A 47,060-nucleotide genomic window follows, 5' to 3' on the forward strand; every position below is an offset into this window, starting at 1 on the left:
GTGTTGGCGTCCGGATCGATGCTTGCGGGGTGTGGGTGTCAGCCCTCGGGTCGATGGTTGTGGGGTGTGGGTGCTAGAGCGTGTCCCGTGGATCTTTAGTGGTGTTTTTGGCATAGATTAGTGCGGTGGAAGATCGCCTGAATCGTCATGATCTGACTGATGCCGAGTGGGAACGGCTGGCGCCGCTGCTGCCGGTCAACCCGAGGCAGGGCGGCCGGTGGGCCGATCATCGGACGGTGATCAACGGGGTTTTCTTCCAGGCCCGGACCAACATCCCCTGGCGTGACCTGCCGTTCTGCTACGGGAACTGGAAGACCGTTTATAACCGGCATCGTCGCTGGTCGATGGACGGTACCTGGGAGAAGATCCTGGCCGGGCTGCGGGCCGGATGAGGCCGAAGGTGAGGACTGGACGGTGAGCGTGGACTCCACCGTGGACTCCACCGTGGTGCGTGTTCATCAGCATGCCGCCGGAGCCCGCCACCGGCCGCCGGCCGATTTCCCGTCAAGGGGGACGGCGTAGATCACAAACCGGCGTGGGTGCTCCCCCCGGATCGATGACTGCGCGGAATGGAGTCTCGGTCTGCGGGCTGATGGTTGCGCGGTGTGGAGTGTCCGCCAGCCGCCAGCCGCCAGCCGCCAGTCACCCGTCACCCGGAGCACGGTGTCCGCTGTTCTTCAGTGCGGGCCCCACGCGTGCCAGGAGTCGATCTCGATCCGGCCGCTCACCCGCGCTCGTTCGCGGTCGCCGTACGGCATTCCCGTGTAATGACGGGAGATTCGGTCGATGTCCTTCAGTGCCGGATCGTCGTCCAGGGACACCAGCCGACCCCGCAGGCTGATGTGGCGGTACCAGCTTTCGGCGTCCAGCACGGTCAGTGAGACCCGGGGGTCGGCGCGTAGGTGGTGCAGGCGCTTGCGTCGGGTGTCCATGCTGACCAGCAGTTTCCCGTCTTCCCACAGATACCAGGTGGCCACGGAGACGGGTGCGCCGTCGGAGCGGATCGTGCTGATCACGCAGGGGTTCGGGCGGGTGAGGGCTGCGACGAGGTGCTCGGGCAGGGTTGCGCGAGACATGGGCGGAGAGGCCTTTCGTCGATGTCGAAGGGGCGGGCGGGTGTCAGGGTGTGTACGCCTCGGCCTGGAGCTTGAACAGGGCCGCGTAGATGCCGCCGAGTTCCATGAGCTCCGTGTGGGTCCCGCTCTCGGCCAGGCGTCCCTCGGACAGGACATGGATCTTGTCCGCCATGAGGACGCTGGTGAGCCGGTGGGTGATCAGGACGACGGTCTGGGGGTCGGCGGGATCGGTGTCGGTGGAGTGGCGAATCGCTTCGGTGGAGTGGCGGGTGGTGTTGGCGGAGTGGCGGATGGCCTCGAAGAACGCGTGCTCGGCCCTCGGGTCGAGCGAGGAGGTGGGCTCGTCGCAGAGAAGGAGAGGGGCGCGGCGGTAGAACCCGCGGGCCGCGGCGACGCGCTGCCACTGCCCTCCGCTCAGTTCGTGACCGGTCTTGAAGCGTGGATCGAGCAGGGTGTCGTATCCGGCGGGGAGCTCCTCGATGGTCCGGTGGATCCCGGCGAGTTCGGCCGCGTCGACCAGGGCGGCATCGTCGGCGTCCGCGGCGGCGGCGATGTTCTGGCGGGCAGTGAGCGGCCACGGGGTGTGATCCTGAGGGATCATGGCGATCTTCTCGCGGACGGCGCCGTGGTCGAGCCGGGTGAGGGGAGTGCCGCCCCAGAGGACGGTGCCGGAGTCGGGCTCGTACAGGCCGGCGATGATCTTCGCCAGGGTGGTCTTGCCCGAGCCGTTCTCGCCGACCAGCGCCACCACCTCGCCCGCTCCGATCGTGAGGGAGACCTCCCGCAACGCGGCGCCGTCCGCGCCGGGGTAGGCGAACGACACCTCGCGCAGTTCGACGCCGGCGAATCCCGGCGCGGGCAGGTCGAGGCGTGGTCGCGACGACGTGCGCCGTTCGGCCTCCTTGCAGAAGTCCAGGTAGTCGGAGAAGTAGAGACCTTCGTCGTAGACGCCGTTGGCCGCGCCGACCAGTTCGGACAGCGAGGCTCTGCCCATGCGGATGGCCAGGATCGCCCCGCCCGCGATCGGCAGCGGGACGACTCCCGTCGCGAGGAGCACGAACAGGGCGGCATAGACGAGCCCGGCCACGGTGCCGCTCGTCGCGTCTCCGGCGATGCGGGCGAGGGCCTGGCGGCGGGCCAGGTCGATGTGCGCGTTCTCGGACACGCGAGCGACGTCGTCGTACTGGTCGAGCAGGAAGTCCCGCATGCCGAAGGCGCGGATCTCCGCGGCCGGACGGCGATCGGCCATGAGGTCCGAGAGGATCCATTGCCGGCGCATGCTGGTCGACAGCATGTAGACGACCTCGTACTGCATACGAGCGGAATGAGCCGCCGCCCAGCCGGCCGGTAGCACGCTGACCAGGAGCAGCGGCAGCAGGACCGGGTGCAGGACGGCGAGCGTGCCCGCCGCGGCGGCGATGCCCGCGAGCGCCGTGAGCAGGCCGACACCGGCGTCCACCACCATGGCCGCCCCGCGTGCGCCGCGGCTGCGAGCTCGTTGCATGGCGTCGTAGAAATCGGCGTCGTCCATCGCGCGGAGTGTGACGCTCGTGGTGAGCTCGAACAGGCGGCGCTCCGCCAGACGGTCCACCTTCGGTCTGAGCCTGGACTGCGTCCACGAGGCCACCGATTGCAGCAGCGAACGCGCGGTCAGCGCGGCCGCCAGCCCGATCAGCGTGGGGAGGGCCGCGCGCAGCCGGTCCGGGGCGGGGCCGCCGGTGAGGAGGGCATCCAGGACACCGGTGGTGGCGAGCAGCCCGAACGCGCTGAGGAGGCCCGCCCCCAGATTGAGCCCGATCGTGAACGCGGTGCCGGCGGGGTCGGCCTTCCACGCCAGCCTGAGGGCCGCCGAGACGAGGGCGGGCAGCCGCCTGACGATCGTGGCGAGCCCCGCCTGGGGCAGGCTCTCCTCGTGGTACCACCAGGAGTCGCGCGCGAGCTCGGTCGCGTCGGTCCCCTGCGAGCCCGCACCGTCCCGCGGCGGGCCACCGGGCTCCTCCTCCGATGAGGTGCCCGGTGCCGGCGGGAGTTCATGTGGCATGTTCGCCGCCTTCCTTTCTCCTCCGCATGAGCCTCGCCGGCCGCCACCGCGCTGACGCGACAAACCGCATCCTGAGCAGGCCGGCCCGACAGCCCGGGCAGGCCGACCCCGGCAGGCCGACCCCGGCAGGCCGACCCCGACAAACCGGGCAGGCTAGTCCGACAGGCCGGACAGGTAGTCGGCCATGGCCGAGGCCAGGCTCAGGCCGGGTGTCTGGTCGTCGAGCCAGGCGAACTGGCCGGCCGGGTTCACCTCCAGGAAATAGTGCTCGCCCGCGCGATCCACCACGACGTCGATCGCGCCGTAGGCGAGCTCGAAGGCGTCCATCAGCCGTCTGAGCCGCTTCTCGACCTCCACCGGAAGCACCGTCCGCGTGTAGCGCTGCGTCCCGAGGGGGTTCCGGGAGTCGATCTGGGGCTCGCCGTCGTCGGTCCTGCTGTCGACGCGGACCGCGAAGAACTTCTCGCCGATGACGGTGATCCGCAGCTCGTACGCCTTGTCGATCAGCTCTTGGAAGACGCACGGCGAATAGCGCACCCGGGGCAGGACATCCGGCGGGATGTCGGGCAGGGCCGTGGTGAGCAGACCCCGTGGCCAGCCGCCGGGCTGGTGGATCAGACCGCTGTTGAGCGCCTTGTAGATGATGGCCCCGCCGCATTCGCGGTGGAAGCGCGAAACCTCCTCCGGGTCGTTGGTGATGAGCGTCTTCGGGATGCGCAGCCCCACCTCACGCGCCACCTTCAGTTGCAGCGGCTTGTAGTGCGCCCGCGACTCCACGGCCGGCAGGTTCACCCACCGCACGGGAAGCGCGGTGAATATCCCGCCCATGGCATGGGCGCTCTCCTTCACCGCGAACTCCTGGTGCGCCGGCTCCAGGGAGGGATCGGCGGTGAACGGCGTCGGCCGCCGGTACCAGACGGAGGTGACCTCTTCGAGGCGGAGCGATCGCCGGCCGTGTGTCGTGTCCACGAGTGTCGTGAGCCAGCCGGTGTCGGTGGACTTGGAGGTCAGCGTCGAATTCCGGGGAAAATAGCTGGTGTCGTAGCGGAAGACCGTCACGTCGCGTTCGTTGAGGATCGCGACGACGTTGTCGGCGGTGACGTCGAATTCCTGGGTCAGGACGAGGACGACCGGATCACGCATTGTCGTCAGGACTCAGCGCACGTCGTCGACCACGCCGTCGAGCTGCCACCAGTAGGCGCAGGTTCCCCGCAGGCAGCTCGTCAGGTAGGAATAGATCCGCGTGGACTCGTCCGAACTCGACCAGACCTGAGCCTCGGCGTCGTAGTGGTGGTGCTCCGTGAGGTCGATGTCCAGGGCCTTGAGCTGCGGGTACGCGTCCATGTCGATGGTGCCGTCCAGTTCGAAGGCGTACCCGAAGGGCTTGCTGTCGTCGGGCGCCTTGGCTTTCCGCTCCTCTGCTTGTCTTGTGTCCTTGAGCTCCTCCTCCAGTTGGAGGAACGAGCGTGACATCCCGAACTCCTCCTGGATCAGCTCCCGGTCGAAGAAGTCGTCGGTGGCCGCGGTCGTGGACATGGCGTGATTCCTCTCTGTTACCCCGCTCTTTGTGGGCGAGGAGGGTCGAAGGTGATGGGCAGCGAGGGCAGCCCTCTGGTGGCGCCGTCGTTGGTGTACTGGAGGTCCCGGGCGGGCACGGCGAGCCGCAGGGTCGGCACACGTTCGGCGAGCCGCTGGACCATGACCTGGAGCTGCATCCTGGCCAGGCCGGCGCCCAGGCAGTAGTGCGGGCCGTGGCCGAAGGCGATGTGCGGATTGGGCGAGCGGTGGATGTCGAATGCGTCAGGATCGGGGAAATAGCCCTCGTCGCGATTCGCGGAGGCCACGGACGGCAGGACCGCCGCCCCTTTGGAGATGGTGCCCGACGACAGCGCGACATCCTCGGTGGCGATGCGCGGCTGCCCGCCCTCGCCCGGTATGTCGAGCCGGAGCAGCTCCTCCACCGCGGACTTCACCTGGGCGGGGGAGCCGGCGAGCCGGCCGAACTGCCGCGGGTGGCGGATGAGGGTGCACGCCGCCCTGGTCATCATGGCGACCGCGGTCCCGTGGCCGACCCCGACGATCGCGTAGATCAGGCCGTACAGTTCCTCCTCGGTGAGCCTGTTGTCCTCGTCACGCGCCTCCGTCAGCGCGCCGACCATTCCCGCGGCGGACCGGAGCAGCCGCGCCTCCATGAGCTGCGCGATCACGTACCGGTTGAATTCATGGGCCTTTCTCATGCGCTCGGCCACGGTGAGCGAACTGGTGAAGGTGAAGCCGTCGAATTGCCGTACGACGTCCTCCCGGCCGTCTTCCGGTGTGCCGAGGATGTCGAGCAGGAGATGAGCGGAGAACGGCGCCGCGAATGCCTCGATGAAATCGACCGGGGGTTTCTTCAAATCGTCGATGAGTTCGTCCGCGAGCCGGATGGCGCGAGGACGCAGCTCCTCGATCCGGGCCGGTGTGAACAGTCCGGTGACGATGCGCCGCAGTCGTGTGTGGTCCGGAGGATCGGTGTTCATCAAGGAGCCCACCATGCGGGGCGGCGCGTCCCGGGCGAGTGCCAAGGGAGCGTCCGCGTGCCCGAGCCGCAGGGCCTCCACGCTGAAGGCAGGGCTGGCGAGAATGGCCCGGACATCGTCATAGCGGACGGCCAGCACCACTTCGTCCGTGGTGGGAAAGGTCACGCAGCCCAGAGGGTCGTCCCTCTGGCGCCTTCTGTGCTCGGAAGAAGGAGCGCCGAATGGGCCAGGCTCGAAGGGAAAGTCGCTCGTTCGGCTCATCTGATCACGTCTTTTCGCTCGGCTGGACAGGGCCGGCTCGCGACGGGCGCAGGCGATCACGACGCGCCCCCGACCGGTACGTGGAAACCGGCCAGGACACCGTCGGCCGTCAGACCGGATCGGCCCCTGTCATTCGCGCCGGCCCCGCGTGCGAATATCTCGCGTTCTTCGACGATGAGAACACGCCGGCCCGGAGCGGTACGTCAGTCTGGCAGTCGAATTCCGGGTCAACTTCTGCGGTAGGCCCGGGGGCGTTTTCCAACCAGCGCCGTATTCAGGCCGCCCGCCTGGCCGAGGAACGGACGCCCGTCATTTCGCGGGCGTATTGCCGGTGAGCGCGCGCAGGAGCAGGTCGGTGAGCCTGTCGAGATAGTCCGCGCCCGGCTCCGCGGACCGGACGACGAGCCGCCAGTAGACCGGCGCGGCGATGAGGTCGAGGGCGAGCTCCAGATCGGTCTCCGGCGGCAGTTCGCCGCGCTCGATCGCGCGCTGGAGCATCACCACGCTCCGCTCGCGCTTCGGCGTGCCGACCATGGCCTCCACGACCTCGGCCAGCTCCGGGTCGCGGGCCACCTCGGTGACCAGGTCGGGCATGATCCGGGAGAAACGGGGATGGCTCAGCCAGCCGAGCAGTGAGTCGAGGCTCGCGCGCAGGTCGCCGCGGAGCGAGCCGGTGTCGGGGACGACGACCTGCTCCAGGCTGAACTCGGCGATCACCGAGATCGCCATCTCCCGCTTGGACCGCCAGCGGCGGTACAGCGCGCTCTTGCCGACGCCCGCCCGCCGGGCGACCGCCTCCATGGACAGCCGCGCGTAGCCCTGCTCGGCCAGTTCGCCGAGGGCGGCTTCGACGATCGCGCTGGTGACCGTCGGCTGCAGCACGGCTGCGCCGGTGGGCGGGCGGCGGGTCATGCGACGAGTGTAGCGAGTGGACGGTACGGGTCCGTCCTGTGCATCGAGTGGACGATACGGGTCCGTCCCGTGTAGCTTGTGGTCGGGACGGTACCGTACCGTCCAAAGGTAAGGAGTGCCCGATGAACCCTCGTGAGCTGGTGGAACACGCCCTGGAGCGGCTCCTGGCCAAGGACATGCGGGCCTTCGCCGGGCTGTGGGCGGAGGCCGGCGTGATCGAGTTCCCCTTCGCGCCGCCCGGCTACCCCGAGCGCGTCGAAGGCCGTGCCGCGATCCAGGAGTACCTGCGCGGCTATCCCGAGTTGCTCGACGTCCGCGAGATCACCGAGCGGGCGGTGCACCAGAGCGTCGACCCGGAGGTGGTGATCGCCGAGTTCGAGGCCGCCGGGCTCGTGGTCGCCACGGGGAAGCCGTACCGGCTGCGTTACATCGCCGTCATCACCGTGCGGGACGGCGAGATCCAGCACTACCGCGACTACTGGAACCCCCAGGCCGCCGCCGAGGTCATGGGCGGCGCCGACGCCCTCACCACCGCGTTCGCCGGCGGCCTCGATGGCTGACGTCCTCGTCATCGGCGCGACCGGCACCACCGGCTCCCGGGTGGCCGCGTTCCTGCGCGACCGCGGCGTCCCGGTACGTCCGGCGAGCCGCCGGCACGACCTCGCCGGGCACGTGCGCTTCGACTGGGCCGCCCCGGAGACCCACGCGCCCGCGCTGTCCGGGGCCGGAGCCGTCTACCTCGTCGCCCCCATCGGCGTGGCCGAGCCCGCCCCGCTCGTGGCGCCGTTCCTGGACGAGGCCGCCCGACAGGGCGTCCGGCGCGTGGTGCTGCTCGGCTCGTCAGCGGTGCCGGAGGGCGCGACAGGGCTCGGCGCGCTCTACCGCCTGGTCCGCGACGGCGTGCCCGAGTGGACGGTCCTGCGGGCGTCGTGGTTCATGCAGAACTTCGCCGGCGACGCCCTCGCCCTCAGGGCGCGCGACGGCGAGCTCCTCTCCGCGACCGGGCAGGGCCGGGTGGCCTTCATCGACGCGGGCGACATCGCCTCCGTCGCCGGGCACGCCCTGATCGACGAGGCGCCGCACAACACCGAGCACGTCCTCACCGGCCCCGAGCCGCTGAGCTACGCCGACGTCGCCGCGGCCCTCACCCGGCGCACCGGCAGGCCACTGCGCCACAGGGCCGTCACCGCGGACGAGCTCGCCCGGCACTTCGCCGCACACGGCCTGCCCCCCGACTTCGCCGCCACGCTCGCCGCGCTGGACACCGGCATCGGCGGCGGCTCGGAAGACCGGGTCACCGGCACCGTCGAGCGCGTCACCGGCCGCCCGGCGCGCACGTTCCGCGAGTTCTGCGCCCGCGAGCTCCGGTGAAGCCCCGGCCAGAGCAGGTGAGACTCAGGGGCAGCCCTCGCGGTACGGGAGCGCCGGGACGTACGCCGCCCACTCGGCGCGGGTGAGGGATCCGCCCGCCCGCTCGCAGATCGCCCGGACGACGCCCGCGGGCCCGACGGCGTGCGTGCGCACCGTCCCGTTCAGGTCGACGGTGACGACGCCGGCCAGGGTGCGTCCGTCGGGGCCGAATGCCCGGACCGTGTCGCCCGCGCCCGCCGGAGCCGCGAACACCGCCCGCTCGCGCTGGGCGAGCGCCGTCACCAGCCCCGCCCTCGTGTGCGGCGTGTGGTTAAGGCTCCACGCCGCGACGCTCAGCCGCATCGCCAGCAGCGAATCCGTGAGGCGTACCTGCGGCGCGAGCGCGGCCAGCCGGGTCGCCTCCGACCTGCCGAGCGCCACGGCGATCTCCTCGGCGCGCCGGTCGGCGACCATGCCCTGCTGCACGGCCAGCCCGCCGGCCACCACCGAGATCACCAGCAGCCCGCCGAGGCTGAGCGACACCAGCCGGGCCCGCCGGGCGCCGCGCCTGGCCCGGTCCGCGCTCGCCTCGAGGAAACCCCGCTCCACCGGGGTCAGCGTGATGTCGCGCCGCGCGTTGGCGGCCCACCGCAGGGCGTTCTCCAGGCTGCTGCCACGGTACAGATCGCCGTCGCGCCGGCCGGACCCGTCCCACCGGCGCGCCGCCGTGCGGATCTCCCGGTGCACCGCCAGCCCGTCGCGGTTGGTGTCGATCCAGCGCCTGAACCTGGGCCAGGCGTGCGTCAGAGCCGGCCGGGCCAGCCAGACCTCCCCGCCGTCCCTGGACAGGAGGTACGCGAACACCTCCAGGATCCGGTTGACCGCCGCCGCCTCCTGCGGCGCTCTCCCGTGCAGGAGCTCGTCCTGGGCCGCCCGCCGTACGGTCAGGTCTCCGTGCTCGTCCACCGTGATCAGCCGCAGGAACACCTCGGCCGCCAGCTCCCGCTCGGCGGGCCCGAGCATCGCGTACGCCTGCTCCGCCAGCGTGCCCAGCGCGGGGTCGTCGCCCGGCGCGGTGATCCCGGTGGCCTCCCGGCCGCCTTCGGCGAGCAGCCGGGCGATGTCCATCCGACCGCCACCGCTGACCAGGGCGAGCAGCAGCTCGCGAGCGGTCGGCCGGTCGAGCGGATCCTTGGCCAGGGCGGCGGCCACCAGCGGGTGCAGCGACCGCGGCAGCACGCTCAGGTCGGGGCTGGCCGACAGCACGCGGTGCATCACCCCGCCCAGGCTCTCGGCCTGGAACGGGTCGGTGCCGGTGGCGGCGAACATCACGATGCCGCCCCACGCGAACACGTCGGCGGGCGCGCCCGCCCGGTGCCCGGTGAACACCTCGGGAGCCATGTACGTCGGCGTGCCCGTGACCAGGCCGGTCTCGGTGAGCGACATCTCCATCGTCCGGGAGATGCCGAAGTCGATCACTCGCGGGCCGTCCGGGCCGAGCAGCACGTTGTCCGGCTTGAGGTCACGATGGATCACGCCCGCCTCGTGGACGGCGGTCAGGGCGGTGGCGATGGCGGTGGCCAGGCGGTGCAGGTCGCCGCCCGCGAACCGGCGGCCAGCGGCGACGACCTGCCGCAGGCTCGGCCCCTCGACGTACTCGCTGACGATGTACGGCCGGGGCCCCTCCAACCGGGCGTCGAGCACGCCGGCGGTGCAGAACGAGGCCACCCGCCGCGCGGCCGTCGCCTCCCTGCCGAGCTGGGCGGCCTGGTCGCTGTGCAGGACCTTGATGGCGACGCGGCGGGCGTCCTCCGTGTAGGCCTCGTAGACCACGCCCTGGCCGCCCGCGCCCAGGCGCCCGGCCAGCCAGTACGGCCCCAGCCGTTGCGGATCACCGTCGAGCAGTGCCGTCGCCATACCCTCACTCCACCGATCTTCGATTACGCGTGGTTCGATGCGCCTCGCCTGGACAAAGTTCGCACCCGGGGCGGTCCGTGAACCGATGACTTTTCCTGGTGACACGGGTCAAACCAGTAGGAGAAAGGAGCGGGACATGGATCTCGGAATCGGCCTCCCCACGTCGGGGCGGCACGCGAGTCCGGAAGCGATCATGAGGGTGGCCCAGGCGGCCGAGCGAGCCGGGCTGGGTGCGGTGTGGACGTACGAGCGCCTGCTGCGGCCCGCGGAGGCGATGGTCGCCGGCACCGACCAGAGCATGCCGTTACCCGACAACCTCGCCGTCGTCTACGACCCTCTGGAGACGCTGGCCTTCGTCGCGGCCGGCACCAGCACGATCAGGCTCGGCACGAGCGTCGTGGACGCGCTCTTCCACGCCCCCGTCGTGCTGGCCAAACGGCTGGCCACGCTCGACCGGCTCAGCGGCGGGCGTGCCATGATCGGCCTCGGGCAGGGGTGGATGCAGCAGGAGTTCGACGCGGCCGGCGTTCCGGTCGGCCGGCGCGGCGCGGGCTTCGAGGAGCACATCGCCGCCATGCGCGCCTGCTGGGGCCCCGACCCCGTACGCTTCGACGGCCGTTTCTACACCATCCCCGAGTCGCAGATCGGCCCCAAACCCACCGGGCTGACGCTGCTGGCCGGGGCCGCCGCGCCGGCCGCGATCGAGCGGGCCGCCAGGCTCGGGGTGGGGCTGACCGTGGTGGGGTTCGCCTGGGAGCAGCTCAGGCAGGCCGTGGACGCCTACGGCGAGGGCCAGGGACCGCTGGTGGTCCAGGTCAACGGGGAGATCACGGACAAGGCGCTGGACGAACGGATGCCGCTGACCGGCTCCGCGGAGCAGGTCGCCGAGGACCTGGCCGAGGTGCGGGGGATGGGCGTGGATCACGTGCTCTGGCAGCCGTTCGACGCCGACCCCGAAGAGATGGTGGAACGCATCGGGCGGCTCGCCGCCCGCTGACCGGACCGCGACGACCGCCCACCGCGCAGCGACGCGAGGGGCGGCCCGCACCGCCCCTCGCGCGTTCCGTGGAGGCCGATCGGTCAGTCGCCGCGCAGCACGGTCAGGGTGTGCCGGTCGGGCAGCGCCGGCCGGGAGAAGGTGAGGGTGGCCCCGTTGACCGTCACCGCCGAGGCGGGGAGATCATCACAACTCCTCACTGTCGGGAAGGGGCGGGGCCGCTCGGGCGCTCCGCCGCGTCGCCGGGGCCGGGCGCGTCAGTGGTCGGCATGGGCGGCGATCCGGTCGAGGACCGCACCGTCGCTGACCGAGCTGTAGTACGTGCGGCCGGTCGGGGTGGCGTGGACGAGGGTTTCGACGCCGCGCGCCCGCAGCGCCGCCGGATCGCCCGCGACCGTGGAGGTGACCAGGGCGGGCCGGGCTCCGGCGCGGGCGCGCGCCATCCAGGTCTCGAAGACGCCGCCACCGGGGGACAGCTCCGCCCTGGACACGGGGACGTCGTCGGCGCCCACGGGGACGACGACGGCCTCGTTACGCCCGCAGGGGCGGGCGCGTTCGCGCAGCTCCGCGGCCAGGTCGGCGAAGCGGCGGCCGATCGGCTTGACCGTGCCGTCGGCCGCGATCAGGCCGAGGCTGTGCTCCAGGTCGGGGAAGTCGGCGAGCCGGCGTTCCACGTCGTGGGAGCACCACCAGGTGACGCCCCACAGGGCGGCGCTGTCGGTGGCCGCCCGTACCGTGCGCTCGCAGAAGTCGGGCGCCTGCTCCTCGGTGAGGTGGTTGAGCGGCGCGCCCACCTCCTGCAGCCACACCGGGCGGGCGGCGTCGAGGGCGAACGCGCGCGACAGCTCGATGAGGTAGAGGGCGTGGCTGACGCTCTCGTACGACATCGGGCCGTAGCCCTGCGCGGTGCCGTTGAAGATCCACGAGTGGATCACGCTCATCCGGCCGTGCCGGGTCGAATGCGCGGGGGTGAAGGGGTGGTCGTCGGCGTACCAGACCGCGTCGTACTCGGCGTTGAGCCGGAAATGACGCCGGTCGCGGGGACCGTCGCCGTGCAGCGCGCGCAGCCAGGCGGTCACCTGCCGCGGGGTGGCGGCCATCGGGCTGGGGTGTACGGCGGAGGCGAACTGGTTGACCTCGTTGCCCAGGGTCAGGCCGAGGAAGTTCGGCAGGTCGTGCAGGTGCTCGTCGAGCGCGTCGACCAGGGCGGCCTGCGCCGCCACCGCGTCGGCGTCGGTGAACATGCTGCGCCGGTGCCAGTCGGTCAGCCAGGCCGGTACGAAGTCGAACCCCGACAGGTGCCCCTGGAGCACGTCCACACTGGCGTCCAGGCCGGCCTCACCGGCGATCTCGACGACGCGGCGCACATCGTCCAGGGCCCGGCGGCGGATCAGTGTCCGGTTCGGCTGCAGGACGGGCCACAGCGGCAGGATCCGGACATGGTCCAGGCCGAGCCCCGCCAGGGCGGCCATGTCACGCCGGGTGGCCTGCCAGTCCGGATCCAGCCAGGAGTAGAACCAGTCCTGGGACGGCGTGTAATTGACCCCGAATTTCAGCATGTCAACCTTTCAAGCCTCCCGCTTCGAGCCCGCGGAAGAAGTAGCGCTGCAGCGCAGGACGCCGGCCTGGGCCAGGGTGGAGGCGGCCTCGGGGCCCATGTCCACGAGGTCCGGGAGCGCCCCCGCGGCGGCGCCGGCCCGCGGCGCCCGCTCACCGCCGCCGCAACCGGACGGCAGCAGCGATCCCAGGGCCAGCCCCGCGATCAGGGCCCGGCCCTTTCCGGTAGTGGTCATCGATGATCCCTTCCTCGAAGCGTCATGCGATGGGGCGCGAGGGGTGCGTCGGCGGGTGCGCGGCCGGGGGCCCAGGTGACCGCGCATCTCATGGCTCTCCGTAGCGGAGAGGTGACAAGGGAGCTAATACGTTTTAGTACGTTACGATCACGGCACACTAATACGTTTTAGTTGGGTGGCCATCCGGAGCCGCCATCACGTTTGCATAACGACGAGCGGTCAGCCATCGATGGAGGAGCGAATGCCGCCGAACGACGACCGGGTCCCGCTCGGCGACTTCGCCGGCCTGCCGGCCGCTCCGGCCCGGCTGCGGAGCACCGACATCGCGCGCCTGGCGGGCGTCTCGGTGTCGGCGGTGTCCCTGGCGTTCAACGCCCGGCCCGGACTCAGCGAGACGACCCGCCGGCGCATCCTCCAGGTCGCCGAGGAGCTCAACTGGCGCCCCCATCGCGCCGCCCGCGCCCTCAAAGGCGCCAACAACGACGCGGTCGGCCTCGTCATCACCCGCCCCGCCCGCACCCTGGGCGTCGAGCCGTTCTTCGCCCACTTCCTGTCCGGCCTGCAGTCCCGGCTGTCCACCGACGGCGTCGCCACGCAACTCCTCATCGTCGAGGACGTCCAGGCGGAGATGGCGGTCTACCGCCGCTGGGCCGCCGAGAACCGCGTCGACGGGCTCGTGCTCCTCGACCTCGAGGTCGACGACCGCCGGCCGGAGCTCATCGCCGGCCTGCGCGTGCCCGCCGTCATCCTCGGCGGACACGGTGCGCCCCTGCCGCTGACCAGCGTCTGGGTCGACGACCACACGGCGATGACCCGCATCCTCCACCACCTGGCCACACTCGGGCACCGGCTGGTCGGCCACGTCAGCGGCATCCCCTCCTACCAGCACACGCGCCGCCGTCTCCAGGCCCTCACCGACGCCCGCGACACGCTGGGCATCGAGGTCGTCAGCGTCGCCACCGACTACTCCGACACGCAGGGCGCCCTGGCCACCCGCGGCCTGCTGACGGCCACCCCCCGCTGCACCGCGATCGTCTACGACAGCGACGTCATGGCGGCGGCGGGGCTCGGCGTGGCCACCGAGATGACGGTGCCGGTCCCCGGTGAGCTGTCGATCGTGTCCTTCGACGACTCGATCATCACCCGGCTTCCCCATCCCCCCATCACCGCCCTGACCCGCGACACCTACGCGCTCGGCACCCTCACCGCGACCGAACTGCTCCACGTCATCGCCGAGCGCCCCGCCCCCCGAACCCTCCAGGCCCCCACGCCCGAACTCGTCGTCCGCGGCAGCACCGCCCCGCCCGGCGTACGTGGCACAGAGTGTCCACTGGCTGGGATGATTCCTCCGAAAAACACCGATCCTGATCAGATGTCCGCTGATTCCCCATAGGATGCGGTCATTAGCGAGGAAAGGTGTGGCGTGACCGAGCGTGAGCGACCTCCGGGGAAGATCGACCCGACCGTCCCCACAGTCGCCCGGATGTACGACTACTTCCTGGGCGGGAAGGACAACTTCCCCGTCGACCGGGAGGCCGCCGAGAAGGTCCTCGCGCTGAGCAGCCAGGCCGGCGCGGACGTACGCGAGATGGCCCGGGCGAACCGGGGCTTCCTGGTCCGCGCCGTGGAGACGGTGGCCAGGGCCGGCGTGCGGCAGTTCCTCGACATCGGCACCGGCCTGCCCACCCAGGACAACGTGCACCAGGTCGCGCACCGGATCATCCCCGACGCCAAGGTCGTCTACTCCGACAACGACCCGATCGTGCTGGTCCACGCGCGGGCGCTGCTGGCCGACAACCCCGACACGGTGATCATCGAGGGCGACGCGCACGATCCCAAGGGGCTCCTGGCCGCCGCCGCCCACCACCTCGACTTCAGCCGGCCCGTGGCGGTGCTGGCCGTCGCGCTGTTCCACTTCTTCGGCGGCGACGACGAGGTGGCCGGCATCGTCGAGACGCTGCGGGAGCCGCTGGTGCCGGGGAGCCATCTGATCATCTCGCACGCGTACGTGGAGCGCGGCCAGAGCACCCTCGACCGGAAGATCGAGACCGAGAACATCTACCGGCGTACGACCTCCGGCGCGCTGCACTGGCGCGACCGCGACACGGTGTGCGGCTATTTCGACGGGCTCGAACTGCTCGAACCCGGCGTCGTACCGGTGCAGGACTGGCGCAACGACGACCCGTTCATCCCCCCGGGGATGGAGAAGGGCGGCATCCTGGGCGCCGTTGGCCGCGTCCCGTAACCACCGGCGGACCAGGTGGGCCCGTCGCGGTCAGCCCTGCCTGAGGCGGTCCTCGAGGATCTCGACCAGGCCGGCGATCACCCCGTCCGGTGAGGGACTGTAGTGGGGGACGGCCCAGCGGGTGATCCTGGCGTCGATCACCGTGGGGCGGCCGGAGGCCAGGGAACGGCGGAAGGCGTCCTCGAACTCCTCGAGCGTCTCCACCCGGTAGCCGTCCGCGCCGCAGGCGCGCGCGTACGCGGCGAAGTCCGGATTCTGGAATTCGACGAGCCCGGTCTCCTGGTATTCGGCGATTTGATAGAGCTTGATCAGCTTGAATTCCTGGTCGTCGAAGATGACCCAGATGACGGGGATGTCGTGCTCGACGGCGGTCATCAGCTCGAAGCCGGACAACGCATAGCACCCGTCGCCGCAGCCGACCACCACCGTCCGCTCCGGTTGGGCCACCTTCAGCCCGATCGCGCCGTTGACATGCCCGGCCATCGGCCCGAACGACCCGGCCTTGCGGAAGTTCTGGCCCTCTTCGAGCTCCACGTAGTAGCCGAGCCACGCCAGATGCGCGCCCGCGTCGGCGAGGAGGACGGCGCGCTCGGGCAGCATCCGCCCGATCGCCTGGGCGAGCTCTCCCGGATGGATCTTCCCGGTCAGGTGGATGATGTTCCTGGCCTCGTAGTTCTTGCCGTGGACCGTGGCGGGCGGCACCTCGCCGACCTTCCGCTCCAGCGCGTCGGCGAGCGCGGCCACCGCCGGGCGCGCGTCGGACAGGAGCGCGTGGTCCGGCTTGTAGGCCCTGCGGAACTCGGTCTCCGAGATGTTCACCGAGATGAGGGTCTTGCCGGTGAACAGGTCGTCGCGGTAGTTGAACGTGGCGTGCTGGTTGAGGGAGTTGCCGACGCACAGCACGACGTCGGCCTCGCGGAAGGCCTTCCAGGCGCTCGAGTGGCCGCTGTCGGCGAAGACGCCCAACGCGAGCGGGTGCCCCTCGGACACGATGCCCTTGCCGTCGAGCGTGGTCAGCAGCGGGATCTGGAACCGTTCGATCAGCCGCCTGATCTCCGGCCCCGCGCCGCTCCTGACGGCGCCGAAACCGGCGAGCACGACGATGCGCCTCCGCCTGCCGATGGCCTCCGCCAGCACCGACGCGATCTCCTCCACACGGGCCGGGTCGGGCAGGACCGGCGCGACGTCGAGCCTGACCGGCCGCGCGTTCGTGACCTCGACGCCGCGCTCGGTCAGGTCGAGCGGCACATGGATGTGCACCGGCCCGGGCCGCCCCTCGAACGCGACGTTGACCGCCTCCTCGAACACGTCGAACGTGTCCGCGGCGTCGGCCAGGAAGAAGGACTTCTTGGTCGTGGCCGCGAACACCGCCCGCGAGTCGGGGGTCCCGTTCAGGCCCGAGGTCTCGTTGAGCGAGCCCCAACCCTGCCATTTCCTGGACGCGTACCCCGAGACGGCCAGCACCGGGTAGGAGTCGGACATCGCCATGGCCAGCCCGGAGATCAGGTTGAACGCTCCCGGCCCGGCCGTGGCGAAGCAGAACCCGAGCCTGCCGGTGTACATCGCGTACCCGCACGCCATGAACGACGCCGCCTGCTCGTGCCGGGTGATGATCGGCCGGATCCGCGGCGAATGCTTCAGCGCCAGCATCAGCCCGGCCGCGTTCTCCCCGGCACCGCCGAAGGCGGCCTCCACCCCGACGTCTTCCAGCCCTTTGACGATGGCCTCGTAAACTTTCATGGTTCCTTCCCTGGCGGCGGCCATGTGGCCGGGTGCCGCTATGCGTGCCAGCGCGCGTCGTGCCGCGCGTGCGCGTCGGTCGTCCCGTTCTCGAAGAACCGCTCGTAGTACTCCGACTCGACGTGGTGGGTCTGCAGCCAGATGCCGGGCACGTGAATGGCGTCGGTGTGGGCGGGGAACCGGCCGTGCGTCTCGTGCAGGTACACGCAGATGTCCCGCACGCACTCGATCACCGGCCGGTCGTACTCGCCCGCCTCCGCCAGATAACGCCGCCCGTGGTCGCCCTTGTAGATGCGGGCGAAGGTGCTCTGGTCGGAGTAGATGCCGTCCGGCCCGAACTTCGCCCGTACGACGCTTTCGACGGCCTCCTCCATCGAGGAGTAGTTGGGCGGGCAGGCGGCCTTGATGAGATGCTCTCCGGCGGCCCGGAGACCGATCGGGTGGGAGCGCAGGGCGGTGTACTTCGGCAGTGGCACGTGCCAGCGCGGGATGTCGGCGAGCCGGAAGCGCGGCACGACGAAGTCGAAGCCGAGCATCCGGCCGTAGGCCCGGGAGAACTTCGGGTCGCCCAGCGCGATCTGCGGGTGGAGCGAGGCGTGGATCCAGGCGCCGAGCCCCATGGCGTCGGCGGTCAGCATCAGGTTCTGTACGAGCAGGTCGGCCTCGACCTGGGTGCGCATCGGCCCCAGGATTCCGAGCGGCAGTTTGAGGTCCGGGTTCAGGAACCCGTTCTTCACCCATTTCCGCACGCCCGCCGGGCGGTAGAAGTTGCGGTCGTCGACCAAGGTCGGCCGGGCCCCGTCCGGCTGGGTGAGCAGGTACATCAGCGCGTTGATGTACTGGTGGGAGATGTCGACCACGGGCAGGAAGATCGTGGTGCCCGGCAGGTTGGACAGGAAGCGGTTGGAGTCGAGATAGGCCGGGAAGTCGCGCATCCCCTCCATCACGTCGAGACGGTGCGGAAGGACCCGCACCTTGGCCTGGCGGGCCCGCTCGACCAGCGTGGCGGCGTCGAAGGGCAGGCCGGGGGCCGGCGGCAGCGTCCTCAGGAAGTACGTGCCGCTGTCATTGATCATGAAGAAGTGGGTGCCGTGGGCGTTGTCGGTGCTGCCCGCCGTCCGGCCCGTCATGTGCAGGTTCGGCTTGGCCATGATGGGCTCGCCGTCGCGCGGGTCCTCGAACGGCCGGTCCGGCATCGTGAGGCCGGAGCAGCCGGTGAGCGCGATGAGCACCGCCTCCTCCAGCTCCGTCAGCGGCATCGGGCGGTGCGGCGACCGGTAGCTCATCGAGCCGGCCGGAACGGACGCGCCGCGGCTGACCCGGTGGGTCCGCCGCTTCCAGATGGTCTCCAGCAGGGGCCTGGACAGCAGCTCCGCCAGCCCCTCCTGCCTGCTCGTCTCCGGCTTCACGGACATTGGTCGGCCTCGCTTTCAGTCGCGCCTGATGCCGGCGTGCTCGTCGGACACCGCCGGACGCCACGGCGCGAAGGCGCTCGCCGTCCGCGGCAGGAAACCCGCCAGATCGGGGCAGTGGCGCAGGATGACGCTGGTCATGCCGTTGCGCTCGATCCAGTCCAGCCCCAGCGGGGTGTAGATCTCGGGCCTGAAGTCGACGGTGAGGAAACGATCGCTCTGCAGCCGGCGGCTGGCCATGAGGATGAAGATCCGGAAGGCCGTGTCGCTGAAGCCGAAGCGCTCGGGCGGGTTCTCCGCGAACAGCCCGACCACCGTGTCGATGTCGTCGACCGTACGGTAGACGTCCTTGAGCCGGGCCAGCGTGTCCGGATCGGAGGTGAGGTCCTCGAACCGCCGCAGGCGCGGCTTGTGCAGGCCGGCGCGGAAGTCGTTGTAGCGCGGAACACCGCGGCGGCGCGTACGCACGAGGTCGACCACGGACAGGTCGATGATCTCCCCGTCCCGCTCGAACGCCTGGAGCGCGCGCGGGAAGTTGCGCAGGGTGATCGCCCCCGGATGGGCGATGCCCAGCGAGTAGAGCGAGTTCGCCAGGCCCGCCCTGCGCATGAGGGGTTCCGCGGCCGCGCCGAGCACGTCGTTGAAGCCCAGGGTCTCGAGCGTCCGGCCGGACCTGTGGTCGGCGATCTCGTAGTCGTCGGGGATCAGCGGGTGCATCCGATAGACGGTGACGAAGTCCTCGGTGAGCGAATAGGGCACCTCGTGGTGGTCGGGCAGGGTTCGCGGGATGCCGGTGAGCGCGTGCTCGTCGGCCAGCCACAGCCCGAGGTGGGTCAGCCAGTTCCGCGGCGGCCCCGACCAGTTGGCCGTCAGGCCGATGTCGATCAGGTCGGTGGCGAGGATCGCGGGCGTCCACTCCACCGTGTGGATCTTGGCGATGAGGGCGGAGACGACGAGCCGGGCCACGTGGTAGACCGAGTCCTCGCTCATCTGGGGGTACTCGCTCCGCAGCGCCTCGCACACGGCGTTGTGCTCGCGCGCGAAGAGGGTGTGCATGACGCTGAGGCCGAGCCACCAGCTCTCCCGGAACCCGGTGATCGGGATGCCGTCCGGGCCGGGCGTCAGGTGGCCGTCCTCCAGGAGCAGCGCCGCGCCGCCGTCCGGCTCGCGCAGCGACTTCGCGACGCTCTCGTCACCGCCGTAGACCTCGGAGCCGTCCCACCAGTGGGAGGCGGCGTTGGCGGACAGGATCGGCGGCCCCGTGTAGCCGGGCGGGCGCATGCCCACGTTGTCGGCGAAACGCATCACCGTCTCGGGCGTTCCCCCCGGAGTGTTGGTCCAGGTCACGCCGGACGGCAGCGGCACCTCGACGTTCTGCGTACCGGCCGGGTGACGCTGGTGGTCGACCCAGTCGTGCACCTGGAACTGGATCCACGCGGCGGCGATGACGTTCAGCGACCGCGCCGGGATGAAGGTGTCGCGGTGGAGCAGCTCTCTGCTGACGATCAACGGGTTGGGCGTGTCGAAGAGATCGGGCCGGTAGACGGGCGGCAGATTACGGCCGAAGGCCGAGCCGAGGGCTCCCATCTCCGGGGCGGACAGGTCGTTGAAGGTGCCGTCGTAGGTGCGCCTGACCCGTACGCTCTCGTCGATGGGCGGGGGCACCGGATGAGGCTTCGGCACGGCCTCGCGGACCTCCGTGTCGATCAGGTTGTCCCGGCGCAGCTCCTGCCGGATGGTCTCGACGTTGAGCAGCCCGACCCAGGTCGGCAGCCTGTGCCAGGGGACGACCCGGTTGAGTGCGCCGAACACCCTCCGCAGCAGGCCGCCGACGACGAGGTTGCGCCGCGGCGTCGGCGTGATGAACCGGTGGCCGAGACGATGGGCGCTGCCGGCCTCGTACGCGGCCTTGCGGGCGCGGTTCAGGTTGCCGAGCGGGCGGAACTCGTCGGTGGTGTTCCACGGGTCGAAGGCGAGCCGGTCGATGCGCAGCGCGACGGCGCGGGCGTCGGCGGTGCCGAGATCCTGGCGCGGGATCGTCAGCGTCGCGACGGACACGACGGGCGCGTCCTCCTCCGTCCAGTCGGCGCCGCCGTTCTCGATGGGCGTACGCCTGGCGTCCACGTAGCGCTGGACGCACAGGTCGAAGACGACGTCCGCCTCGGAGAGCCGCGCCGACAGCTCGTGCCCCAGGTAGTCGGGGTCGCTCGGCGACGGATGGGGCGCCACCGGGGCGCCCGCGGCCGGGCGGAGCCGGAAGCGGACCGGCCCGGCCTGCCCCCACAGGATCGCGCCGCGGCTCCAGTACGTCTCGAGCGCGAGGCTGCGCACCGGGCGTCCGGTCCCCGCGCGTACGTTGCGCCGCATGCGCGTGGCGCTGGACCAGCCCACCGCCCACGGCAGCTTGACGAACACCCCGATCGCCTTGCGCAGGGTCGAGTCCGCGCCGGCCATGGCCCGCGCGAAGGCGACGAACTCGCGCGCGTCGCGCGCGTGCGAGACCGGATAGTTCGTCATGAGCAGGTCATGGGCTCGATCCGCGCCCGCCTGGACGCGCAGCGCGGCGCCGCGCAGATCCGGGGTGGAGTCGGGCTGGCGGGCGCCGCTCGCGTTGGACAGCCGGACGATGACCGGATATTCGGCCTCCGCCTGGGCGAAGCCGGTCCGCAGGTCGTCGGGGAGGTCCGGGTGAAACCTCAGCCGGGCGTTCTCGACGCCGAGGATCGCCTTCGCGTGAAAGGTCCGGTCGACGTCGTCGGCGCCGCTGCGCTTCTTGATCTTGAGCTGGACCCGCATGAGGTCGCGGGCGAGCTTTTCGAAGATCTTCCGCTCGACCTCGGGATCACCTCCGACATAACGCTCGTAGCCGGCCGGCGGCGATTCGCGCTTTTCCGTGGATTCGCCGGTGAGACGCTCCTGCTGCTCAGTCATATGAACTCCGTCGCCATCACTAGGACGTTTCTTTTTCGGCACCACGCGAACTGTCCCGGACGCTTCTGAGCACATTTTGGCCCTGCTCGTCCACCAGTCGGGTGATGATTTGCTGGGCGGCTCCGAAAACCGCCGCCCAGCCGATGATCTGCGCGCTGTTATCGAGATTGTTCAGCCCGGGAATGAAGCGTCCTTGGATCAGCAGCAGGCCGACGACCGCGGACACGGCTCCGGCCGGAAGCTTCAGGAGCGACAGGACGATCGGCAGCGTGTAAGGCGCCGAGGTCCCGTAGATGTGGCGCAGCCCGATGGCGCCCACCAGTGAGGCCGCGGTCAGCCCGACGAGCTCGACGACGGGCACGTCCCACTTGCTCGGGGCGTTGCCGATCGGGCACGCGGGCCCGGTCGCCGGGTCGTGGAAGCAGAGCTTCATCGCCGCCGGGTGCACGAATCCCACCACGCCCACGATCACGGCGATGGCCGCCATGACGGCGGTGCTCACCAGGAGCGTGTTGCGAAAGCTGCGCAGGCGTACCTTCTCCTGCTGGGCGGAGATGTTGGCCGCCTGCAGGGTGATCACCGCCAGGGTGCGATCCTGCGGGGTCAGCTTCCCGTCCTGGTGGCGAAGGTGCTCCTGCAGCTTGGCCCGGCGCGGGTCCTGCTTCCCCAGGTGCTGCATGGCGCGTGCGAGGACGTCGCTGCCCCACCACGGGAGCTCCTCGTCCGGCATCAGCCGCAGAAGGGCGACCTCCGCCTGGTGGATGTTCGCCCAGGTGCGGTCCACGGCGAATCCCGACCAGGCGCCCGCCAGGGTCGGTTTGCCCGCCGCGGCCTCCCTGGCCGCGTTCAGATGCCTTTGCGCGCCACGGGCCAGCGGGGAATCTCCGTCGAGTCCGTCGAGCTGGCTCTGCAACTCGGCGATGTGCGCCAGGGCGCGCTGCCGCCATGAGCACGCGTCCTTTCCCGCCACATCCTCCAGAGGATTCATCGCCATGGAACTTTCCGGGCCGCCCAGCAAAACAGGCGTTAGATTCCCGGACGATAAGGCGAAAAACTTCGCGCGATTAAAGAGTGAATCGAGTTTTCCCCTCGATTCACAAGCCGGAGGTCCGCTTGCCGCGCCGGCAAGCGTGAAGCTCTGGGCGGACGCTGATGGGCGCCGGGAATCCCCGCCTGCGCCACCTGCCGACCGGCGCCCGGCGTGGCCGGGCCGATCTCATCGTCCCCCGATGCCGCTGGGCATCCTGTTCACCGGCTTCCCCGACTCCGGCGACGGGTTCCGCATCACCAGCGCCCCGCCCGTTCGCTCAGGGGCGGGGCTCGCTCTGGCCGGCCGCCTGAGCCACCTGCTCCAGCCGGAGCCGGCGCTCTTCCCACCAGGCCTGGTCGCCAGGCGCCAGGTTGTCGTGGTCCGCCCGCAGGCCGGCGGCCCCGTCGAGGAGCTCACGGACGATGTCGGCGTGCCCGGCGTGCCGGTTGGTCTCGGAGATCACGTGGATCAGGATGCGGTGCAGCGTCACCCGGCGCCGCTCCTCCGGCCACCATGGCACCTCACCGGCCGCGTCCAGCGCCAGCGCGTCGATCGTCGCGTCGGCGTGCGCCCAGACCCGGTGGTAGAGCCCGATGATCTCCTCGCGCGACTCGTCGGCGGTCGCCCACAAGTCCGCGTCGGGCTCGGCGTCGTCGTCGAGCCACGGCAGCGGCTCGGCGAACGGCCGCCCGAAGACGTTGCCGAAATATCCTGACTCCACGGTGGCCACGTGTTTGATCAGCCCGAGCAGGTTGGTGCCGGTGGGGGTGCGCGGACGGCGGATGTCGTATTCGGAAAGCCCGTCGAGCTTCCACAGCAGGGCTTCGCGAGCGACCCGCAGATAATGGTGAAGATCGGATTTCGGCTCCCATGTGGTCATGCCGACATCCTGGCAGCCCGCGCCGACAATGAGGAGCGCTGCTCCGACGCGAGCGGCGCGCCGGCCGTCCCGGCAGGTGCGGGGCGGTCATCGCGTGGCGGCGACGCGGGGCGGTCATCGCGTGGAGACGACGCGGAGCGGTCATCGCGTGGCGGCGACGCGGAGCACGATCTTCCCGCGGCCGTGCCCGGTCTCGATGGCGCGGTGGGCCGCGGCGGCCCGCGCCAGCGGGAACTCCTCCCGGACGTGCAGCTTGATCCTGCCCTGTGCGTACTGCTCCGCGACCTCCTCCAGTTGCCGGATGGACCGCTTCGGGGTCAGGGCCGGGATGCCGAGCTCCGCCGCGAGCTCGTCGTCGATCATGGTCCGGATGCGCTTCTTCTCCTTGACCAGGCCGACCGAGGCACGCAGGGTGTCGCCGCCGACGTTGTCCATGACGGTGTCCACGCCGCCGGGCGCGATGGCGCGGACCTGGGCGCTCAGCTCCGCGCCATAGGTCACCGGAACCGCGCCGAGGGAGGCCAGGTAGGCGTGGTTGGCCGGGCCGGCGGTGCCGATGACGGTGGTGGCTCCCCAGGCCAGAGCCAGTTGCACCGCGAAGGTGCCCAGGGCTCCGGCCGCCGCGTGGATCAGCACGGTGTCCCCGCGCGCCACCCCCATCTCGCTCAGGCACAGGTGCGCGCCGATGCCGTTGACGGCGAAGCCGCCGGCGATGTCCCAGGGGAGGCTCCGCGGCTTGCGCACCACCTGCTCCGCGGCGACCACCACATATTCGGCATACGCCCCCAAGGTGCAGAATCCGAGGACCTCGTCGCCCGTGGCGCTGCCGGTGACACCGTCGCCCACCTGGTCGACGACCCCGGCGAACTCGTTGCCCGGGATCACCGGGAAGGAGGTATCGACCGAGGGTGGCGCCCAGCCCCGCCTGATCCCCGTGTCGAAGTGGTTGACCCCGGCCGACAGCACACGGACGCGTACGTGACCCGGCCCGGCCTGGGGGATCGGCACGTCCATCAGGGCCAGCACCTCCGGCCCGCCGAACGACGACAGGGCCGCGGCCTTCATGGAGATCATTTCGTACTTCCCTTCCGGGGCAGGGCCCCGTCGCCGAGGACGGGCTGGGACGTGGAGGACGCAGGGGATGTGGCGGACCGGGTGGCGGCGACGGTGGCGCGGCCGTCCGGCAGGCGGGTCGCGATCGCCATCACGGCGACGGTCGTCAGGCCGGCGGCGATCAGCAGGGTCTGCACGCTCACCACATCGGCCAGCGGGCCGAACACGACCATGCTCGCCGGGGTGGCCAGCGCCGAGACGATGCTGACGTAGCTGAACACGCGGCCCTGCATGCCGGGTTCGACGCGCTCCTGGATCAGCGTCGTGAACGGCGCGGCCAGCAGCGGCGCCAGCAGGCCGAAGGCGAACATGAAGCCGTAGAACACCCACACGTTCGTGCTCAGCCCCATCGCCACGGTGACGGCCCCGAAGCCGTAGGTGGCGACCATGATCAGCCCGATCCGGCCGCGCTTGGCCAGCACCGTGGACATCAGGACCCCGCCGAGCAGCATGCCGGAGCTGAAGGCCAGCTCCAGGACCGTCAGCAGCCACTCGTCCGTGCCGAACGTACGGGCGACCATCAGCGGGGTGACGTACGAGGGCGCGACGGTGAGCAGGAAGGTGATCGCGTACACGCTGAGCAGCCAGCGTACGATCCGGTGCGTCCGCAGGTGGCGCATCCCCTCGACCAGGTCCTGCCGATACGTGGAGCGGGCCTCCGCCGCCCGCCGCAACGCCGGGACGGACACCCGCCCGAGCAGGGCGATGCCGATCAGCGCCGTGACCACGTCGAGGAAGAAGAGGGGGACGATGCCGAAGACGGCGAAGATCGCGCCCGCCGCGGCCGGGGCCAGCAGCGCCATCGCGGACTGGATGGTGTGGAAGATCCCGTTCACCCGCATGAGGTGCTCGCCCGGCACGATCTGCGGGATCATCGCTCGTACGGCAGGGGTCTGGACCCCGGCCCCGACCGACCGGACCGCCACGGCCAGCAGGACGATCCACAGGTCGTCGACCCCGTTGGCCATCAGCAACGCCAGCACCAGCGTCGCCAGGGCGATCCCGCCGTCGGCGGCCATCACCAGCGCGCGGCGGTCGACCCGGTCGGCGAGCACGCCTCCGAACAGCGCCACCACGCCCTGCGGCGCGAAGGCGGCCACGACGTAGAGGGCCATCGCCAGCCCGGAGCGGGTCTGGAGCGTCACCCACCACATCACCGCGTACTGCACGACCATCGAGCCGAACAGGGACATGGTCTGACCGGACACGAACAAGGCGACGTTGAGCCGCCAGGGGGATCTCATCGTTCCCCTCCCCGTTCTCATTTGTGCGGATCGATTCGCTCCGCACAATGCAAGCTAGCGCGGAGCGAAACGATCCGCAACTGCGTAAGATGGCCACCATGGGCTCGTCCAGACATCGCGCGGCGCGACAGGCCGAAGTGACGCAGAACGATCAGGCGATCTTCGAAGCGGCGCGGCGCGTCTTCGCGCGCGACGGCCGCCATGCGACGGTCGCGGCCATCGCCGAGGAGGCCGGCGTCGGCATCGGCAGCCTCTACCGCCGATACAGCGGCAAGGACCACCTCTTCCGCGCGCTGCTCGACCACTCCAACCGGCAGTGGGCCGAGGCGGCCGAGCGCGCCCTCGCCGACCCGGATCCGTGGCAGGGCCTGGCGGGCTTCGTCGTCGAATGCGTCGAGTTCGGCCAGGGCACCCTGGCTCCGCTGGCCGACGAGGTCGAGGCCGCTCCTGAGCCGGACGAGACGTCCCAGCGGGCCGACACGGCCTTCCAGGACATGATCCAGCGTGCGCATCACGCCGGTGCGCTCCGCCCGGACGTCACCGCCGTCGACATCATCCTGCTCATCGAGCAGCTCGGCAGATCGCCGCTCCTCGAACAGCTCCGCCTGCAAGGCCGGACTGACCTGCTGGACGACGCGCGGAGCGCGCGCCGCCGCATCGTCGCCGTCGCCCTCGACGGCCTCCACCATGCGCCCCCCACGGCCCTGCCGGGCGAACCTCCCACGCTCGGCCTCGTGGAAGCACGCTGGAGCACCCGCCCCGAGCGACGCGCCGCCCCCTGACGGTGCCACCCCCTGGCTGGGCCGGACGGGTCGCGGGTGCAGGACATCATCGCCGGCGGCCGGACGGCTCGCCGACGTTCCGCGACTACCCGGGCGTGGTGTCCCGGCGGGTGACGTGGCCGGTCAGCCGTTCCCAGTTGCCGGAGCCGATGGCGGCCTTCTCCGCCTCGGTGAACGGCGCCCGCTGAAGGAACGACCGGGCGACGCCGCCGCTGGTGTCCAGGAAGGGGAAACCGCCGGGCCGCGTCCCGAAGGTGTAGGGGTAGTCGGTGGAGTACAGCATGCGGTCCGTCCCGACGACCTCGGCCGTCCATCGCAGGTAGCGCTCGCTCACCGTGCCGCTGCCGGCCACCCAGAAGTTCTGCCGGAAATAGTCGGCCAGGGGCCGCTCCAGCTTCGCCATGTCGCGCAGGATCCCGATGTGGTCCAGGTAGAACAGGACGACCTCGCCCCAGTGCCCCGCGATCACCTGCAGGCCGGGGTGCCGGTCGAACACCCCGGAGAAGATCATCCGCAGATACTGTACGCCGAGGTCGTAGTACCAGCCCAGCCCGGCCGTCGCGAGCGCAGGGCCGACTCCGTGGGGGAGCCCCGAGTAGTACGCCTCCTGGACCGCCTGCACCGGGGTCTGCGGGTGGAAGTGCAGCGGCACCCCGAGCCGCTCGGCGGTGCCGTAGAGGTCGTCGAACTCCGGCGCGTCGGCCGGCTTGGCCCCGGTGCGCCCGTACAGCATCGCGCCGCGAAAGCCGAGCCGGCCGACCGCGCGCTCCAGCTCCGCCGCGGCGGAATCGGGCGAGGGCGTCGGGATGGCCGCCAGCGCCTGGAGCCGCTCCGGATGGGCGCCGACGACCTCGGCGAGCGCGTCGTTGGCCGCCCGCGCGACGCTCACGGCGTCGGCCGGGGCGAGGTTCTGCACGCCCGGTGTGGCCAGGGACAGCACCGCGACGTCGATGCCCTGGTCGTCCATGTCGGCCAGGCGCCGCTCGCCGGTTTCGCGCAGCCGCCGCGCGACCGGCTCGTCGCCGTAGCCGAGCTGGGGGATCTGGGGCACCCCCGCTCTCGCCCACGCGTCGAGGAGGACCGGCAGGACCACGTGTTCCTCGAGACCGACGATCCGCAACTTCTCCGACATGTCCACTCCTGTTTCCGTTGATATCCAGTTGAAGATAACACGGATAACATCAATGGAATCAAGTCGCTGGTAACGTTGATACATGCTTGATGGGCCGAATGCCGACGTCATCGCCGCCGCGGAGCCGGAGGTCGGCCGCGACCTCACCCGGCAGCGGGTCATCGAGGCCGCGGCGGGCCTGCTCGCCCGCGACGGGCGCGAGGCGGTGACCACGCGCGCGGTTGCGTCGGCCGCCGGGGTGCAGGCGCCGGCGATCTATCGCCTGTTCGGCGACAAGGACGGGCTGCTGGAGGCGGTGGCCGAGCACGGCTACGCCACCTTCCTGGCCGCCAAGCACGTGGACGCCCGCCCCCGGGACCCGGTCGACGACCTGCGCGCGGGCTGGGACCTCGCCGTCGGGTTCGGGCTGGCCAACCCCGAGCTGTACGCGCTCATGTACGGGGAGCCCAAACGCGGCACGGCGTCGGCGGCCTTCCACGCCGGCATGCGGATCCTGGTGGAGCGCATCCGCCGCCTGGCCGCCGCCGGCCGGCTCCGCGTGGAGGAGAGGCTGGCCGTCGCCCTCATCCATGCGACCGCGCGCGGGGCCGTGCTCACCTGGTTGTCGCTGCCCGCCGGCGAACGCGACCCGGCCCTGCTCACCACCATGCGCGAATCGATGGTCGCCGCCGTCACCAACGAGAAACCCGTCGTCGAGGACCCCGGTGTCGCCGGCGCCGCCCGTACCCTGCGGGCCCTGCTGCCCGAACAGACGGCGCTGAGCGGCGCGGAGCAGCACCTGCTCGGCGAATGGCTCGACCGCCTGGCCTCGGGCGGCTGAGTTCACACGATGCCGCCGCCGGTGTCGGACGCGACACCGGCGGCGCACCGCCTCAGCCTGGAGGCGATCAGCCGAACTGCTGGCGCCATTCAGGGGTTCTGAAGGAGCGTGAGCCGCCGCGCGGGTCGTTCAGCACCACCCGGGCGAACAGTTCGTCGCGGTCTCCCGGCCCGGGGTCCTCGTTGAGCCAGGACTTGGGGACGATCCTCTCGAAATCGGCGCTCAGACCGGCTTCCTGCGAGGCTCCGATCACGACGAGGCCGAGGTTGAACTCGGCGTTGTCGAAGAACGGATCCGCGCCGAAGATCTTGGTGACGAACGGGTTGCCGCCCGAGCCGTCGATGATGGCCTGCGCGTCCTGCACGCTCATGTGCACGTCGATGCCGACGTGGACCCGGTAGATGTCGTCTCCCAGCGCGTCGATCCACATGCAGACGTTGTGGCCGCCGGGGTCGCGCGCATTGCCGCAGAGCGGGCCGTCGGCGTGCGCGGGGGCCGCCAGGGCGGTGATCGCGGCGAGGGGCGCCACGACGAATGCCGCCAGGCGCAGCAGCCGGCGCCTCCCCCGTCCGTGCGATCGCGAGGTGGTGGTGCTCATGGGAGTTCCTTTGTCCCGGGCGCCGCTGGCCGGCGCCGCTGTCATGAGGGCGGGACAGGAGGGGACAGAAAGGGCCGGGACACGAGGTGACAGGCCGGGACAAGGGCGGGACAGGGCTCTGTGATACGTTCGCCCCGCTGTGCGGCACGACGACTGAAGGAGGTGAGACCGATCAACGCTGTGACGACAGGTCGGGCCTCCCTCCCACGCACGGTCTAGGGAGCGCCCGCACCAGGCACCCCGAAAGGCTTCGAAACGCCATGCGCTTCAGCTTGACCTCTCAGACGTCGGCCGACGGCGTCACCGAACAGTCCTTCACCCTGGGCGAGATCCCCGGCGTGCTGTTCACGCCGCGAGACGCCACCGGCCCACGCCCGCTGATCCTGATGGGACACGGCGGCGGCCAGCACAAGAGAGCCCCCGGAGTGGTGGCCGGCGCGTACCGGTTCGCCGCCGAGGGCGGGTTCGCCGTCGCCGCGATCGATGCCCCGAACCACGGCGACAGGCCGAAAAGCGAACGGTTCATCGAGTTCGCGGGCGACATGCGGGCCCGCATGGCCGCGGGGGAGAAGCCGGCCGAACTGGTCGCGACCATGCACGACCTGCTGGCCGGGCAGGCAGTCGACGACTGGCGGGCCGTGGTCACCGCGGTCCAGGAGCTCGGCCACGTGGGCGCCGGCCCGGCCGGCTATTGGGGGGTGTCGATGGGCTGCGGGTTCGGCGTGCCGCTCCTCGCCGCCGAACCCCGGATCCGCGCCGGGGTGCTGGGCCTGCTCGGCGTGCGCGGGCTGGCCGGGACCGCCGCCCAGGTGAGCGTGCCGGTGCGGTTCCTGCTCCAGTGGGATGACACGCGGGTCTCCCGGGAGGAGGCCCTGGCGCTGTTCGACGCCCTGGGGTCGAAGGAGAAGTCGCTGCACGCGAACCCCGGCGACCACGGGGGGATCCCCGCGTACGAGACCGACGACGCGCTGCGGTTCTTCGCCCAGCACCTGGGATGAGGCCGCCGCCTTGCGGCCCGCGACGTGCCGGCCGGGGCTTGTCCCCCGCCGGCGCGTCCGGCGTCCCTAGGCCGGGTCGCTGTCCGGGACCCTGAGAACGAACCGGACGCCCTGCGCCGATTCCTCGATGGTCAGCGTCCCGCCGTGCTGCTCGGCGATCTCCCTGGCGATGGGCAGGCCGAGGCCGGCGACGGCGGTGTCGCTGGTCCCGGCGGTGTCGGGCTGGACCAGGCTGTCGAACGCCGTCTCCCACCGGTCGGCCGGGATCCCGGCGCCGTCATCGGTGACCTGCAGCACGGCCTCGTCGCCGGCTCTGCGGAGGGCGATCGTCACCGCCGACGCGGTGCGGTCTTCGGCGTTGTGCACGAGGCTGGTGAGCAGCCGGGTCAGCAAGGGCCCGTCGCCGGTGGTCACTATCCCCGGCTGGACATCGCAGCTGACCCGGATCCGGAAGGTACGGCGCCGGAGCTCGGAGGCGATGAGGTCGCTGAAATTCACGCACTCTTTGACGATCTCGGCATCGGATTCGAGCCGGACGAGCGTGAGGTGGTCGGTGACGGTCGCCTCGAGCCGGTCGAGGCTGGCCTGCAGCGCGGTGAGGGTCTCGGCCCAGTCGGTCTCCCCGGGGTGGAGCCGCGCCTCCTCCATCCGCAGGCGCATGGCCGTGATCGGGCTGCGCAGGTCGTGGGCCAACAAGGTGAGGCATTGCAGCCGGGCACGGATTTCGCGTCCGCGCGTGCCGAACCTGCTCATTGTCGGAGCGTACCGAGGCGCGGAGACCCGGGGAGTGGAGAAAGCCGTGATATTGGCAAGCCTTTAACGGCGCGCCTGTGCGCCGCCGGTGGCGCCCGGTGCTTTCTTTGCTCCCGCGTGGCCTGATGACTCCGCGGCGATCATGCTTGATATGGCCGGTCGATGTCCGGTGATTGTCCTGGTTGAACGTCCGTCGACGATCGAGACTCGGGGTGGCGATGAAAGTGCGGAGGAGGGACTTTCCCTCCTGACGCCCGACCTAGGAGGGCGCGTTGCGGACAAGAACAATCGGGGCGGCACTCATGTTCGTCGTCGCGCTGGGCCTGCCGGGGGCGGTCTCCTCGGCTTCCGCCGCCGGCGCGGACACGGCGACCGCGAGAGATCTGTCCGACTGCCCGGGCGGTTACATGTGCGTCTGGACGGGGTCGAATTTCGACGGGCTCATGTATCGAGTGCTCCGCGTCCAGCCGGGTGACTGCAAAGTCATCATCCCCGGATATCGCTCGGCGTACAACCGGACGAGTTGGCCCCAGAAGCTCGCGGCGAGCAGCAACTGCACCGGTGGAATCGAACTCGGACCCGGTCAGAGTTTCGCCCTCGGTAATCCCACGAGATATTCCATCGGCGCCTGGCCATAGACCGTACGGGTTCGACGCGTAACGCCCCTGCCCCGGCCGTCGACACCGTGTGTGCCCGACGCCGTTCGGCATCATTCGTCCGGCCCCGGACGCGCGCAGAGCGCCCACCCGTCCGGGGCCGGGCCGCAAGCGCGCCAGGCGGTTCGGAAGGTCGGCGATCTGGGGGCGAGGGGCCCCTCGCAGCACGCGCGCGTCGGCCGGGCGGCCGTCAGTCGGTGATGACGACGACGCCCGACGGCTCGTCCAGCAGCTCCACCGTACGGTCGGCGGCGCGGTCGATCTGGACGCGAGGCTCCGCCGGGATCCGATCCTCGTGGTAGGTGCCCGGCCCGTAGAACTGCCCATAGCTGAGCACCACGCCGCCCTCGGCGAGCACGGCACGTTCCAGCTCGGCCACGGCCAGGGCGCCCGGCCCGTCGGGCAGTTGCCAGGCGATGCTCTGGACCAGGACCTTCGGCGAGCCGCTGCGCCGGGCCGCCTCGATCACGTTCTGGTTGCCCTCGGTCCGGATGCGGGCGTTCAGCTCCGCGTACTCGCCGATCTTCGCCGCCTCGTCGGGCAGGTCGGTCAGCTCGTTCAGAATGACGTCCGGGCCGAAGCCGGCAACCGCCTGGATCAGCGCGTCCCGGTCGAAGACGTCACACAGGATCGGCTCGGCGCCGAGCCGGGCCAGCTCCTCCGTCTTGCCGGGCGAGCGGGTCATGCCGCCGACCACGTGCCCCGCCTGAACCAGCCGGGGAATCAGCCGCCGCCCGAGCACGCCGGACGCGCCGGCCAGGAATATCCTCATGATCTCCCCTTGATCATCCGTTTCTGGGGCCAGCTTAGGCGTTGTAGCCGCCGTGGGCGTCCAGCACCGCGCCCGTGACGTACGACGCGGCGGGGCTCGCCAGGAACGCGATCGCCGCGGCGATCTCCTCAGGGCGGCCCACGCGCTGCAGGGACAGCGAGCCGAGTATGGCCTTGAGGGTTTCGGGGTCGGGCGGCTCCATCCCGCCCTCCATCAGCCCGGCCTCCACGACGTTGGCCGTGATGCCCCGGGATCCGAGGTCGCGCGCGACGCCCATGGTGTACCTCTCGACGCCCGCCTTGGTCGCCGAGTAGTCGGCGAGGCCCGGGATGCCGACACGGGTGCCGAGCCCGGAACTCACCGTGATGATGCGGCCGCCCGCGCGCATGACCCGGGAGGCGGCCCGGATGACGGCGATCACGCCGAGGTAGTTGGTGGCGTGCATCCGATCCAGCGCGGCGGTGTCGGCGTCCGGGTCGTCCACCGTACGGCCCTGCTCGGGCGAGATCGCCGCGTTGTTGACGAGGATGTCCAGGCCGCCGAAGCGCGCGACCACGTCGTCGATCAACGCCGGCGCCCGGCTCATGTCCGCCTGGTCGGACCTGACGGCGACGACCTTCGCCCCCGTGCCGCGCACCTCCTCGACGACGGCCCGCGCCTTCTCGTCGGAGCTGACGTACGTGAACGCCACGTCGGCGCCCTGCGCGGCCAGCAGCCGTACGGTCGCGGCCCCCAAACCCCGGGATCCTCCCGTGACCAGGGCCACCTTGCCCGTGAGCGGCTTGTCCATGGTTCCCACCTCGCTGATCGGTCTGCCTCTTGACGTTGTAACACTAATTGTTACGACATCCTGATCGCAACATTTGTTGTTACGACTGCGCCGTCGTAACGTAGAGCGGCACGATCGAGAGGAGGAGTTCATGAGCGCCAACAGCAGACTGACCATCGCCGCCCACGCGCTGGCCTGGATCAGCCTCTACCAGCGCCGGGGCCATGGGGTCGCCACCTCCGAGCAGATCGCGGCCAGCGCGAACACCAATCCCGTGGTGATCAGGCGGCTGCTCGGCGAGCTGCGCAGGGCGGGCCTCGTGGAGTCCCGGCGAGGCGCGGGGGCGGGCTGGTCGTTGGCGCGCGACCTGGAGTCGATGACCCTGCTCGACGTGTACGAGGCGGTCGAACCCGGCCCCCTGTTCGCGCTGCACCGCGCCACCCCGGACCAGAACTGCGTGGTGGGCCACGGCATCCAGCCGGCGATGCGGACCATCTACGAGGGCATCGAGGAGACCCTGCGGCGCGAGCTGGCCCGCGTCACGCTCGAGGACGTCCTCCGCGACGTCCTCGCGGCACCCCGCCAGGGCGCCGACCAGGAATGATCACCGCGGCCACGTGATCCTCGTGGTGGGATCGGGGGCACAGGAGCAGAACGCGCCCGTGCGGACGTTGCGTCGCAGGTGGGACCCGAGGGCCGGTTGATAGCGCGCCACTCGCTCGATGGCCGCGCTCTGGTGACGCTCACCCGCGCACGTTCGGCCGCCGAGGCCGCCTTGATCGTCGAACGTCTTCGCGGCTGGCATGCCGCCCCCCGGCGAATCCCACCCCGCTGCCCGGCGCGCGCCCAAGAGCGAGCGAAGCCAATGGTTCATTATGACTGACCGGTCAGTCATAATGAGGGCATGCCCAAGAGAATCGATCGGCTGGTGCGCCGGGAGGCGATCCTCGAGGCGGCCGTCCGCGTGTTCGCCCGCAAAGGCTTCGCCGGCTCGCGCATCGAGGACGTCGCCACAGAGGCGAACATCGCCAAAGGCACCGTCTACCTGTATTTCGACAGCCGGGAGGAGTTGCTGTCGGCCGCGTTCGAGGGATATGCCGCTCGTTCGGCCGCCGTGCTGAGCGATCTCGGCGCGGGGCCGCCGCTGGAGCGGCTGACCTGGCTGGTGCGCAGCGTGGTCGAGACGCTCGCCGCTCATCCCGACCACGCCCGCGTCCTGCTGGATGTGTGGTCCTCGGCCCGGAGCCGGACGGATGCGGCGTCGCCGCTGGACATGGCGCAGGTCTACCGCCACTACCGAGAGACGGTCGCGGGGTTGCTGCGCCAGGCCGGGGCGGAGGGTGACCTGCGGCCCGGCGTGGACGACCGGCACGCGGCGGTGATCGTGGGCGCGATCGAGGGCTGCCTGCTGCAGTGGCTGGTCGACCCGGCGCTTCCGCTTGCCGGACTGGCGGACACCATCGCCGAAATGTGCGTGGAAGGGGTCCGCGCGTGAACCTTGTCGACCGTATGGTCGCCCCCGGAGCCACTCGAGCGGAAGCCGGCCTCTCATTCGGCGCCGCCTTCGCCGGCGCGGCACTCGCCCTGGCGACGGCCCTGCAAGGCGGCATGCCCGCCCTGCCCGCGGCCCTTGTCACGGTGATCGCCTTCGACCTGTACGGTGGCGCCGTCGTCAACGCGACCTCCTCCGCGAAGCGCCACTACCACCGGCCGGACCGCACCGTCCGGCACCACCTGGCCTTCGTGGCGGTCCACGTTCAGCCCTTCCTCCTCGCCTGGGCGGTCCCCGGCTTCTCGTGGACCGCGGCCGTCGTCGTCTACGGCTCGGTCCTGGCCGGCGCGGTGTGCGTGACACTCGTCCCGGCCCCCTTGAGGCGACCCGCCGCCTTCGCCGCCACGGCGTTCGCGCTCGTCCCCGTCACCAGCCTGATCAGCGTCCCGCCCGAGCTCGCCTGGTTCGCCCCGCTCTTGCTCATCAAGTTGCTGCTCGCCCACCTGGTCCCTCCGTCGGCATCGTCCCCGCCGGCCTCAGGCGAACAGGCGGACACCGGCCGCAGCCGCCCTGAATATTGATCTTTCGGGCGCCTTGGGGCCGACAGGGCAATACGCTTCTCCGCATGTCTGCCGAACGGCTGCTCCAAAGCGGCACGCTGCCCTCCGGAACGTCCATCAACGACCTTGCGGTGGTCGAGGTGGACGGGCGCGCGTCGGTGGTCTGCGCGGACCGAAACAACGACGTGTGGACCTGGGACGTGGCCGAGGACGCGTGGACCGTACGCCCTCTGGAGGCTCTCAGGGAGTACGACGACGAAGAAGACGAGGAAGAGGAAGAGGACGAGGAGGACGACGGCGAGATCGCCCCGCACCTCTACCCCGACTTCATGTTCGTGGGCGCGGAGGTCGTCGGCGGCCGGGTGGTGCTGGCCACGGGCGGCCACCACCAGGGCCCGGCACTGTGGGACCTGATGAGCGGTGAGCTGCTCAGCGGTGTCATCCTGAGCCACGGCGGCGTCCACGCCCTGGACACGACCGTGCTGGACGGGCGGCTGGCCCTCGTCGCGGGCGCCTCCGGTCCCGATCACTTCGAGTGGGATCCGTCGTCCCCCGAGTGGATCGACGAGCGGTGCCGGGAGCTGCCCGGGCACGCGGACGACATGGGGGACGTCGCGGTCGGGCGGGCCGGTGGGCGGGTGCTCGTGGCGTCGGTGTCCGGCAAGGAGGTGCTGGTGACGGACCTCGAACGTGGCGAGCGGCGACACGCGCCGGTCGGCGCGGGGCTGTTCCGCGCCGTCGCGCTGACGGAGGCCATGGTGACGGCGGCGAACGACGACGGCGACCTGTGGCGCTGGAGCCTGGCCGACGCCAGGCCGGTCGGAGAGCCGATCGACGCGCACGAGAGCGGCATCCTGGCCATGGACGCCGCCACGATCGGAGACCGGACGCTGGCGGTGACGGGCGACGGGCACGGGACCGCGCGCGTCTGGGACCTGACCCGCGGCGTCCAGATCGGCGCGCCCCTGACCGGTCACACGGGCAGGATCGACGCGGTGACCATGACGGAGATCCGGCAACGCCCGGTCGTGCTGACCGCCGGCCAGGACGGCGTGGTGCGCGTGTGGGATCTCGCCCTCTGAAGCGGCGCGGCCGGAACTCCCTGGCCTCGACGCAAGAAATCTACATTGTAAAGGCGGGGCCCTCGGGCGGCACAGGTCAGTGACCCTGGAAAGCCTCCTCCAGCCACCATGAGCCCCGCTCGCGGGTGATCTTGGCGTGGACGAGCAGCGGCCGGTCGCGCGGGCCGTTCAGCCAGGTGGTCACGTCGTCGAGGTCCGGTACGGCGGTGACGGTGACGGCGGCGCAGCCGTACCCGCGCGCGATGGAGGCCAGATCGGAGGGCGGGAAGGTGACGGCGTCCAGGGGGTGGTCGGCGAAATGGTGCGCTTCGGCTCCGTACGCCTCGTCGTCGTAGACCACGATCACCATGGGCAGCCCGAGCCGGACCACCGTCTCCAGCTCCGCGATGCCCATCAGCGCGCCACCGTCGCCGAGGGCGGCGATCGGCAGGCGGTCGGGACGGGCCAGCGCGGCGCCCACGGCGGTGGCCAGGCCGAGGCCGACGGACTGGAAGCCCTGGGTGAGGCAGAAGCCGTTCTCGTCGGGGACGTCCATGAACATGGCTGGATATCCCATGAAATTTCCGGAGTCGGTGGCGACGATGCGCTCGTCCGGAAGCAGGTCGTCGAGGGCGATGGTGAGCGTTCTGGGGTCGATGCGGTCGTTGCCGCTCTCGTCCTCGTACGGCACGCTCCGCCAGGCGCGTTCGGCCGCGATCCGGTCGGCCGGCACCCGCGTACGGTAGCCGCGCAGCACCGGGTTCGACGGCCGGGACCCTCGGGGACGCAGTGCGCCGGCGACGGCGGCGGCCACGTCGGGAATGTCGCCGACCAGGCCCAGGGAGACCCTGCGGTGGGTGCCGATGGACTCCCCGTCCAGGTCGGCCTGGACGATCTCGGTGCCGGGCCCGATGAGCGCGCCGTGCCGGGTGGTCCACGGGTTGAGCGAGCAGCCCCAGGCCACCACGATGTCGGCGCCGCGGATGAGCCGGGCGGTCAGCGGGGAGGAGAAGCCTCCGCTGACGTCGAGGTCCCATGGGCTGCCGCGGAAGAGTCCCTTGGCCGCCGTGGAGGTGGCGAGCAACGCCCCGACGAGGTCGGCCAGCTCTTCGAGCTCGTGCCGGGCGCGCCGGGCGCCGCGTCCGGCGATGAACAGCGGTTTGTCCGACCGCATCAGCATCCAGGCCAGCGCCTCGGCCGCGCCGTCGGGCCACACGCGGGCCAGGGTGCCGTCCTTGCGTGCCGGGAGCGGGGGCGGTTCGTCCGCGGCGGGTGCGCCGTCGGCGTGCTGGACGTCCAGCGGGAGGTTGAGGAGCACGGCCCGGTGGTCGCGGGTCGCCGTCGCGTACGCGGCGGCGGTGGTGTCGGCGGCGGCGCCGGCGTCGTCGACCCGCATCGGCACGGCGCCGACCGCGGTGGCCAGGGCGGCCTGGTCGATGTGGGCGTTGGCGCGGGTGTCGGTGGCCTCGCCGGCGAGCACCATCAGCGGGGTGCCGCTCTTGGCGGCCTCGGCGAGCCCGGTGAGCGCGTTGGTCAGCCCCGGTCCCTGGTGCACGCTCACCACGCCGACCTTGCCGCTCATGCGGGCGTACGCGTCGGCCATCGTGGTGGCCCCGCCCTCGTGTCGGGCGGCGACGAATCGGGCGCCGCCGGCCACCAGCGCGTTCGTCACGTGGAAGTTGCCGCTGCCCACGACGCCGAACACCGTGTCCACGCCGAGCGCGGTCAGCGTGCGGCCCACCACCTCGGCGACGATCATCGCCCCGCCAGGCGGCCGGTGGCGGCTCGGGTCGGGCTCGTGGCGGGCGGCGATACGGGCGACGGTAATCGGGGGGTGAGGCCGGCGACCTCGATCGCATCCATAGCGCCTCACAGTAACGGCATAGCACCGGCTCCGGTGGCCGGAACGGCGGCCCCCATCGCCGTCATCGAAAAGCGCCCGCAATCGAGTTCGCGGCCCGGCCCGCCGTCAGGCGTTCAGGTCGCCCCCTCCCTACACCAGGGCCGTGACGCCCTCGTATTCGGCGACCGGGGCGGCGCCGGTGGCCTCGTACTGGAGCAGCAGCAGGCCGTTCGCCGTCACTTCGTGGCCGGCGAGCCGGAGGCCGACGGGGCTGCTCGGGTGGTCGAGCAGCCGCCGCCCGGAGCCGGTCACGGTGGGGGCGACGACGAGCCGGAGGGTGTCCACGAGGCCCGCCGCCAGCAGGGCGTTGCCGAGGCGGGCGCTCCCGTGGATCTGGAGCTCCCGTCCTGGCCGCGCCTTGAGCTCTCCTACGGTCTGGATCGGGTCGCCGCGCAGCACGGTCGTCGGGTGCCAGCTTCCCTCGGTGAGGGTGCTGGTCACGACGTATTTGGGCAGGGAGTTCATCCGCCCGGTGTACGGGTCGTCCGGGTCGGTGATCTGCGGCCAGTCGCGGGCGAACGCCTCGTAGGTCCGCCGCCCGAACAGCAGTCCGTCGGCGAGGTCCAGCCATTCGGAGGTACGCCGGACGAAGAGCTCGTCCAGGTGGGGCACCAGCCAGCCGCCCCGGGTGAAGCCGTCGCTGGTGTCCTCGGCCGGTGAGCCGGGGCCCTGGCTCACCCCGTCGAGGGTGACGAACTCCGTCAGGACGATCTTCATCGTGTGGCCTGGCTCTCCGCGACGGCGGCGAGTTGCCCGGTCACCGAGCCCCAGCCGTCGGCGAAGCCGAGTTTCTCGTGGAGGGTGCGGGCGGCCGGATCGCCGTGCCGGACGATGATCCGGTAGTCCGTGCCGTCGGGGTGGTCGCTCAGCGTGATCTCGGCCGTCATGACGACCGGCTCGGGGTTCGCGGGGCGCCAGTCGCTGTCGATCGCGTTGGTGAACACGATCCGCTCGAGTTCGTCGACGACGAGGAAGCTCGCGTTGACGTGCGGGACGAACTTCACCCCGTCGTCGCTCAGCCGCGTCACGAACGCGCCGCCGGGCCGGACGTCCAGGCGGTCGACGCGGCACACGGCGGGGGCCGGGGTCCACCACTTCTCCAGGTGGGACGGTGTGGTCCAGGCGCTCCACACGACGGCGCGGGGGGCGCGGATGACCCGGTTCAGGGTCAGGTCGAGATCGGGGTTCATGGTCGCTCGTCTTTCAGTTCGATCGCGAGGTTCTCGAGGCGGTCGGTTCGCTCTTCCCAGATCCGGCGCTGCTCGGCGAGCCAGTCGTCGACGAGGGCGAGACGGTCGCGGTTGAGCACGCAGGTGCGCACCCGGCCGAGTTTGACCGTGCGGATCAGGCCGTTCGCCTCCAGCGTCCGGACATGCTTCATGAAGGAGGGAAGGGTCATCGGGAAGTCGCGGGCGAGGTCGCCCACGCTCGTCGGGCCGCGGCCCAGGCGCCGGATGACGCCGCGCCGAGTCGGGTCGGCGAGGGCGACGAACACGCCGTCGATCTCGGCCGAATACTGTGCCATGCGGCTAAGTGTGTACCCTGCGAAACAGTTAGCGCAAGGGCAAAGTATCGGCCCGCACCGGGTGTTCAACGTGCTCATGTACGTCAGCTCGGTCGCCGGCCTGGCCGCCCTGGCCGGCTGGCTCACACTCTGGTACCGGCGGGCCCCGGTCCGGCCGGGACGGCTGCCCGGGGTGGCGGGCCGGGTACGCGGCGCGGTATCGCGGGGGCCAACGATGCCGCCGGTGGCAGGGGTGAGGCGTCCGGGGAGGCCTCGAACGACCGGATCGCGAGCGCGGCGAAGCGCCGGGAGGCGGCGACGGCGGTGGCCGGCGAGGTGGCGCGGATGCCGCCGTTGGCCATGAGGATGAGGATCAGGTCGTCCACCACGAAGTCGGGCCGCAGGCCGCCGGCGTCCTTGGCGCGGCGGGCCAGCTCGGCGATCGAGCGCAAGGCGTAGGCGCGGCCCGCGGCGAAGTCCACCGCGTCGGGGAAGGCCGACATGAAGGCCGCGGTGAAGCCCCCGTTGCGCGCGTGCAGCTCACAGATCCTCTCGATCACCAGGCGGAAGCCGTGCCACGGGTCGGGGTCGGCGAGGCCCTCGTCGACGATGGTCTGGCAGGCGTGCATCTGGTCCGTGAACGCCTCGGTGACCAGCGCCTCCTTGGTGGGGAAGTGGCGATACAGGGTGGCGGGGCCGACCCCGGCGCGGCGGGCGATCTCCCGCATCGGCGCGTTCAGGCCCTCGGCGGAGAACACCGCGCGGGCCGCGGCGAGGATGAGCTCGCGGTTGTCGCGGGCGTCGGAGCGCAGGGCGCGGGGCGGACGGCCGGTCATCGCCCTCACTTTAGCCAAACGGACGGCGGCGTCCGTCGCCACGGCCGAGTACTCCACTGTTTACATCTCGCGGGCGGTGCTTTATGAACAGATAGGCAGAGGAGGAATGACCATGCCCAGGCTTTCCCGCAGTGATTGGTACGACCTGTCCCGCGACATGAATTGGACACTCCGTTATGCGCGCGCGGAAGAGGTTTTTCCCGAGGAGCTTTCCGGCTCGCACGGGGTGACCGCCGAGGCGTGGGAACGATGGGACGAGCCCTATAAGATCGGTTACCGCGAATATGTCCACAACCAGGTCACCAAGGACACCACCACCTACTCGCTGAAGAACGCGGTCAGCCGGTCCAAGTTGTTCGACCGGCTCGATCCGGGGTGGAAATCGGTGATCCTCGCGCACTATGGCGCGATCACGATGCCCGAATACCTGGCCGCCATCGGGGAGGCCCGCATGGCGCGGTTCGGCCGCTCCGCCGCCTGGCGCAACACGGCCACCTTCGGCGCGCTGGACGAGATGCGGCACGGTCAGATCCAGGCGTTCTTCACCTACGGGCTGCTGGGCAAGGAGCCGCGCGCCGACTGGGCGCACAAGGCGTACCACACCGACAACTGGGTGGTGCTCGCCGCCCGGTCCCTGTTCGACGACATGTTCGTGGCCAACGACGCGGTGTCCATGGCGCTGCAGCTCACCTTCACGCTGGAGACCGGCTTCACGAACCTGCAGTTCCTCGCCATGGCGGCCGACGCGATGGACGTCGGCGACCTGGAGTTCGGCGCGCTGATCTCCAGCATCCAGACCGACGAGGCGCGGCACTCCCAGCAGGGCGAGCCGACCATCAGGGTCCTCATCGACAACGGGCACAAAGAATGGGGGCAATTCCTCATCGACCACATGTTCTGGCGCGCCTGGCGGGTCTTCGCGGTGCTCACCGGACTGTCGATGGATTACTACACGCCGCTGGAAAGCCGGCGGATGTCGTTCAAGGAGTTCATCGAGGAGTGGGTGGTCGAACAGTTCGCCCAGCAGTTCCGTGATTTCGGCCTCGACTATCCGTGGTATTGGGACGACTTCCGCCGTGAGCTGTCGTGGTTCCACCACGGCATTCATCTCGGCGTGTGGACTTATCGGCCCACCGTGTGGTGGAATCCGGACGCCGGCGTCTCCGCCGCCGAACGGGACTGGCTGGAGGAGAAATATCCGGGCTGGAACGACACTTTCGGCCGTAACTGGGATGTCATTCAGGACAATCTCCGGAACGGTGACGTGGCCGCGACGCTTCCCCAGACGCTGCCGATGATGTGCAACCTGTGCCAGATCCCGATCATCCGCGCGGCCGGGGTGCTGGCGGGCGCTCTCGACAGCCCCGCCCCGCTGCGGCACACCTACAAGGGCAAGACCTACCTGTTCTGCTCGGAGCCGTGCAAGTGGATCTTCACGCGGCGGCCGGAACGGTTCGCCGGGCACCGGTCGCTCATCGACCGGTTCCTGGGCGGCGACATCGACCCGCCCGACCTCGGAGGGGTGCTCGCCTACATGGGACTGTCCGAGGCCGAGCAGGGCGGCGACGCGACCGGTTACGCCTGGGCGACCCGGTGAGGAGGGGAGCGTACTCATGGCACCGCTGCCTCTCAGCGTGAGCTTCGACGGCGACATCACCGCGCTGCTGCTCGCCGTCGACGACCAGGACACCGCCGAGGCCGTCGGCCGGCAGATCGCCGCCCATGTCGTCGGCCGCCGGGTGCGCGACAGGGGCACCCCGATCCGGGTCCGGCACGACGGCCGGGTGCTGCCGCCCGGCCAGCGCGTCGGCGAGGCCGGGGTGCGCCCGCTGGACCACGTGGAAGCGTTCTTCGATGAGCCCTGACACCCCCGAACCGGCCTGGACCGGCGTCGCCACCCTCGACGAGCTGTGGGAGGGCGACATCGCCGAGGTGAGCGTGGGCGGCGACCCCGTGCTGCTGGCGCACCTGCCGGGCGGCGGGCTGCGGGCCTACCAGGGGCGGTGCCCGCACTCGGAGTACCCGCTGGCCGAGGGCGATCTGGACGGGCAGGTGCTCACGTGCGCGGCCCACGGCTGGGAGTTCGACCTGGCCACCGGTCAGGGCCGCAACCCTGACACCTGCCACCTGTACGCCTTCCCCGTCCGGCTCGAGGGCGAGCGGATCTACGTGGCCGTCCCCGCGGACGGACGGCCCCACCACAACCGATGCCGCGGATGAGGAGCACGCTCGTGGCCGACGACCGCAGACAGCTCGTGGGGCCGGTGGCCCGGGGATTCGACGCCGACGTCGTGGAGGCCCTGGTGACGGCCATCGAGAACGACAACCCCGGCACGACGATCCTCGTGGAGGACCACGGCGGCTACGTGCGCATCCACGCGCCCCGCCGGCTGCGCCTGACCCGCGCCAGCCTGGAGGAGGCCGCCGGCCGCCCCTTCCCGCTGGCCGGCCTCGAACCGGCGATCGCCAGCTTCGCCGGCCGCATGCGTTACGTCGGCGACGACGAACTCGTCTGGTACCTGTCCAGGGAGGACTGACCATGGCCACACCGCGCGGGCGGCGTACCTGGAGCATGTTCGAGGGCGAGCGCCGCAGGCCCAGCGAGTACGACATCGTCACCCGCGGCTTCCACTACCACGTCGGCAAGCGGCCGGCGCCCTTCGACCTCGACCCGGGCAGCCCCATCAACCAGTGGTACCTGCGGCACCGGGAAGGCTCCCCGCTGCGCGCCGGCGACTGGGAGGACTTCAAGGACCCCGCGCAGCTCAACTACCGGCGTTACGTGGCGCTGCAGCACGACCGGGAGATCTACATCGAGGGCGTCGTGGACGCCTTCGAGGCCGACGACCACGACGCGCGCCTCGACCCGGGGTGGGTGGCCGTGCTCGGCCGACTGTATCTACCGGCCCGCTTCGCCCTGCACGTCCTGCAGCTCACCAGCATGTACGTCGCCCAGCTCGGCCCCGGCACCGCCATCACCAACGCGGCCGTTTTCCAGGCCGCCGACGAACTGCGCGCCCTGCAGTGGATCGCCTACCGGGCCAAGTCGCTGTCGCTGACCCACGGCGCCGATCTCGCCGACGGACGCGTCGCCCGCGCCGTCTGGGAGGACGACCCGGCCTGGCAGCCCGCCCGCGAGGTGCTGGAGCAACTCCTGATCGCCTACGACTGGGGCGAGTCGTTCACCGCGCTCAACCTCGTCGTCAAACCCGCCCTCGACGCCGTGCTCAAGGGCTCCCTCGCCGACCTCGCGGTGGCCAACGGCGACGGCCTGACCGCGCAACTGCTGCGGGAGTCCGTCCGCGACACGGCGCGCGGCCGGGAGTGGAGCACGGCGCTGGCCCGCCACGCGGTGGCGGCGCGGCCGGAGAACCTGAAGGCCATGACCGACTGGACGCAGGACTGGCAGCCCCGTGCCGAGCGCGCGGTGACGGCCCTGGCGGCGCCTTTCGCCACCGCGCCGCGGCCCATGGAGCCGGCCACGGTGCTGGCCGCCGTGCCGGCGAGCATGTACGCCGCCTGAAGGCCGCCCAGGAGCGAGTCGGCGACACGGGGGAGCGGACACGTGGTCCGCCCATGCCCTGGACACGGTGGGGAGTCAGGCGCATCATCGAGACAAAATCCCGCATCGCGGTACTCGGTCTCCAAGTTAGGGGGAGGCATGGAGTTGACCGTCTGGTCACTGGTGTCCGATCTCGGAATCATCTGCGCCCTGCTGGTGATCGCGCAGATCCTGCGCGCCAAGGTGCGCCTGCTGCAGATGTCGTTCCTCCCGGCCAGCATCACCGCAGGATTACTCGGGCTGCTGCTCGGCCCCAACGTGCTGGACGTGCTCCCGTTCTCGGAGGTGGTCGGCCAGTACCCGGGCGTCCTGATCGTGCTGATCATGAGCGCGGTCCCGCTCGGGCACGCGCTGCGCGGCGGGCGCCGCGTGGCGGCCCGCGTGGGCGCGCTCTACTCCTACTCCCAGGCGGGCGAGGTCTTCATGTGGGGCCTCGGGCTGGCGCTCGGGCTGGCCCTGCTCGGCCCCCTCTTCGGCGTGCCCGACGGCTTCGGGCTGCTGCTGGCGCTGGGCTGGGCGGGCGGCTTCGGCACCGCGGCGGCGGCCGGGTCGGCGTTCGAGGAGCGCGGCTGGGCGGAGGCCACCTCGCTCGGCTACACCGCCGCCACCATGGGCGTGCTCGTGTGCATCGTGGGCGGCCTGATCCTGACGAAGTGGGCCGCGCGCAGGGGCACGGCCGGGGTACTCACCCGCTTCGACGAGCTGCCCACGGAGCTCAGGACCGGGGTGGTGCCGGAGGCGGAGCGGCGCTCGATCGGCACGGGCACGCTGTCCCCGAGCTCGCTGGAGTCGCTGACCCTGCACCTCGGCCTGATCCTCATCCCCGCGGTCGCCGGCTACTGGCTGGGCCGGTATCTGAGCGGCCTGTGGCCGGAGATCTCCATCCCGGTGTTCGCGCTGGGGTTCGTGGCCGGTCTGGCGCTCCAGGGGCTCATCACCGTCACCCGCACCGGCCGGCACGTGGACCGGGAGACGATCACCACGCTCAGCGGCACGTTCTCCGACCTGCTCGTCGCCTTCGCCATCACCTCCATCGTGCCGCGGGTCGTGGCGGACAACGCCGTCCCGCTGGCCGTGCTGCTGCTGTTCGGGCTGGCCTACTGCGTGGTGCTGCTGCTGTTCGTCACCCCGGTGTTCTTCCGGCGGCGCTGGTACGAGCGCGGCATCTTCACCTGGGGCTGGATGACGGGCTCCGTCGCGACCGGCCTCGCGCTGCTGCGCATCGTGGACCCGCGCAACCGCAGCCGCACGCTGGAGGACTTCGGGCTGGCCTACCTGGGCGTCGCCCCGGTCGAGATCCTGCTGATCACCTCGGCGCCGATCGTGGTCACCGCCGGCTACGCCTGGGGCCTGGCGGGCGCGTGCCTGGCCTTCGGCGTCGTCACGCTCGTCGTCGCGCGGGTCCTCGGCTGGTGGGGCGTGCCCGCCGACGACGTGCCCGGGGAGAGCGTGCCCGGGGAGAGCGCGCCCGCCCCCTCCCAAGAGGTGCAGCAGTGAGCGGCTCGGTGTGGCACCCCATGTCGGGGTACGACCCGCAGGACCGCAGGACCGTCATGGTGTCCGGGGACGGCGTCTGGGTCACCGACGACGCCGGCCGGCGCTACCTCGACGCCAAGTCGGGCCTGTGGTGCGTCAACGCGGGGTACGGCCGCGACGAGCTGGCCGAGGTGGCCCGCGAACAGCTCAGGACGCTGCCGTACTATCCGCTGACCGACGCCCACCTGCCCGCGCTGCGGCTCGGCGAGAAGCTCGGCGAGTGGCTCGGCGGCGGCTACGTCTTCTTCTTCTCCAACTCCGGCTCCGAGGCCAACGAGGTGGCTTTCAAGATCGCCCGCCAGTACCACCAGCAGGCCGGGGAGCCGTACCGGTGGAAGATCATCTCGCGCTACCGCGCCTACCACGGCCAGACGCCCGGCGCGCTGGCCGCGACCGGGCAGAACGAGCGCCGGTACGGCTACGAGCCGCTGCCCGGCGGATTCGTGCACGTCGCGCCGCCCGACCCGTACCGCTGCCACCTGTGCGAGGGCGCCTGCTCGCTGCGGTGCGCGGCCGAGGTCGAGCGGGTCATCGGGTGGGAGCTGCCGGAGACCGTGGCCGCGGTCATCGCCGAGCCGGTCATCAGCGGTGGCGGGGTGATCGTGCCGCCGGACGGCTACCTCGCCGCCGTGGCCGGGTCCTGCGCGCGCTCCGGCGCGCTGCTCATCGTGGACGAGGCGATCTGCGGCTTCGGCCGCACCGGACGGCGTTTCGGGTACGAGCACTCCGGGATCACGCCGGACATCGTCACCATGGCCAAGGCCGTCGCCAACGGGTACTTCCCGCTGGCCGTCACGGCCGTCCGCCGCGAGATCCACGAGCGGTTCGCCGCCACCGGGTACGGCAGGCTGCGGCACATCAACACCTTCGGCGGCCACCCCGCGGGCTGCGCCGTCGCGCTGCGGACCATGGAGATCATGGACCGCGAGGAGCTCCCGCGCCGGGCGGCGGAGTCGGGGGCGGCGCTGGCCGGGCGGCTGAAGGCGCTGTCGGCCCTGCCGCACGTGGGCGACGTACGCGGCCTCGGCCTGCTGGCGGGCATCGAGCTGGTCGCGGACCGCGCGTCCAGGCGCCCGGTCGGCGCCGACGTCACCCGGCGGGTCGTCGCGGCCTGCCGGGATCGCGGCGTCATCGTCGGCATGAACGCCGGCACCGCCGCAGGCCTCGCCAACGTGATCATGATCGGCCCGCCGCTCATCGCCCGCGAGGACGAGCTGGACCTGATCGCGACCACCCTGGAGGAGGCCCTCCAGGCCGTGCCGCCGCCCGGCTGAACCGGCCCGCCGGCCCGCCCGCTCCCACGCCGCGAGCGACCGCCCGCCCTCACCGCCTGCCCTGACCGCCCGCCCTGACCGCCCGTTCTCACCGCTCGTCCCTCACCGCCCGTCTTCACCGCCCGTCCGGGTCTCCCCGCCGCCCCCTCGTGGCCGCCCGGCCGGCCACGTCCGTCACCCACGCGCGGACGGTCATCCCGACCCGCGCCCCGCTCTCCGCCGCGGCCCGGTTCACCGCGGAGATCACGCCGTCCTCGTACGTGGAGCGGCCGTCGCCGATGCGGGCGCTGCCGGCCGCGACGGTCGCCGCGGGGACGCCGCGCAGGTCCAGCACCGGCAGCCGGGTCCGGCCCGCGCCCCCCGCGTCGTTGAACACCACGGCCACGGCGTCCGCGCGGAGCGCCGTCTCCGCCCGGCCGCCCAGCAGCGCGCCGTGGGAACCCGTCACCAGCACGCGGCCGGCGTCCTGCGGCCCGGCGAGGGAGGCGGAGTCCAGCGCCCACACCTGCACCGGGCCGTCGGCGACCAGGTGACGCGCCTCCGCCGGCGGTCGCCGCGCGCGGGCCCGCCACGGCGCCGTCCCCAGCACGC

General features: G+C 71.2%; 47 protein-coding genes and 1 pseudogene. 21 read left to right on the plus strand and 27 right to left on the minus strand.

Annotated elements, in window-relative coordinates:
- Window positions 1–125: 125 nt before the first annotated feature.
- Entirely contained in the window at window positions 126–392 is a 267-nt protein-coding gene (locus tag AB0I15_RS46800) for a transposase (protein ID WP_358111843.1), read from the plus strand.
- Window positions 393–677: 285 nt separating this feature from the next.
- Here the strand turns inward: AB0I15_RS46800 and AB0I15_RS46805 are convergent, their stop codons facing one another.
- The 6 genes from AB0I15_RS46805 to AB0I15_RS46830 form a co-directional block, all read right to left on the minus strand.
- On the minus strand, window positions 678–1,076 hold the full coding sequence (locus AB0I15_RS46805) for a PPOX class F420-dependent oxidoreductase (protein WP_358111846.1): 399 nt from the start codon (window positions 1,074–1,076) through the stop codon (window positions 678–680).
- A gap of 43 nt (window positions 1,077–1,119) precedes the next feature.
- On the minus strand, window positions 1,120–3,117 hold the full coding sequence (locus AB0I15_RS46810) for an ATP-binding cassette domain-containing protein (protein ID WP_358111849.1): 1,998 nt from the start codon (window positions 3,115–3,117) through the stop codon (window positions 1,120–1,122).
- Window positions 3,118–3,270: 153 nt separating this feature from the next.
- Window positions 3,271–4,260, minus strand: a complete 990-nt coding sequence (locus AB0I15_RS46815) for an MvdC/MvdD family ATP grasp protein (RefSeq protein WP_358111852.1) — start codon at window positions 4,258–4,260, stop codon at window positions 3,271–3,273.
- A 12-nt stretch (window positions 4,261–4,272) separates the two neighbouring features.
- A complete protein-coding gene (locus tag AB0I15_RS46820) occupies window positions 4,273–4,653 on the minus strand; it encodes a hypothetical protein (protein ID WP_358111855.1) in 381 nt (126 codons plus the stop codon).
- 17 nt (window positions 4,654–4,670) lie between these two features.
- Window positions 4,671–5,801: a cytochrome P450 gene (locus AB0I15_RS46825; RefSeq protein ID WP_358111858.1), complete on the minus strand. Its 1,131-nt coding sequence runs from the start codon at window positions 5,799–5,801 to the stop codon at window positions 4,671–4,673.
- A 405-nt stretch (window positions 5,802–6,206) separates the two neighbouring features.
- A complete protein-coding gene (locus AB0I15_RS46830) occupies window positions 6,207–6,809 on the minus strand; it encodes a TetR/AcrR family transcriptional regulator (RefSeq protein ID WP_358111861.1) in 603 nt (200 codons plus the stop codon).
- Window positions 6,810–6,931: 122 nt separating this feature from the next.
- Here AB0I15_RS46830 and AB0I15_RS46835 point away from each other — a divergent pair, with 122 nt between their 5' ends.
- Together AB0I15_RS46835 and AB0I15_RS46840 are read left to right on the plus strand one after the other, a co-directional pair.
- Window positions 6,932–7,369, plus strand: coding sequence for a nuclear transport factor 2 family protein (locus tag AB0I15_RS46835; protein ID WP_358111864.1), 438 nt, complete (start codon window positions 6,932–6,934; stop codon window positions 7,367–7,369).
- Entirely contained in the window at window positions 7,362–8,180 is an 819-nt protein-coding gene (locus AB0I15_RS46840; RefSeq protein WP_358111867.1) for an ergot alkaloid biosynthesis protein, read from the plus strand. Before AB0I15_RS46835 ends, AB0I15_RS46840 begins: the two co-directional genes overlap by 8 nt.
- Before the next feature lie 24 nt (window positions 8,181–8,204).
- Here the strand turns inward: AB0I15_RS46840 and AB0I15_RS46845 are convergent, their stop codons facing one another.
- Complete coding sequence (locus AB0I15_RS46845; protein WP_358111870.1) at window positions 8,205–10,076, minus strand: serine/threonine-protein kinase; 1,872 nt, start codon at window positions 10,074–10,076, stop codon at window positions 8,205–8,207.
- A 136-nt stretch (window positions 10,077–10,212) separates the two neighbouring features.
- Between AB0I15_RS46845 and AB0I15_RS46850 the strand changes: the two genes are divergently transcribed.
- Window positions 10,213–11,073, plus strand: a complete 861-nt coding sequence (locus AB0I15_RS46850) for a TIGR03619 family F420-dependent LLM class oxidoreductase (RefSeq protein WP_358111873.1) — start codon at window positions 10,213–10,215, stop codon at window positions 11,071–11,073.
- Window positions 11,074–11,330: 257 nt separating this feature from the next.
- Here AB0I15_RS46850 and AB0I15_RS46855 read toward each other — a convergent pair whose 3' ends face one another.
- Together AB0I15_RS46855 and AB0I15_RS46860 are read right to left on the minus strand one after the other, a co-directional pair.
- A complete protein-coding gene (locus tag AB0I15_RS46855) occupies window positions 11,331–12,632 on the minus strand; it encodes a glycosyl hydrolase (RefSeq protein ID WP_358111877.1) in 1,302 nt (433 codons plus the stop codon).
- A gap of 9 nt (window positions 12,633–12,641) precedes the next feature.
- On the minus strand, window positions 12,642–12,866 hold the full coding sequence (locus AB0I15_RS46860) for a hypothetical protein (protein WP_358111880.1): 225 nt from the start codon (window positions 12,864–12,866) through the stop codon (window positions 12,642–12,644).
- Window positions 12,867–13,107: 241 nt separating this feature from the next.
- On the opposite strand from AB0I15_RS46860, the gene AB0I15_RS46865 reads away from it, so the two are divergent.
- Together AB0I15_RS46865 and AB0I15_RS46870 are read left to right on the plus strand one after the other, a co-directional pair.
- Entirely contained in the window at window positions 13,108–14,259 is a 1,152-nt protein-coding gene (locus AB0I15_RS46865; RefSeq protein WP_358111883.1) for a LacI family DNA-binding transcriptional regulator, read from the plus strand.
- Between the two features lie 30 nt (window positions 14,260–14,289).
- Window positions 14,290–15,111 carry an SAM-dependent methyltransferase gene (locus AB0I15_RS46870; protein WP_358111886.1) on the plus strand — a complete coding sequence of 274 codons (822 nt, stop codon included), beginning with the start codon at window positions 14,290–14,292 and terminating at the stop codon, window positions 15,109–15,111.
- 30 nt (window positions 15,112–15,141) lie between these two features.
- Here the strand turns inward: AB0I15_RS46870 and AB0I15_RS46875 are convergent, their stop codons facing one another.
- The 7 genes from AB0I15_RS46875 to AB0I15_RS46905 all read right to left on the minus strand — a co-directional run bounded on the left by AB0I15_RS46875 (window position 15,142) and on the right by AB0I15_RS46905 (window position 25,461).
- On the minus strand, window positions 15,142–16,851 hold the full coding sequence (locus AB0I15_RS46875) for a thiamine pyrophosphate-binding protein (RefSeq protein ID WP_358111890.1): 1,710 nt from the start codon (window positions 16,849–16,851) through the stop codon (window positions 15,142–15,144).
- Between the two features lie 38 nt (window positions 16,852–16,889).
- Window positions 16,890–18,266: a hypothetical protein gene (locus AB0I15_RS46880; RefSeq protein WP_358111893.1), complete on the minus strand. Its 1,377-nt coding sequence runs from the start codon at window positions 18,264–18,266 to the stop codon at window positions 16,890–16,892.
- Window positions 18,267–18,281: 15 nt separating this feature from the next.
- On the minus strand, window positions 18,282–21,194 hold the full coding sequence (locus AB0I15_RS46885; protein WP_358111896.1) for a peroxidase family protein: 2,913 nt from the start codon (window positions 21,192–21,194) through the stop codon (window positions 18,282–18,284).
- Window positions 21,195–21,213: 19 nt separating this feature from the next.
- Window positions 21,214–22,212, minus strand: coding sequence for a hypothetical protein (locus tag AB0I15_RS46890; RefSeq protein ID WP_358111899.1), 999 nt, complete (start codon window positions 22,210–22,212; stop codon window positions 21,214–21,216).
- A gap of 289 nt (window positions 22,213–22,501) precedes the next feature.
- Window positions 22,502–23,104 carry a DinB family protein gene (locus AB0I15_RS46895; RefSeq protein WP_358111902.1) on the minus strand — a complete coding sequence of 201 codons (603 nt, stop codon included), beginning with the start codon at window positions 23,102–23,104 and terminating at the stop codon, window positions 22,502–22,504.
- A 141-nt stretch (window positions 23,105–23,245) separates the two neighbouring features.
- A complete protein-coding gene (locus AB0I15_RS46900) occupies window positions 23,246–24,178 on the minus strand; it encodes an NADP-dependent oxidoreductase (protein WP_358111905.1) in 933 nt (310 codons plus the stop codon).
- On the minus strand, window positions 24,175–25,461 hold the full coding sequence (locus AB0I15_RS46905) for an MFS transporter (protein WP_358111908.1): 1,287 nt from the start codon (window positions 25,459–25,461) through the stop codon (window positions 24,175–24,177). The genes AB0I15_RS46900 and AB0I15_RS46905 overlap by 4 nt, the downstream gene beginning before the upstream one ends.
- 98 nt (window positions 25,462–25,559) lie before the next feature.
- Here AB0I15_RS46905 and AB0I15_RS46910 point away from each other — a divergent pair, with 98 nt between their 5' ends.
- Complete coding sequence (locus AB0I15_RS46910; protein ID WP_358111911.1) at window positions 25,560–26,243, plus strand: helix-turn-helix domain-containing protein; 684 nt, start codon at window positions 25,560–25,562, stop codon at window positions 26,241–26,243.
- 85 nt (window positions 26,244–26,328) lie between these two features.
- Here AB0I15_RS46910 and AB0I15_RS46915 read toward each other — a convergent pair whose 3' ends face one another.
- Window positions 26,329–27,375 carry an amidohydrolase family protein gene (locus tag AB0I15_RS46915; protein ID WP_358111914.1) on the minus strand — a complete coding sequence of 349 codons (1,047 nt, stop codon included), beginning with the start codon at window positions 27,373–27,375 and terminating at the stop codon, window positions 26,329–26,331.
- Window positions 27,376–27,457: 82 nt separating this feature from the next.
- Between AB0I15_RS46915 and AB0I15_RS46920 the strand changes: the two genes are divergently transcribed.
- Window positions 27,458–28,195 carry a TetR/AcrR family transcriptional regulator gene (locus tag AB0I15_RS46920; protein WP_358111917.1) on the plus strand — a complete coding sequence of 246 codons (738 nt, stop codon included), beginning with the start codon at window positions 27,458–27,460 and terminating at the stop codon, window positions 28,193–28,195.
- Window positions 28,196–28,262: 67 nt separating this feature from the next.
- On the opposite strand, the gene AB0I15_RS46925 is transcribed toward AB0I15_RS46920, so the two are convergent.
- Complete coding sequence (locus AB0I15_RS46925; protein WP_358111920.1) at window positions 28,263–28,793, minus strand: hypothetical protein; 531 nt, start codon at window positions 28,791–28,793, stop codon at window positions 28,263–28,265.
- 272 nt (window positions 28,794–29,065) lie between these two features.
- Between AB0I15_RS46925 and AB0I15_RS46930 the strand changes: the two genes are divergently transcribed.
- A complete protein-coding gene (locus tag AB0I15_RS46930; protein ID WP_358111923.1) occupies window positions 29,066–29,791 on the plus strand; it encodes an alpha/beta hydrolase in 726 nt (241 codons plus the stop codon).
- Window positions 29,792–29,857: 66 nt separating this feature from the next.
- Here AB0I15_RS46930 and AB0I15_RS46935 read toward each other — a convergent pair whose 3' ends face one another.
- On the minus strand, window positions 29,858–30,544 hold the full coding sequence (locus AB0I15_RS46935; RefSeq protein ID WP_358111925.1) for a HAMP domain-containing sensor histidine kinase: 687 nt from the start codon (window positions 30,542–30,544) through the stop codon (window positions 29,858–29,860).
- A gap of 302 nt (window positions 30,545–30,846) precedes the next feature.
- Here AB0I15_RS46935 and AB0I15_RS46940 point away from each other — a divergent pair, with 302 nt between their 5' ends.
- Complete coding sequence (locus AB0I15_RS46940; protein ID WP_358111989.1) at window positions 30,847–31,182, plus strand: peptidase inhibitor family I36 protein; 336 nt, start codon at window positions 30,847–30,849, stop codon at window positions 31,180–31,182.
- A 208-nt stretch (window positions 31,183–31,390) separates the two neighbouring features.
- Here AB0I15_RS46940 and AB0I15_RS46945 read toward each other — a convergent pair whose 3' ends face one another.
- Window positions 31,391–31,972, minus strand: a complete 582-nt coding sequence (locus AB0I15_RS46945; RefSeq protein ID WP_358111928.1) for an NAD-dependent epimerase/dehydratase family protein — start codon at window positions 31,970–31,972, stop codon at window positions 31,391–31,393.
- A gap of 34 nt (window positions 31,973–32,006) precedes the next feature.
- Window positions 32,007–32,762 carry an SDR family oxidoreductase gene (locus tag AB0I15_RS46950; RefSeq protein WP_358111931.1) on the minus strand — a complete coding sequence of 252 codons (756 nt, stop codon included), beginning with the start codon at window positions 32,760–32,762 and terminating at the stop codon, window positions 32,007–32,009.
- Window positions 32,763–32,892: 130 nt separating this feature from the next.
- Between AB0I15_RS46950 and AB0I15_RS46955 the strand changes: the two genes are divergently transcribed.
- The 4 genes from AB0I15_RS46955 (at window position 32,893) to AB0I15_RS46970 (ending at window position 35,875) form a co-directional block, all read left to right on the plus strand.
- On the plus strand, window positions 32,893–33,345 hold the full coding sequence (locus AB0I15_RS46955) for an Rrf2 family transcriptional regulator (RefSeq protein ID WP_358111934.1): 453 nt from the start codon (window positions 32,893–32,895) through the stop codon (window positions 33,343–33,345).
- A gap of 300 nt (window positions 33,346–33,645) precedes the next feature.
- On the plus strand, window positions 33,646–34,236 hold the full coding sequence (locus AB0I15_RS46960; protein WP_358111937.1) for a TetR/AcrR family transcriptional regulator: 591 nt from the start codon (window positions 33,646–33,648) through the stop codon (window positions 34,234–34,236).
- The gene (locus AB0I15_RS46965) at window positions 34,233–34,814 is read left to right on the plus strand and encodes a hypothetical protein (protein ID WP_358111940.1); all 582 of its coding nucleotides are present in this window, start codon (window positions 34,233–34,235) and stop codon (window positions 34,812–34,814) included. Before AB0I15_RS46960 ends, AB0I15_RS46965 begins: the two co-directional genes overlap by 4 nt.
- A 44-nt stretch (window positions 34,815–34,858) precedes the next feature.
- Window positions 34,859–35,875 carry a hypothetical protein gene (locus tag AB0I15_RS46970; protein WP_358111943.1) on the plus strand — a complete coding sequence of 339 codons (1,017 nt, stop codon included), beginning with the start codon at window positions 34,859–34,861 and terminating at the stop codon, window positions 35,873–35,875.
- 76 nt (window positions 35,876–35,951) lie between these two features.
- On the opposite strand, the gene AB0I15_RS46975 is transcribed toward AB0I15_RS46970, so the two are convergent.
- From AB0I15_RS46975 to AB0I15_RS46995, 5 genes are all read right to left on the minus strand, one after another.
- On the minus strand, window positions 35,952–37,613 hold the full coding sequence (locus AB0I15_RS46975) for a thiamine pyrophosphate-binding protein (protein WP_358111946.1): 1,662 nt from the start codon (window positions 37,611–37,613) through the stop codon (window positions 35,952–35,954).
- Window positions 37,614–37,847: 234 nt separating this feature from the next.
- Window positions 37,848–38,474 carry a dihydrofolate reductase family protein gene (locus AB0I15_RS46980; RefSeq protein WP_358111949.1) on the minus strand — a complete coding sequence of 209 codons (627 nt, stop codon included), beginning with the start codon at window positions 38,472–38,474 and terminating at the stop codon, window positions 37,848–37,850.
- Window positions 38,471–38,947, minus strand: coding sequence for an SRPBCC domain-containing protein (locus AB0I15_RS46985; RefSeq protein ID WP_358111952.1), 477 nt, complete (start codon window positions 38,945–38,947; stop codon window positions 38,471–38,473). The genes AB0I15_RS46980 and AB0I15_RS46985 overlap by 4 nt, the downstream gene beginning before the upstream one ends.
- On the minus strand, window positions 38,944–39,282 hold the full coding sequence (locus AB0I15_RS46990; RefSeq protein ID WP_358111955.1) for a metalloregulator ArsR/SmtB family transcription factor: 339 nt from the start codon (window positions 39,280–39,282) through the stop codon (window positions 38,944–38,946). Before AB0I15_RS46990 ends, AB0I15_RS46985 begins: the two co-directional genes overlap by 4 nt.
- A gap of 122 nt (window positions 39,283–39,404) precedes the next feature.
- Window positions 39,405–40,097, minus strand: a complete 693-nt coding sequence (locus AB0I15_RS46995) for a helix-turn-helix domain-containing protein (protein WP_358111957.1) — start codon at window positions 40,095–40,097, stop codon at window positions 39,405–39,407.
- A gap of 112 nt (window positions 40,098–40,209) precedes the next feature.
- Between AB0I15_RS46995 and AB0I15_RS47000 the strand changes: the two genes are divergently transcribed.
- The 7 genes from AB0I15_RS47000 (at window position 40,210) to AB0I15_RS47030 (ending at window position 46,469) form a co-directional block, all read left to right on the plus strand.
- Window positions 40,210–41,694 (plus strand): YHS domain-containing protein, encoded by a 1,485-nt coding sequence (locus tag AB0I15_RS47000; RefSeq protein ID WP_358111960.1) that lies wholly within the window; start codon window positions 40,210–40,212, stop codon window positions 41,692–41,694.
- A 16-nt stretch (window positions 41,695–41,710) separates the two neighbouring features.
- The gene (locus AB0I15_RS47005; RefSeq protein ID WP_358111963.1) at window positions 41,711–41,962 is read left to right on the plus strand and encodes a toluene-4-monooxygenase system B family protein; all 252 of its coding nucleotides are present in this window, start codon (window positions 41,711–41,713) and stop codon (window positions 41,960–41,962) included.
- Window positions 41,952–42,317 carry a Rieske 2Fe-2S domain-containing protein gene (locus AB0I15_RS47010; RefSeq protein ID WP_358111966.1) on the plus strand — a complete coding sequence of 122 codons (366 nt, stop codon included), beginning with the start codon at window positions 41,952–41,954 and terminating at the stop codon, window positions 42,315–42,317. The genes AB0I15_RS47005 and AB0I15_RS47010 overlap by 11 nt, the downstream gene beginning before the upstream one ends.
- Complete coding sequence (locus tag AB0I15_RS47015; RefSeq protein ID WP_358111969.1) at window positions 42,314–42,634, plus strand: MmoB/DmpM family protein; 321 nt, start codon at window positions 42,314–42,316, stop codon at window positions 42,632–42,634. Before AB0I15_RS47010 ends, AB0I15_RS47015 begins: the two co-directional genes overlap by 4 nt.
- Before the next feature lie 2 nt (window positions 42,635–42,636).
- Window positions 42,637–43,620 (plus strand): aromatic/alkene monooxygenase hydroxylase subunit beta, encoded by a 984-nt coding sequence (locus AB0I15_RS47020; protein WP_358111972.1) that lies wholly within the window; start codon window positions 42,637–42,639, stop codon window positions 43,618–43,620.
- 138 nt (window positions 43,621–43,758) lie between these two features.
- Entirely contained in the window at window positions 43,759–45,156 is a 1,398-nt protein-coding gene (locus tag AB0I15_RS47025; protein ID WP_358111975.1) for a sodium/glutamate symporter, read from the plus strand.
- Window positions 45,153–46,469 carry an aminotransferase gene (locus AB0I15_RS47030; protein WP_358111978.1) on the plus strand — a complete coding sequence of 439 codons (1,317 nt, stop codon included), beginning with the start codon at window positions 45,153–45,155 and terminating at the stop codon, window positions 46,467–46,469. The genes AB0I15_RS47025 and AB0I15_RS47030 overlap by 4 nt, the downstream gene beginning before the upstream one ends.
- A 115-nt stretch (window positions 46,470–46,584) precedes the next feature.
- Here AB0I15_RS47030 and AB0I15_RS47035 read toward each other — a convergent pair.
- A pseudogene (locus tag AB0I15_RS47035) lies at window positions 46,585–47,060 on the minus strand (hypothetical protein); the annotation flags it as partial.

The organism is Nonomuraea sp. NPDC050643, from assembly GCF_040654715.1.
In the GTDB taxonomy this organism is placed as follows: Bacteria; Actinomycetota; Actinomycetes; order Streptosporangiales; family Streptosporangiaceae; genus Nonomuraea.

Bases quoted from the DNA above. Each gene is read 5' to 3' on its own strand.
- AB0I15_RS46975 (WP_358111946.1), bottom strand. From the start codon at position 37,613: ATGATCGTCGCCGAGGTGGTGGGCCGCACGCTGACCGCGCTCGGCGTG.
- AB0I15_RS46830 (WP_358111861.1), bottom strand. From the start codon at position 6,809: ATGACCCGCCGCCCGCCCACCGGCGCAGCCGTGCTGCAGCCGACGGTC.
- AB0I15_RS46900 (WP_358111905.1), bottom strand. From the start codon at position 24,178: ATGATCTCCATGAAGGCCGCGGCCCTGTCGTCGTTCGGCGGGCCGGAG.
- AB0I15_RS46840 (WP_358111867.1), top strand. From the start codon at position 7,362: ATGGCTGACGTCCTCGTCATCGGCGCGACCGGCACCACCGGCTCCCGG.
- AB0I15_RS46955 (WP_358111934.1), top strand. From the start codon at position 32,893: ATGAGCGCCAACAGCAGACTGACCATCGCCGCCCACGCGCTGGCCTGG.
- AB0I15_RS46815 (WP_358111852.1), bottom strand. From the start codon at position 4,260: ATGCGTGATCCGGTCGTCCTCGTCCTGACCCAGGAATTCGACGTCACC.
- AB0I15_RS47005 (WP_358111963.1), top strand. From the start codon at position 41,711: ATGGCACCGCTGCCTCTCAGCGTGAGCTTCGACGGCGACATCACCGCG.
- AB0I15_RS46950 (WP_358111931.1), bottom strand. From the start codon at position 32,762: ATGGACAAGCCGCTCACGGGCAAGGTGGCCCTGGTCACGGGAGGATCC.
- AB0I15_RS46915 (WP_358111914.1), bottom strand. From the start codon at position 27,375: ATGTCGGAGAAGTTGCGGATCGTCGGTCTCGAGGAACACGTGGTCCTG.
- AB0I15_RS46920 (WP_358111917.1), top strand. From the start codon at position 27,458: ATGCTTGATGGGCCGAATGCCGACGTCATCGCCGCCGCGGAGCCGGAG.
- AB0I15_RS46885 (WP_358111896.1), bottom strand. From the start codon at position 21,194: ATGACTGAGCAGCAGGAGCGTCTCACCGGCGAATCCACGGAAAAGCGC.
- AB0I15_RS46835 (WP_358111864.1), top strand. From the start codon at position 6,932: ATGAACCCTCGTGAGCTGGTGGAACACGCCCTGGAGCGGCTCCTGGCC.
- AB0I15_RS46905 (WP_358111908.1), bottom strand. From the start codon at position 25,461: ATGAGATCCCCCTGGCGGCTCAACGTCGCCTTGTTCGTGTCCGGTCAG.
- AB0I15_RS46990 (WP_358111955.1), bottom strand. From the start codon at position 39,282: ATGGCACAGTATTCGGCCGAGATCGACGGCGTGTTCGTCGCCCTCGCC.
- AB0I15_RS47020 (WP_358111972.1), top strand. From the start codon at position 42,637: ATGGCCACACCGCGCGGGCGGCGTACCTGGAGCATGTTCGAGGGCGAG.
- AB0I15_RS46985 (WP_358111952.1), bottom strand. From the start codon at position 38,947: ATGAACCCCGATCTCGACCTGACCCTGAACCGGGTCATCCGCGCCCCC.
- AB0I15_RS46935 (WP_358111925.1), bottom strand. From the start codon at position 30,544: ATGAGCAGGTTCGGCACGCGCGGACGCGAAATCCGTGCCCGGCTGCAA.
- AB0I15_RS46820 (WP_358111855.1), bottom strand. From the start codon at position 4,653: ATGTCCACGACCGCGGCCACCGACGACTTCTTCGACCGGGAGCTGATC.
- AB0I15_RS46980 (WP_358111949.1), bottom strand. From the start codon at position 38,474: ATGAAGATCGTCCTGACGGAGTTCGTCACCCTCGACGGGGTGAGCCAG.
- AB0I15_RS46960 (WP_358111937.1), top strand. From the start codon at position 33,646: ATGCCCAAGAGAATCGATCGGCTGGTGCGCCGGGAGGCGATCCTCGAG.
- AB0I15_RS47000 (WP_358111960.1), top strand. From the start codon at position 40,210: ATGCCCAGGCTTTCCCGCAGTGATTGGTACGACCTGTCCCGCGACATG.
- AB0I15_RS46860 (WP_358111880.1), bottom strand. From the start codon at position 12,866: ATGACCACTACCGGAAAGGGCCGGGCCCTGATCGCGGGGCTGGCCCTG.
- AB0I15_RS46945 (WP_358111928.1), bottom strand. From the start codon at position 31,972: ATGAGGATATTCCTGGCCGGCGCGTCCGGCGTGCTCGGGCGGCGGCTG.
- AB0I15_RS46850 (WP_358111873.1), top strand. From the start codon at position 10,213: ATGGATCTCGGAATCGGCCTCCCCACGTCGGGGCGGCACGCGAGTCCG.
- AB0I15_RS46845 (WP_358111870.1), bottom strand. From the start codon at position 10,076: ATGGCGACGGCACTGCTCGACGGTGATCCGCAACGGCTGGGGCCGTAC.
- AB0I15_RS46940 (WP_358111989.1), top strand. From the start codon at position 30,847: ATGTTCGTCGTCGCGCTGGGCCTGCCGGGGGCGGTCTCCTCGGCTTCC.
- AB0I15_RS47015 (WP_358111969.1), top strand. From the start codon at position 42,314: ATGAGGAGCACGCTCGTGGCCGACGACCGCAGACAGCTCGTGGGGCCG.
- AB0I15_RS46910 (WP_358111911.1), top strand. From the start codon at position 25,560: ATGGGCTCGTCCAGACATCGCGCGGCGCGACAGGCCGAAGTGACGCAG.
- AB0I15_RS46875 (WP_358111890.1), bottom strand. From the start codon at position 16,851: ATGAAAGTTTACGAGGCCATCGTCAAAGGGCTGGAAGACGTCGGGGTG.
- AB0I15_RS46855 (WP_358111877.1), bottom strand. From the start codon at position 12,632: ATGCTGAAATTCGGGGTCAATTACACGCCGTCCCAGGACTGGTTCTAC.
- AB0I15_RS46865 (WP_358111883.1), top strand. From the start codon at position 13,108: ATGCCGCCGAACGACGACCGGGTCCCGCTCGGCGACTTCGCCGGCCTG.
- AB0I15_RS47025 (WP_358111975.1), top strand. From the start codon at position 43,759: ATGGAGTTGACCGTCTGGTCACTGGTGTCCGATCTCGGAATCATCTGC.
- AB0I15_RS46880 (WP_358111893.1), bottom strand. From the start codon at position 18,266: ATGTCCGTGAAGCCGGAGACGAGCAGGCAGGAGGGGCTGGCGGAGCTG.
- AB0I15_RS46810 (WP_358111849.1), bottom strand. From the start codon at position 3,117: ATGCCACATGAACTCCCGCCGGCACCGGGCACCTCATCGGAGGAGGAG.
- AB0I15_RS46925 (WP_358111920.1), bottom strand. From the start codon at position 28,793: ATGAGCACCACCACCTCGCGATCGCACGGACGGGGGAGGCGCCGGCTG.
- AB0I15_RS46805 (WP_358111846.1), bottom strand. From the start codon at position 1,076: ATGTCTCGCGCAACCCTGCCCGAGCACCTCGTCGCAGCCCTCACCCGC.
- AB0I15_RS47010 (WP_358111966.1), top strand. From the start codon at position 41,952: ATGAGCCCTGACACCCCCGAACCGGCCTGGACCGGCGTCGCCACCCTC.
- AB0I15_RS46995 (WP_358111957.1), bottom strand. From the start codon at position 40,097: ATGACCGGCCGTCCGCCCCGCGCCCTGCGCTCCGACGCCCGCGACAAC.
- AB0I15_RS46895 (WP_358111902.1), bottom strand. From the start codon at position 23,104: ATGACCACATGGGAGCCGAAATCCGATCTTCACCATTATCTGCGGGTC.
- AB0I15_RS46970 (WP_358111943.1), top strand. From the start codon at position 34,859: ATGTCTGCCGAACGGCTGCTCCAAAGCGGCACGCTGCCCTCCGGAACG.